Origin of the sequence: Odoribacter laneus YIT 12061 (assembly GCF_000243215.1) — a bacterium.
Classification (GTDB): domain Bacteria; phylum Bacteroidota; class Bacteroidia; order Bacteroidales; family Marinifilaceae; genus Culturomica; species Culturomica lanea.
Map to the genome: position 1 here is coordinate 1,199,483 of NZ_JH594596.1, position 43,624 is coordinate 1,243,106.

Consider the following 43,624-nt stretch of genomic DNA (forward strand, 5'->3'; position numbering starts at 1 on the left):
ACAAACTGTCAATGTAACAGTAACCCAAGCTGGTAAAGAAGCTTCGGTTGACGAATTAACTCCTGAAAAAACACAGGTAGATTTTACGGCTGAAGGTGGAGAAGAAGTAGTAAAAGTGACAGCTACGGCTACATTTACCGCTGCTTCCAGCGAAAGTTGGTTGACAGCTACAGCTGCAGAAGGGAAAGTAACCTTGAATGCTGCTGCTAATACCGCAGAGGCCCGTACCGCTAAAGTAACCCTGACTATGGGTGAAAAAATCGCTGAGATTACGGTGAATCAGGCTGCTCCATTCAAAGCTGACTACAACAGTTACATCGGCACCTGGAAAGTAAAAGGTACGACTGACGACGGAAGAGTGGAATACAATAATGTAATCATTACTGCAAAAGAAAATGGGAAAAGTTACAATGTTGCGGGTTGGACTCATAATGCAGCAGCTGCACAGCAGTTTCCTCTTACAATGCATTATCAAAGCGACGGTTCGGTCGTGATTAAAGGACACCAAGAATTACTCTCGGAAGGAGAGGGCACAGAGATGAAGGTACTGGTTGTCGCAGGTGTTTTCCCCTATAATAACGGCTATTCTTTGTTGAGAAACGGAGAAATTGGTGGAGGTGAAACAGAGGGACATGATGTATTTATGGGAAAATACGATGGGAATGAATTGAAAATGATTGGACAGGACGCTAAAACAAGTGTCGGCACATTTAAATTTGGTGCTCTGAAATATTATATGTATCAATATAATTCGGAGAAAAAAGAATTCGGCTTCTATTATTTAACGGATGACAATGATGGTTATGCATGGGATCCGGTAATGACAAAAGTAAGTAATAATACTTCATCTGTTAATTCCATTTCAGGCGCATTCCCTTCCGTTGAAAAATTGGCTAATCCTCTCCCTGCTTCCCTTTCTGCTCAATAATTTTTTAACCAAAAGTTGTTATAAAAATGAACTAAAATAAAAACGAGGTCTCTTTCGACCTCGTTTTTATTTCGTTTGTACATTCTTTTAAAAAGAAGAAAAAAACAAACATCCCTATAGAGCTTTAAAAATTCGATTCGGGAACACAAAATAAAGATAACCTAAAATTTTCTTTGTAGCAATAAGCTTTCATCCAAAAGACCGCAGCCAAACATTATCTGTATTTGATTAATATCTCCCTTCTCCAGTCGTTTGTGTTTTTCAGTCAGGTGCTCCATTCGCTGCCTCTTCAAACGTTTTTCCCAAGCAGCTGTGTTTGAAACCATAACCTTTTTTCAGGAAAGAGATAGGACAGAGAACGATCTAAGAAAAAATAAAGAATACATTCTGCTAAGTTTTATTGACTATAAACAGCATAAAAAAAGCTGCCTCGTGCGAGACAGCCTTTATAGACAGGTATAACTATTATTTCATAGCTGCTTTTATCTGTGCATACAATTCTTTTACATCGGGATTTTCCGGAGCTAAAGTTTTTGCCTGTTCTACATAACCTAAAGCTTTTCCAAAATCGCTTGTAGCTTTCTCTTTTTCTGCAGCATATTTTTCTTTATCTGTGTTGGCAAAAGAAGTGGCTTTCTGCAAAATGCTGGCACCATTGTTAAAATACAGAGAACCCAAAGCCATATAAGCCTTTATTTTCAAATCTTTATTGGAAAGAGTCGTAATTTTTGTATAGTTTTCTGCAGCTGTGGTTAAATTATTAGCCTTTTGTGCTTCTACTCCTTTCTTCAGGAAGTAAGTCCCATACATATTTTCTAATTTTGCATTTCCCGGTACGGCTTTCAGCCCTTCTTCCAAAGTAGTAACCATTTCTCCTTCTTTTTTCAAATCTTCTTCTGCCTGTGCTTTTCCTAAATAAGAACTTCCTATTTTATAATTGTTCTTTATCGCCATTTCAAAATATTTTTCTGCTGCAGCATAATTTTTTGATTTGGTAGCAGCTACGGCCGTATTATAAATATAAGCCTTATCTGCATAATTGACAGCTTTCAGGTATTTTTCAAAATTAGCGAAAGCTTCCGTATAATTTTTAGCTTTCCATGCAACATTACCGGCATTTTTCTCCGCTGCCCCCGGATCTTGTGCAAATAAACTTCCCGTCAATAAACTTACCAAAATCAATAACACTGTTTTTCTCATAGCTTTTCTTACTTTTATTTATGTGACATAATTGTTTTTTCTTTGGGCAACTAAGATAATAATGTCTCCTAAAACTTCAAAACAGAATTAGTCATTTTTAACACAAAATTAGTTATAAATGCTCACAAAATCTGACTTTTTCTATTTTTACTCTCCCGTTCTCCCTGTTTATTTTTCCTTATCTACTAATTGCAATATCTTTAACAGTCCTTGTTCGTCTTCTTCGTCAAAAGCCCCGAGCTGATCACTGTCAATATCCAGACACCCGTATATTTGTCCTTTTTCATCTCTTAAAGGAAGGACAATCTCACTTTTTGTGGCCGGATTACAAGCGATATGACCTGAAAATTCTGCCACATTCTTCACAATAACTGTTTTTCCCGAATCGACCGCAGCCCAACACACACCTGTATGTTGACGTAATTTCTGGCAAGCAACGGGTCCCTGATAGGAACGGACAATCAATTCTCCTTCTACCAATACATAAACTCCGGTCCAAAAAAACAGTTGCATCTTATGATGTAAAACAGCCTCTATCGTTGCTAAACGCGCCCAACGATCCGGGGTAGTCACTACATAATGACTGATTTGCTCATAAAGCCGTTCGTATTTTTCCAATTTTTTCGACATCCCGCTGAATTTTATTGATTCAAAACATCTATATGTTGCAATATATCCACCAAATGTCTCCACCACATTTCAACCGTCTTTGTATTTACTTTTTCATCCGGAGAATGTACCCCTCTCAAGGTAGGCCCAAAAGAAATCATATCCATATCCGGATATTTCTCTAAAAATAAACCGCATTCCAGTCCCGCATGTATAGAACGGACTATCGGTTTTTTCCCGAACAAACGCTCATAGGAAGCCACCGCAACTCTTAATACCGCCGAATCCGGATTTGGAGCCCAACCGGGATACCCCTCCCCATGCGTAACTTTCGCTTGAGCCAAACGGAATACGGCAGCCATCATATGAGCAACATTCAGTTTTTCAGAATTTATATCGCTTCGTTGAGAACTAGTTATCCATATTTTCCGCTTGTCCTCCATTTTCAGAGCAGCCAGATTCGTAGAAGTTTCTACCATACCCGGCATCCGGTAACTCATCGCAAAAACACCATGCGGGCAGGCATACAAAGCATTTAATAATCGACAGGTACAATCGGCTGTCAAGACGTCCTCCGGTAAATTTACCGATTCCATTTCCATTTTCAATCCCGGTTCAGTCACTCCCCACACAGATTCCATCTCAGCCTGATATAAATTGAATTCCACTCTTACCTGTTCTTTGTATTTTTCATCAAAAACAATCGAAGCAAAAGCTTCCCGGGCAATGGCATTTCTCAAATTCCCACCTGTAAATTCTGCTACCCGGATCGGATATTTTTCATTTAAATCCCATAAAAAACGATTCAGTATTTTAATCGCATTTCCTCTTCCTTTATTAATATCGTCTCCCGAATGTCCTCCTCTTAATCCCTTCACCGTAATCTTTACAGCAAAAGTCCCCGTTCCGGACTCTTCCATCTCTATAGGCATTTCCACCACTGTATCCATACCACCGGCACAACCAATAAAGAGTTCGCCTTCATCTTCCGAATCCAAATTCAATAAAATCCTCCCTTTAAAAAAACCGGGCTTCAAAGCAAATGCTCCGGTTAAGCCACATTCTTCATTTACCGTAAAAAGACATTCCAGCGGACCGTGTTTGATATCTTCCGAAGCCAAAAGAGCCAGCTGAGCCGCCATACCTATTCCGTCATCTGCGCCCAAAGTAGTACCCTTCGCTTTTACCCATTCTCCCTCTATATAAGGTATAATCGGGTCCTTCTCAAAATCATGCACAGTACCCGCATTTTTCTCACATACCATATCCATATGGGCTTGCAAAACAACCGTAGGAGTTTGTTCCATACCCGCAGAAGCAGGCTTACTGATCAATACATTACCCGCTTCGTCCTGTTTTGCAGGGAAACCCCGTTTTTCTGCAAACGCCATCAAATAAGCAGCCATTTTCTCTTCCCGGGTAGAAGGCCTCGGAATACGGCAGATCTCTTCAAAATAATGCCATAATGCCTCCGGCTGTAATCCTTTTAATTCCATCCTAATATTAATTTTTATAATTTTATTCCTTATTTCATCATATCCGTTAATTTCCTCATCACCCACATACAAGATTTAATCTCCGAAGGGGTTAAGGTGAAAGTTAAATCCGTATGAACCTGCTCTTCAATTTGAAGAAGCGCCTTTTGAACCTGCATCCCCTTCTCTGTCAAAATAACAAAATTATTTCTTCGGTCTTCCTGACTCATCGTACGCTGCACAAATCCCCTCTTCGTCAAAGTATTTAATAATTTCGTTACATTGTATTTATCTTTTTGTAATTTCCGCGAAATGGCCTGCTGATTTATATGATCCCCTTCCCATAATACTTGAAGCAATTCGAATTGTTCGCGACTAAGATCATATCCCGCTTGTTGAAAAGCCCTGTTTAACGTTTTGGTATACCCTCTTTCGGCTTTACTTAGATAAACTACTAATTCCCGGATATCGTTCATAGCGATGTTGCATTTTATACTATTTGCAAACTTAAGGAATATTTTAACATCTTATTAAAAAGAGAGAATTATTTTATAATTTTTTACCTCAAATTTCTATGCCTTTTTTGCATTTTGTTGTATCTAAATTAATTTTTAATAATTTAATTTATACAAGAACAAAATATATAAATTTATTTTACTTTTTGATAATTATTTTTTATTATTGTCCATTATGTTGTATGTGGATAACAAAAGCGTATCAAAATTATTTATTAGCTCGCTAACCTTTCTGTTATGGAAAAACAATTGGACGCCATTGCTCGCACGATTGAAGAGCACTGTCAAAAAGAAAACGGGAATTACAGCCTTTTAACGGGTAATATGGGGGAGATTCTCTTTCTTTATTATTATTCTCTCAGGAATAAAAACTATAAAGAAAAAGCGGAAATACTACTGGACCAATTGACGGAAAGTCTCTCGACTTCCTCTTATTACCAATTTTCTTATTGTAACGGCTTGGCAGGCTTTGGCATCGGAATGCATTTGTTGGCAGAGGGCGGGTTTATCGAAGATTCGCCGGATATGCTGGATGACATAGATATCGTATTAAATCATTACCTGGAACAGGAAATTCAATTAAAACATTTTGATTTTCTACACGGAGTAATCGGAATGGGATTCTATTTTTTAAAACATTACAAGTATAAACCCTCAGCATCTCTGTTACAACTTCAAAAAATCGTCAAGTATCTGGAGCAAACCGCTATTTCAACCCCTCAGGAGGATACGTTGAAATGGGAAATTGTCAATTGGCATTTGCCCCATCAAGCCCATACAAAATACAATATTTCACTTTCTCACGGAATGTCAAGTATTGCCATTTTTCTCTCCCGTCTTTTGCAACTGGACATCAACCCGGAAGGAAAGGTTCGTAAATTACTGGAAGGTACTCTTCACTATATTCTCCGGCAAAGAATAGATGAAAAAATATATGATTGTTATTTTCCCTCCACTTCACTAGAAAATCCGGGACCGGTAAATAAAAGTCGCCTGGCCTGGTGTTATGGGGATTTAGGAATTGGCATTGCTTTATGGCATGCCGGAAAAGCTTTGGGTAGAAAGGAATTAATCGATTATGCAATAGAAATTTTTGAATTTTCTGCTACCCGAAAAGACCTTAAATCCAATTATGTCTGGGATGCAGGCTTATGTCACGGCTCCGCCGGAATTACACAGATCTTTTTCCGGATGTGGCAGGAAACGCGTCTTCCGTCTCTGCAATCCGCCTATGAATACTGGAAAAATCAAACTTCTCTCTTTGCTAACCGGCCGGAAGGACCCGCAGGTTACCAATCTTACGATCCGACCCAACAAAGCTGGGAAACAAAATATTATATATTGGAAGGGGTAGCTGGTATCGGTTTGACTCTACTATCCCCCCTCCACAGTGCATGGGATGAAATTCTATTGCTAAATTTCAATTAAATGCACATAAGTAATATCAGACATGAAACGAATTTAAATATATCCTATGTATCAAGCCTTCGATCAAATCGTATTCCGCTTCCCTCACTATCCCCTGGAAGTCATCAAAAAAGCTTTATCACAAAAAGAATATTTTCAGGAAATGATACGTTCAGATTTTTTTGAAGAAGCCATCTATTTTGCTTCTCCAGATCTTTACGAAGAATTACAAAAATATAAAGCCGGAAAAATAAAAGAAAAAGATTATATCCGCGTAGAAAACGCCCTGTTCAAATATTTGGCCAGAATGTCCAGCCGATGTACCCCATTCGGGTTGTTTTCTTCCTGTGCAACAGGGGAAAAGGGAGATCTGTCAGAAGTCCTCCTGACTCATCAGGTAAATATCCACGTACGTTTTGATATGTTATACCTCTGTAACTTATCTCAGGAATTGGGAAAATTACCGGAAGTAAGAAAAATAGTAAAATATTATACCAATACTACCCTCTATACACAAGCCACAAAAATTCGTTATATCGAATACCGCTTTGATACAGAAAAAAGAATATATCAGTTGGTAGAAGTCAGCAACACTCCTTATTTACGGGATATCATCAAAATTGCCCGGAAAGGATGTACTTTTGCCGAATTGATCAAGTTTCTGACAGCTGCAGGAGAAGTAAGTGAAGAAATAGCCCGTTCTTACATCGATACCATTATAGACAATCAATTGCTTGTGAGTGAAATTGACCCTATAATCACAGGATCCGATTTTTTTGAACACATTTTAAAAGTTATTGAAAGACTGGACACAAATTCGGAATATTATCAAAAATTATCCCGTATCAATCGTTTACTGCAAAAATTACCTTTTGCTGTCCCCTCGGAAGTCATTGCCTTATGCAATCAAATAGAGGAAGAAGTCAAACAACTGCATATTCCTTTTCAAAAAAAATTTCTCCTTCAGGTGGATACCATCAGGAAACTGGAAAAAGCTACTCTAGACAACACTCTTTTAACCACGCTACAGGATAGCATGGAATTTCTCAACAAAATTACTCCACGCTATACAAACAACACGCTTACTAATTTTATAAAATGTTTTAGCGAAAGATATGAAGAACAGGAAATCCCTTTGTTGGAAGCTTTGGATCCGGAGAGGGGTATTGGCTATCCGGCACACGAAATAAACGATCTGCATCCTTTACTCGGCGGATTGATAATCCCCGGACGCGTGGACCCTAATGCTTCTGTGCAAACGAATCTTTTCCCGATTCACCAAATTCTCTTAAAAAAGTTAGTGACGTTCAATCCCCAGACGGATCAGGAAATCCTGCTTTCCGATGAAGATGTCAAAAATTTACAACCGAATTGGGAAGATTTACCTGCTACGATGTTTACCAAATTTCAGATCTTGAATTTCTCAGAGAATCCCCGGGATTATACCTTGGTTGTAAACAATTTTAACGGAAGTAGTGCAGCAAATTTATTAGGACGCTTTGTTTATTGTGATCCCTCTATTCAGAAATTAGTAGAAAATATTGCCCGGAAAGAACAGGAGATTTATAAAGATCAGGTGGTAGCGGAAATTTCCCATATCCCGGATTCCAGAGTAGGAAATGTATTAGCTCGTCCGAATTTCCGGGAATATGAAATTTTATATCTGGCGAATTCTACGCTGGAACGGAAGCGAATCCTCTACCCGGCTGATTTATTCTTGTCCGTTCGGAACAACCGTCTGCTTTTACGTTCTCAACGATTGAATAAATATATTATTCCACGCCTCTCCACTGCTCATAATTATAGAAATAACCCCACTCCTGTATACCGTTTTTTATGCGATTTGCAAAGTCAGGGAGTAAGGGCTTCTCTTTTGTTTAACTGGGGAAGTATCGAACAACAACTAGAGTATTTACCCCGGGTAAGGTATAAAAATATCATTCTGTCGGAAGCCAATTGGAAAATTTCCGTTAAAAGTCTGGAAAACCTGATAAAAGAAACGGATTCAAAAAAATTAATGGAAGAAGTGAAAAACTGGCAAACCCAGTTGAAATTACCCCGTTTTGTTTTCCTGGCCGATGGAGACAATAAACTCCTGATTGACCTAGAAAGCAGGGAAAGCACACGGGTTTTCCTGAATATGCTAAGTAACCGGAGACAAATTACGCTGGAAGAAGCATTATGTGATCATTACGCTCTGACAAAGGACACCGAAGGCTTTTCCTATATGCATGAATGTATTGTTTCTTTCTACAAATCTTAAAATGCTACCCCATGAAATCCACCTCAAAAAGAACCTTTTACCCGGGAGATGAATGGCTATACTTCAAATTATATACCGGTATCAAAACGGCCGATGATATCTTGATTCGTTCTGTGTTTCCGGTCGTGAAAAAACTGATGCGGGAAGAAATTATTACAAAATTCTTTTTTCTCCGTTATTCCGATCCGGATTTTCACATTCGTTTCCGGGTGTTAGTAAAAAATCCTAAAGATTTAGGCTATATTCTGTATACCGTAAATCAGAAATTACAAAGAGCATGCAAAAACGCACAAATCTACCGGATTCAAGTGGATACCTATAACCGGGAATTAGAACGTTATGGGAAGGATCATATCGAATTTTCGGAAAGTATTTTCTCTGCCGATAGCGAATGTGTGTTATCTATACTTAAAATTCTCTGTAAAAAAGATGAAAATTACAGGTGGATGGTCGCTCTCAAAATGATCGATTGTCTTTTCAATGATTTTGGTCTCTCTTTAACAGAAAAAGCTTCCTATATAGAAAAAATGAGTCTTGGCTTTAAACAGGAATATGGATTCGATATTCACAATATCAAACTCTTAAACAAAATATACCGGCAGCAAAAACCCAACGTAAATTTGATCTTGAATAATTTACAAAAAGCGCCCGAAGAAATCAGGCGCAGCTATCCTTTTTTGCAAAAGCGTTCCCATAAACTGAAAGAACTGATAGAGGCAGAACAAGCAGTGCCTTTAAACAATCTCTCTTCTTATATACACATGATGATGAACAGGTTATTCCCCTCTAAAAACAGAATTTACGAATTGGTTATTTACGATTTCTTGTTTGAATATTACAGAAGCGAATTAGCCCGAGAACGACACCAAAAACATTGAGATACGCCCCTTCTTTTCTGAAACGGTAATCGGATGCTTCTTGGCCCTACAAAACATACAACCTTTCCCTGAAAAAATGTTTCAGGCCTCCCCGAAAGTTTCGAAAGACTGCCGGGGAGCCGTTCAGCTAAGCTGTAATAATCCCTTCTTTCGGATCATTTCTATAAAAACCGGATATTCCTCCGGTAAAGAATACGGCTTTTCATTTACTTTTACGACGGCTTCTTCTAAATTCAGGGTAATCTGATCTCCTACCCGATATGCTTCCAGTATTTGAGGAGCGATAATGATCCATAAACCACAATTGACAGCCATCCGGTAAAAACTTCGGTCGACCGATTTTACAATTACGGCAGCGATTCCGGATTCCACTAAACCTATCGCAGCATGTTTTATCAATCTTCCTCTTCCGAAATCCTCGCCGGCTAAAATAATATCACCGGCTTGTACCCTGCTGGCAAAGGTTCCATCCAAACCTGCGAGAAGATAAGGTCTCATCGCTTCGGCACATTCTATCGGTATTTTATACGTCCTTTTTTCCGGAAACAATTGCTCTGCAGCAATATGATCAATATCGGCATAATTCCATATATTCCTGTTTTTCCGGTCCTCTCCTGTCCCTATAGTAATGGCTTCTATAGGAACAGTCCAATACTCAAATACGTTCTCCGGATAGGCTATCTCTACATCCAATTTTCCCCGTAAAGCCGTCATAGCTACGGTAGCTGGAGAAGCGATGTATTTTTCCACTCCCACATCTGTCATATGGCGCATAGAATGGCTATTGGTCGTGGAAATAAAGCGTTTTGTCTCCGCCCCTAACATATGACTACTTCCTAAACAAGGTCCGCAACTCGCCCCTAAAACGGATGCCCCAGCTTTCACTATAGCATCGATCAACCCCTCCTTTATAGCTTGTATATATATATCCCGGGAAGCCGGAACAACCGATAGTTGAAAACCCGGAGCCAGACGTTTCCCTCTCAAAAGGCGGGCCACCACTCTCAAATCTTCAATACGCCCGGACGAACAGGCTCCTATCAATCCTTCCTGAATAGTAATTTCACCCACTTCTCCTACTCCTTTTATCTCATTTTCAGGAAAAGGAGTCATCACCAAAGGAAATACTTTTTCCAAATTGATATATAATTCTTTTTTATAACAGGCATTTTCATCCGCCCAAACCCCCAGGACAGCATAGTCTCCCAGATAATCTGCCAATAAGTCATCCGGAGGAAAAACCGAATTCTTCACCCCCATTTCTGCCGAAACATTTGCAATCGTCATCCGGTCGGCAATGCTGAGGAAATTCACGCCTTCACCGTGATACTCTACCGACTGGTAATTTACATTTTCCTCTTTCAACATTCCCATTACCCACAAAGCCAGATCCTTTGCATACACTCCCGGACGAAGCTTCCCGCTAAGCGTAATTTTAACGGTTTCCGGTACCCGAAACCACATTTTCCCCTTTTTCCATAAAAAAGCCGTCTCCGTTTTATTCAAACCTACGGCAAAACAATTAAAAGCACCTGCGGTACAAGTATGACTATCACTTCCCACCACGATTAATCCCTGTCGTATAAATCCGGCCAAAACCTGATGACAAATGCCTTTATCACAATCAAAAAAATGCTTTACCTGTTGCTCCTCCATAAAATCGTGTATGGAATTGTAATCCCGCATCAATTCATCGGTAGTACCCGTCATCTTCCGGTCTAAAACAACCACCAAACGTTCCGGATACAACACTTCCCGTCCTTGCATTTTTTCAAAAAGCTTTCTAATACGGGCCGAATTGTCATGACTTAATACAATATCCGGCTCTCTATACACGATAGACCCTGCGGGAGCATTCAATATTTTCTCAACGAATGTGCTTTTCCTTTTGCTTCTTTCCATTCTGATTTAATTTACCGGGCTTTGTTCCGGAATCATTTTATCGGTAAACAAAATCCCTTTTAAATGATCCGTCTCATGTTGAAAGATGACAGCCGTAAATCCGCTTACGGTATCCTGTCTTTCCAGCCCTGACATTTCCTCCAAATAGTTTATAACGATAGTCTCCGAACGACTGACATTTCCCTCGGTATCGGGAATAGACAAACAACCTTCCCGCCCCGTGATGCGCGCGGGAGAATAATATACAATCTCCGGATTGATATAAGCCTCAAAAGGTTCTCCCGCTTTATCAAAACGCTGTACAAGGATCAAACACCTGCTTATCCCCACCTGGGGAGCCGCTATTCCAACCCCTGGATTACTACTATCCTGTACTGTCGCCAACAAACCTTTTTTTAAAATAGAATAATAGGGAGAATTCAATTCCGCATCTGTTAATTTCAGAGCCTCCTGCCGTAAAAAAAGCGAATCTTCCTGCCGGTCTACCGTGCAAATACGCATAATTTGTCCCTTTTGGGATAAAATGCGTTCTTTCTCCTGAGCAGAAAAACCCGGCTTTTTACAATTCAGACAGAGTAAAACGAGTACAATTACTCCTCCCCATTTTATTCCTTTATTCATGGGCCATCGTTTTATTTTGCAAAATATTCCTCACTTCCTTTACTTTATCCTCGTCACAGTATGTAATCTGATATTCTGAAATCCCCGGTATTCCTCCCATAAATATTGCCGGATTACGGTATTGCATATCGCTTTCCCTTCCATTTTTCGCCGACAGGTGGACAGCATCGACGCCCGTCTCTGCTATCTTTAAAACGTTCCCGGCATTTACTCCGCTTCCGGCCATAATTTGTATACGCCCTCCGGCTTGTTTTACCATTTTCTTCACCCCATCTATACCTTCTTCGACTGTATTCCTAAAACCGGAAGTCAATATACGGAAACATCCCGCTTGAATGACAGCTTCCAAAGCTTTCTCCGGATCCTTTACCATATCAAAAGCCCGATGAAACGTCACCTTTAACGGTGCAGCCAAGCGTACTAATTCCCTCGTACGCTCGATATCAATACTTCCATCCCGTTTTAAAATCCCCAGCACCACTCCTTCTACTCCCAACGTTTTTACCGATAAAATATCTTCCCTCATCTGTTCAAATTCTATGTCGGAATACAGGAAATCCCCTCCCCGTGGACGAATCATAATATAAAGCTGAACGCCGGCCGTTAACTTCCGAGCTAATTTTACCATTCCCAAGGAAGGGGTCGTACCTCCCTCGTAAATGCCGGCACACAGTTCTATCCGAGTCGCTCCGGCCTTTTTCGCCGCCAAACAAGATTCTAAAGAATAAGCACAAATTTCCAGTTCACACGTCATATTTACGGTATTAGTATACAATACAACTCATCTACCACAACTATTCCCAGCCTTCCAGAGTCCCAGCAACAGGCTCTATCTCAGCATTGAAAACTGTTTCGAACTGTTTCAAAACCTCTCTCTTCACTTCCTCCAGGTCTACAGGCTTTCCACCTCTTTCTTTTTCTATAGAAGTCACCCCTTTATCGACAAATCCACAAGGGTGAATATAATTAAAATAATTCAAATTTGTATTTACATTCAAGGCAAATCCATGCATACTGATATAACGGGAACATTTGACTCCGATAGCACATATTTTTCGTTCCGCCGTCGTCCCTACCCCCAGCCATACCCCCGTAGCTCCTTCTACCCGTTTCCCCTCAAATCCGTATTTGTCAACAGTACGTATAACCACTTCCTCCAACCGATAGACATACTCTTTTACCCCCAACTCAAAATTTTCCAGATCGATAATAGGGTAAACGACCAATTGGCCTGGTCCGTGAAAAGTAATATCTCCTCCCCTGTCAACCTTTATAAACTCAGCTTGCTGAGCGCGTAACTGTATGGTATTCATTAACATATTGGATTCATGACCACTTTTTCCCAACGTATAAACAGGTCTGTGCTCCGTAAATAAGAGATAATTAGGCGTTCCCTTTTTTTCTATTTTCTTCTGTTTTACTTTTTCCAGTAATTTTTCCTGAAGTTCCCACACTTGCCGATAAGAACTTAAGCCTAAATCCTTGTATTGTATCTCTCTTCGATTTTTCACTTTAGTTTCCATTCCTTCCTCAATAAAACACTTCGACAGATTTTTGTCAGGAATCCTCTTTATTCCGCTTGTTTTACATGTTTTTCTGCATGATAACTGGATCTTACCAAAGGTCCGCTCTCCACATGTGTAAAACCTTTTTGCATCCCTATGCGGCGGTATGCTTCAAAAGTTTCCGGAGTGATGTATTCTTTTACTTCCACATTGGCAGCAGTCGGTTGCAAATATTGGCCAATAGTCATGACAGCACAGCCGGCAGCACGCAAATCGTCCATCGTTTCCAGAATTTCTTCCCGCGTTTCCCCCAAACCAAGCATAATGCCGGATTTGGCTACAATTCCCGACGCTGCAACCTGATGCACTACACCTAAAGACATGTCGTAAGTTGCCCTGCTGCGTATCTCTTTTGTCAAACGCCTTACCGTCTCCAAATTATGCGAAATCACTTCTGGTTTTGCCTCAATAATTTGTCCGATCAACTCCGATCTTCCCTGAAAATCCGGAATCAATACTTCCATTGTCACCGAAGGATTCATTTCCTTAACAGCCCGTATCACCTTTACCCAATGGGTTGCCCCTAAATCTTCCAAATCATCCCGGTCCACAGAAGTAATGACAGCATGTTTCAAATGCAACAATTTCACAGAACTTGCTATGTGATGAGGTTCCTCCGGATCTAAAGGGAGAGGCCTCCCTGTCGTCACATTACAAAACCGGCAGTTTCGCGTACAAATGTTACCGCCTATCATAAAAGTCGCAGTTCCACATCCCCAGCATTCTCCCTGATTCGGACACATACCACTCGTGCATATCGTATGCAAATGATGTTCCCGTACTATATTTAACACTTCTACCGATAATTGTCCTTTCGGTAACTTTATCTTTAACCATTCCGGTTTTCTTCGACTATTACACCCCATATCTTTAAATTGTCTATTTTTTCGTTTCTCTTCCCGACAAACAACATTTCCTTTCAGAGGATCAGAAACGTATTTTTATAAACCTCCCGGGAAAGAGCCATATTTTACACAAAAATAAAAAGAAACCCTTAAGAAAAGAAAAAAGGAGGCATCTTTTCACAGATACCTCCACTGACTAACCCTTAAATCCAAAATTAATAAAATTTCCCGTTTTATTATTACTTAGCTGTTTCCCTTTTTCAAGGGCTTTCAATACTAAGATGAAAAATAATGCAAATAGTTGCGTCGGGAAAGAAAAAAAATTATTTTTTTTCAAAATATCTGCAATAATCACGAATTCCGCAGGATTCGCATTTCGGACGACGTGCCGTACAAGTATATCTACCGTGCAATATCAACCAATGATGAGCGGTAGACAAAATTTCAGACGGTATATTTTTTACCAATTGTTTTTCTGTTTCCAAAGGCGTTGTGGCGTTGGTCACCAAACCTATCCGATCTGCTACCCGGAATACATGCGTATCTACAGGCATAGCCGGCCGGTGAAAAGCTACAGCTTCTATTACATTAGCCGTTTTTCTACCGACTCCCGGAAGTGTTTGTAATAATTCCATATCATCCGGTACCTTCCCATCAAAATCACTCACTAATTTCTTAGCCATCGCAGAGAGATGCTTGGCTTTATTATTGGGATAAGAAATCGATTTAATCAGTTCGTAGATTTCCCCAACCTCCGCTTTTGCCATAGCTTCTGCCGTTGGGAAACGCTCAAAAAGAGCAGGCGTGGTCATATTTACCCGTTTATCCGTACACTGAGCGGATAAAATTACGGCGACTAACAATTCAAAAGGATTCTGGTATTTTAATTCGCTTTCAGCAACCGGCATATTTTCACTAAACCAATTTATAAATCCCTCATATCTTTCTTTCGTTGTCATATTCTCATGTTTTATTAAAAGTCCGTATTTTACCTTTCACTCCGCCTTTACAGATGTTTTATTTTCTTTTCCCCCCCATTCGTTTCTTTTTCAGACGCCTTTCCGCCATCTTATTGGACACTTTTAAAGAAACTTTCACAAAAATAGAATTTATTACTCAATATTCTTGAAAAGAAATCCCTATTTTTGTCCGAAAAGAGTTCTAAAATAGAAAACGCTTATAAAGCCAGATTAAAAGATGAAAGGCAGACCTTTAAACTAAAAACGTTCGGAAAGTCATAAGCAAATTTTCAAAAAAAGACCGTTGGCTGGCGGAATGCTTTGGCAAACGCTTCGGTTCCATTTTACAAAACTCTTGAAAGATACAATTAATCATCAACGTTTATGGATAAATAAAAGGAAAGTGATGGGGGATTTTAAATCAAAATACAGTACGATAATCCAAGAAAAATTCGATACTCTTCAAAAGTCTTGCCGGAATTTATTATCAGAGGAAGATATCCGGTTGGTAGAAAAAGCATTCGAACTTGCTGCTCCTGTTCCACCAAAAGAAGTTCAGAAAGTTATGCCAGAATTTTCCCTATACGAGGAAGAAAAGGAAATTCTGAAAATTTTGGATATAGCTTTGATTATTACTACGGAAATCGGACTGGGGCGTACTTCTATCATTTGCGCGATGTTACATACAAAAGTCGCCAAAGGAGAACTTTCTATTTCCGAAGTAGAGGACATTTTCGGACCTAAAGTAGCTCAAATTGTCGAAGGTCTTAAAAATATCAATTCCATTTATACTCCTCAGAAGATTGTCAATTCCGAAAATTTCCGGAAATTATTATTGAGTTTTGCTCAAGATATACGGGTACAACTCATTTTTTTAGCGGAAAAGCTTTATGCTTTACGAGGTGCGGAGCATCTGACAGAAGCGGAACAAAAACAATTGGCCCGGGAGACAGACTATGTTTATATTCCTTTTGCTCATCGGCTGGGCTTGTATAACATTAAATCGGAAATGGAAGACAAAGCCCTGCGGTATTCCAATCCCGAAATTTATGCCGAGATCTCAAGGAAACTAACCGAATCCAAAACGGCCCGGGAAAAATATATTGCAGAATTCATTGCCCCTATTGTAGAAGAACTGAATAAGCGCAGTATTCGCTTTAAAGTAAAATACAGAACGAAAACAATCGCTTCTATTCTGAATAAAATGCGGAAAAATCAGGTCGAATTTGAAGAAATATACGACATCTTTGCCGTCCGTTTTATCATAGATAGCAGTGGGGAAAATGAGAAACCGGACTGTTGGAAAGTATATTCCATTGTCACAGATAAATATACCCCCAATCCACAGCGATTACGCGACTGGATTACCGTCCCTAAATCAAACGGCTACGAATCCCTGCAAACGACCGTTCTGGGACCGGGAAAACGTTGGGTGGAAGTGCAGATCCGTACAGAGCGAATGGATGAAATTGCCGAAAAAGGCTTTGCCGCTCATTGGAAATACAAAGGAGGTACTTCAGATTCGGCTATTGAAAACTGGCTCAATGAATTACGTGAAATACTCGAAAGCCCCGAAGAAAATGCAATCGAATTGTTGGATGATCTCAAATTGGACCTCCAGGATAAAGAGGTCCACGTATTCACGCCCAAAGGAGATTTAATCACCTTACCTGCCGGAGCCACCCTACTCGACTTTGCATACGCCATACATACGAATATCGGATGTAAATGCGTAGGAGGAAAAGTGAATCAACGGAATGAGACGCTCCGCTACCAATTGCGCAACGGAGATGAAATAACGATTCTGACATCTGCTAACCAACAACCGAAAGCCGACTGGCTGAATTTTACGGTCACCTCTAAAGCCCGGAATAAAATACGGCAATTTTTGAATGAAGAAGTCAATCACCAGGCAGATATTGGAAAAGAATTATTGACCAGAAGATTGAAAAACTGGAAAATTGAGTTTACAGACGAAATTATCCGTAAACTCATGCAACATTATAAATATAAATTCGCCTTAGATTTATACCAGGGAATCGCTATCGGTAAGCACGACCCTGCCGAAATCAAAGACATCCTTGTGCAAACAAAAGAAGACGAAAAAACAGCGACTCCTGCTCCCGTCAAAGATATACACATCAGTCATCCACATAAAGTTGCAGAAGATGTACTCATTATCGATAAAAATGTAGACAATGTAGACTACAAATTTGCCCGCTGTTGCAATCCTGTATTCGGAGACGAGATTATCGGATTCGTCTCTATAGGAGAAGGAATTAAAGTACACCGTAAACAATGCAAAAACGCACTGGATTTACAAAGACGTTATCCCTATCGAATTGTCCAGACACAATGGACCAATGCCGGAGTAACTTCCTACCAGACAGTTCTTAGCCTAATGGGAAAAGACGAAATCGGAGTCGTAAATAAAATTACAGAACTCATTTCAAAAGACCCGCGGGTGACAATGAGAGCTATTGCGATCAACTCCGCAGAAGGCATATTCGAAGGGAAAATTACTGTACTCATCGACAATACCGAACATTTAGCCCAGTTAATTACCCGTTTAAAACATTTGCCAGGTATACTAAAAGTGAATCGTCACGATTCGATGCTCGAACAATAAAACCGGAACCTCCGTTTCTCTTGCCGAGCGAAGTATATTATTTTTAAACTATAATTTTTGTAAAGAAAAGACAATTATTCTACCTTTGTCTCATTCGATTGATCTTAAAAATAAATGATGAATCTTTATTGTAAAATTTTTACTGGAATCTTGGGTTGTTGCATAGGGGTAAAAACAAATTATGGAATTCCTCCAGAAAAAACAGACCTCAGTTCTCTCTATACTTTTAGCTGGATGGACTGTTCTTCCTCTCTGTCCGGGCAACAAGTTTCTGCGGATACGAATGCATTACCGGATTGGGTATTCGCTTCTCAAAAAGATTATTCTGTTGGAATATCGGATCCCATTTCCGATAGAGAAAAAGCACGGGAACAAGCTATTGTACGGGCTATTTGTTCATGGGGACTGGCCAGTGGGGAAAAGACGAGTAGTGTCCTTCAGGAAAGCATGGAGAATAATACGAATATCATGCAAGGAAGCTGGAGACTAATAATAAAGTCTTTCGATTATAAGTTACTCCGGGAATTTGAATACAAAACAGGTGAAATTTGTGTCGCTATCCAAGTACAGAAGACAGAAGACGGAAATAAAAGAATGCTGGTAGAAAATTACTGGTCGCAGAAAATCAGTGAAAATACTGAAAAAATAGAAGAACATCTCAATATTGCCGTTTCCGGATTTAAAAAATTGGAAGTTATTCAGTTCAAATTAGAAAGTGAAGGAGGAAAAACCACCATGCACTCCAGTATAGACGGACAAAAAGTAGTCTTTACCCCTCCTTTTTCCTATCCGGAAATGCCTCTCTCTTCCGAACGAACCATAGACCTTGAAAATATTGCATTTACTCCTGAAGTCCGATACAATATTTCCCGTTTATCCGACTATCCGTTGAGTTTCAGCTGGCTAAAAACGGCTCTTATAGAAGCCCCTATAGAACCCATGAACAGTCAAACCGAAAGCAACCAGCAATTTGATAGAGAAGGAAATGAAATCTCTGTTACCAGTCACCATCAAGCGGATTTTCACATACCTTATATCATAACAGCTGCTTGCATAAAAGACAATCAACTGATTATAAAATGGGAAATAAACGAAGAATTAAATGAAGAGCTAAAAAAACAAGCAGAAAACCTGTATCAATAGTATACTGTGCAGATTTAAAAATATCGTATTCAATAATTAATTATCTATCTTTAACAACTTGCATTTATGGAAGAATTTTTCAGTTCCACCTCTCACATTTCAATGGATGTTTTTTTAAGCAAAATCATTGATTTGGCAACCTCTTTAGGTTCCCGTATATTAACAGCCATTGTTGTCTTTTTGATTGGACGCTGGATTGTCAAAAAATTAAATCGGATTGTCCTATCCATTATGGAGAAGAAGCAGGTAGAAGCCTCTCTTTTTTCTTTTACCAAAAGCCTGGTCAGCATTACGCTGAATTTCATCCTTATTATTGTTATCATTGGTGTACTGGGTATAGAAACCAGTTCTTTTATAGCCTTATTTGCATCTGCAGGTGTCGCTATCGGCATGGCCTTGAGCGGAACCTTACAGAATTTTGCCGGAGGAATTATGATTCTCATTTTTAAACCCTTTAAAGTAGGCGATGTGTTAGAGGCCCAAGGACAAACCGGAACAGTAAAAGAAATTCAAATCTTCAATACGATTATTTCTACCCCGGACAATAAAATCATCATCATTCCCAACGGTGGCTTATCCACCGGTATTATGAAAAATTATTCAAAAGAGCCAACCCGCCGGGTAGATTGGGAATTCGGTATCGCTTACGGAGACAGCTACGAAAAAGCCAAAGCCGTTATCGAAAGACTCCTAAAAGCGGACTCCCGTATCTTGTCTTCTCCGACTTATTTTATTGCTCTGAATTCTCTGGGAGAAAGCTCTGTCAATATTGTTGTCCGGGCTTGGGTAAATGCTGAAGACTACTGGAATGTTTTTTTCAGTATGAATGAAAAAGTATATAAAACTTTCGCCGAAGAAAATCTCAATATTCCTTTCCCGCAATTGGATGTTCACCTTAAAACATCCGAAAAGAATTAGGCTTAGACCTTTCTTCCGGCCTCAGAAACAGAAAACTTCTGGAAGCCGGCTAAGGGATTGTTTAAGGGGAAAAACCTTTTTACTCGCTGATCAATGCATTGAAAGTTCTGATAACCCATAGAAAGCAGTCGGAATCTTTCACGCATTGATCAGCGAAATTTTTATGGGTTCCCGGTAAAACAGTTGCCTTCTCTTCCTTATTCCCAAGTTCTTCTTGTTTGAAAAACATCCTTTTTCCCTTAAAATCAAAACCAATTAGTTGTATTATCGTTGAAATTGATATAATCGATAAAATAATAATACAATGGAAACAGTGGAAAACTACAGAGGAACTTACAAGTATTGGTGGATAATGCTGATTATCGGTATTTTATCCATCCTTTGCGGAATATGGGTATTTCGGAATCCCGTAGAATCTTATTTTGCTTTAGCCGTTTATTTTTGCATTATGTTCATCCTTTTCGGTATCGGGGAAATCGTAAATGCGTTCTCCAACCAAAGGGTCAGGAATTGGGGCTGGGGACTGGCTATCGGGATTTTAGATCTTATTATCGGATTTATATTACTTGCCAATTTAGAATGGGCAATCGATATTTTACCTTTTGCCGTAGGATTTATATTGATGTTTTTGGGAATAGACTTTATTGGTTGGTCCACTCAAATGCAAACTTTCCGTATTCCGAATTGGGGATGGGTATTGGCCGGAGGTATTCTGACTTTGATATTTTCTTTCCTGATTATCTTCCATCCGCTCTTCGGCGTATTTAATATTATCATCTGGACGGGACTTGCCTTTATTTTCGGCGGAATCTCTGCCGTTATGTTTTCTTTTGCTCTACGCAAATAACCGAAGGAAATATTTCTTTGCGATACAGCTCCATACCTAGTATAAAGCTGTATCGTATTAATTCACCAGGAAATGTCCCATAAAAGCAATGAAAAAACCAATGCCGATAGCTGTAAGCAACATCGGGAATATACATTTTTTATATCCTTTTCCCTGAGCGATAACCAAAGGTAATACCAACACCAAAGTGACTACAGGACCTGTAAACCATTCATTTATTCCCGGCAATTTTATATGGTACACGACATAGGGCATGAGGAAATAAAATAAAAAAACAGAAAAAAGCATATATCTATCTGCTCTCCTTTTCAGCAAAGGTACAATCCCCACAAAAGCGGCTACTAACCCAATCAATATAACCAATAAACAAGCTTTCATCTTTTTATTTTTTACGATATCAGTCTGATAACCGGAATCTTCGAATATTTTGATACAATCTATTTTACCGAACGATCTGTCCTCCAAATAATATTTCCTTGTAAGGTATCCAAAACAACGTCTCCCTTGGGAAAAATTCCGAATACACCCGCCCCGCTGCCAGTCATAGAAGCATATAAAGCACCTCTATTATACAATTCCTCTTTTACCTTTCGGATAGCGGGATACTTAGCAAAAACAGTGGTCTCAAAATCATTTTTCACCTGTTTTCTCCACGCAGTAAGGGGTAGTAAATTCAATTCCCGTAAATTGAATACCGCTTTTGCAGGACTAATTCCGGCATAAGCTTCTGCCGTAGATACCTTACAATCCGGTTTTACAATTACAATTTCATATTCGTCCAATTCAAGAGCCATATCTTCCAAAACATCTCCCTTACCTGAAGCAAAAGCAGGACGATTCCGGATAAAAAACGCACAATCGCTCCCCAAACGGGAAGCATAATTCTCCAGTCCTTTTTCTGAAATCCGGAGTTCAAAATATTCGTTTAATGCTTTCAATGTGTAAGCAGCATCCGAAGATCCGCCTCCTAAACCCGCTCCAAAGGGAATCGTTTTAAACAAATTAATCCGTACTGCCGGTAAATCGTATGCGGAAGCCAATAATTTATAAGCCCGGACCACTAAATTCTTATCTTCCGGACAATCAATTGCTATTCCTGTATTCTCAAAATAACAAACCCTTTTAGGTCCTTCTTCCCGGTTAAGCTCTAAAACATCCCTCAAGCCAACCGGATAAAAAACAGTTTCCAGATTATGATATCCATCCGTACGTCTCTCCGTTACCGATAATCCGATATTAATTTTTGCATTTGGATAAATTCTCATATTTTATAATCTCTCTTCTTATTTCTTTACTATATTTGTAGCAGAAACCAAGCAAAGGTATAAAATTTTAAATCTTTATAATATTCCTTTCGAATTTATTCCTAGGGAGGGCAAAACATTTAGAATTCTCTTTACGTTACATCATGAAATAATATTCCAAACCTATGAAAAAAGTATTGATCCCTTTTATTTTGCTGCTTACGTTCAGTATAGGAACAAAAGCACAAACCGTAGAGCCCCTTACCAATGATCAGTTCAAAGAAAAAATCTGGAATTACGATACAGATAAGGAGTGGAAATACTTAGGAGATAAACCAGCTATTATTGATCTGTATGCCACTTGGTGCGGCCCCTGCAAACGCTTGGCCCCGATCTTGGAAGAAATCCAAAAAGAATACGGTAGTAAAATACAGATTTACAAGGTAGATACAGACAAAGAAAAACAATTAAGTAATTTGTTTAATGTTTCCAGTATTCCCCTGATGGTTTTCATTCCGAAAAAAGGAGAGCCTTTTCTGGTAACGGGATTACGCCCGAAAGAACAATTGGTAGAAATCATCAATGAAAAACTTATGGGGCAATGAAAACAGAATCATAAAGTTTAAAAAATTCAGAATTTGAATTTTTTAAACTTTATGTCCCTTTTTATGCTAGCAGAATTACTCAATATTTTTATTGCGACAGAAAATATTTAGAAATTTAAATATACATTTGTCCAGATAAAATGAGCTTATGCTAGAAACATTACAACAAACTGACGAACAACTTCTTTTATTTCTAAACGGATTCCATACGCCCTTTTGGGACAGTTTTATGTGGACTTTTACAGCGAAACTGACATGGATTCCGATGTATGCCGCGATCTTATACGTTTTATTAAAAAACTTCCGTCCTTCGATAAGTATTGTGACAGTGATCGCAATTGCTCTGACGATTACTTATGCAGATCAGGTCTGCGCTACCCTTATTCGTCCATTGGTAGAAAGAATGCGCCCTTCGAATCCGAATAATCCGATTTCGGAATTCGTGCATATTGTAAACGGCAAACGGGGAGGACGCTATGGTTTTCCCTCCTGTCATGCCGCCAATTCTTTCGCATTGGCCTTTTTCCTTATGTTCCTTTTCAAAAATAGATTCTTAACTCTTTTCATCTTGTTCTGGGCTGCCTTGAATTCCTATTCCCGGATCTATATCGGGGTACACTATCCGGGAGATTTAGCGATGGGTATGCTGGTAGGATTCAGCGGAGCCCTTCTCCTGTATGCCTTATTCCGTTATTGTCTTCGTGTTCCTAAAATTGCCGGTTTCTTAAAATACGACATACCGGAAAAATTATTTATCGAACACCAACGTAAAATTCCCCATATACAATGGATTATTTATATCGGACTGCTGACAATGGCCTTTATAGTTTTCCATTCTCTCTTTTATTCTTAAACAAAACAAGTTTTCTCAGGAAGGAAGTTCCGCCCCTCCGCCCCAGAGGTTGCCCATCAGCAATGCATAGACCAGGAAAGCGGGTCTCCTTTTTATCCTTTATTTAAACCCGATCTTTTTCTTTTCATTCATCAGGACCCGGATCAAATCTTCAGTAAACATGTTGACATCCGATTTCACTACTGAAATTTTATTTCCCGTCTTATTTTTCAATTTCCCGTTTTTAGCCAAACGTTGCATACTGTTGCGGATAATTAATTCTGCAACAATTCTCATCAGGCGGGCACTGTTTTGCGAACGTTCCGGATTTGCTGTTAAGCGGGAGGTAAATTCCTGCATATGCTGTCGGGCAGAAGGATTCATCACCAAATGTTCATCTTCCAATTTCCGTTTCAGTATCCGCATTAATTCTTCTGTTGTATAATCTTCAAACACTAAAACATTAATCAGGTCCGTTACCTTTTCCACATCCCCCGGGGAATTTTGCAAGACAGATTGCCGACTGGCATATATCACCATACAAGAACCCGGTCGTACTGCCAACTGATTCGCTAAAAGAGCTCTTATCCTTTCCTGTATCCCTGCTATCTCTGTCAGTTTTTCCGAATCTTCATCAAATAGTAATATCCCTCCATTCGCTTTTTTCAAAGCCTCTCCCAGTAACAATTGTGCCTCTTCTTCTGTGCACCCTAACAATTTATCAGCCTTGAAATCAGAAACAACCTCTTTCTCGACCAATCCCATTGCTTTATACAAACGAGCAATTATCCGGGCCATCGCTCGTTTTCCCATTCCGGAATTCCCTGTAAAACACCATTGCAGAGACATTTTAGTACTCAATTTTATCCCCTGCTCACTATAATGACGGGCCAGGTCCACAAAATCATGAATCTGCTTTTTAATCTTTTCCTGTCCCACCATCTGATCCAAATCCTTCAAGGCCAAATCAATCCCTGCATCGTCGAACTTATCTTTCGCGAATTCCGGAATTTCCAAAGAACTGACAGGGACATCCACCGCCATCACTGTCGTCAGTTCCTTACGGGTTAACTCCCGTTCCCGACGAACCTGCATCAGCCGGTCCGACATTTTATGAATAGTCGTATTTACCAATTTTTCCATCCATAAAGCATTTCCAAAATGTTTCTCCCGCACCTCGAAGGCCTGGTCTATCAATTTTTCAAAAGCTTCTTTCGCTTTAGGATGTAGTGTATATTTCTTCTCTTTCAATTTACGATCAATGATAGCGAGCAACTCCTCCCGTGTATAATCCCTAAAAGTAAAACGATAGGGAAAATAATCCTTTAATGCCGGATTTATCTGAAAAATCTTATCTACCTCTTCTGGATAATCAGCTAAAATAACAATAGTCCCCGCATGTATTTCAGGAGACAAAAACGATAAAATAGTTTCGAAATAAGCCGCTCCCGCAGCATTTTCCAAAAAAGAAGCAGCATTCTCCAAATAAAGTATTCCCCCTTCAGCCGCATTCATCAAAGCTAAAACGACTTGCTCAGGAGGTATATTCCCATTCCCCCTTAGATTTTTGGCATGCTGGACTACAACTGTCGGACGACTCAAAATACCAGCAGAATAATATATTTCTCCCAGCATTTTAGCGACCGTCAATTTACCGGTTCCGGGATTTCCGCTAAATACCATATGTAAAGGCGGCAACTCCTCTCCATATCCCTGTTTTCGTCTTTCCTGGAGAAAATACACATAATTCAAATGTTGTAAAATGCTTTTTTTCAAGGGGGAAGCTCCTACCATATCACTCAGTCTTTCAAAAGAATCCAGAGGAGATCCCTCTCTTTCCGGGCTAATATCATCTTCCCGCACTAAAACCATTTCCGCTTTATCCAATTTCCGCTTTCCACCACTCATCAAACGCTTCGCCATATTCTGGATCATGCTCTCTATCCGCTCATCTATAAACGACTCCTCTGTAAAATCGGATCCTTCTGCCAATTGTCTTTTTAATCCTTTATAAAATTTATCGGCTGCTGCCGGACTAAAACGATACTGACGTTTTTCTAATTTCTGTCGGGCAATCTCCATCCATTCTTCCGGAGAATATTCCTCAAAACAAAGTTGTCTCGGAAAACATTTTTCTATTTCAGGGAATTCTGCCCTCATTGCCGGAAAAACATCCTCCCTATCTGATAAAATAATAACTACCTCCGGCTTTTCATGCTGAATAATATTTAATAACAACTGAAGGACAATACGTCCGCGATCCTGAGGGTTGGCTTCATCGTATAGATCCCCGGCCCGATCCACAAACAAAATTCCACCTTCACTTTCTTTCAGAGCTTTCCGTACCAATTGTTCTTCTACGGCATACCCTTCCTGCACAAAACTCTCCCGCTCGTAACGATTTACCTTTCCATGGGACAAAATTCCCAAAGAACAGAATAGCTCTCCTATAATCTCTGCTACCGTATTTTTACCCGCTGAAGGATGACCGGTGAATAACAGATGCAACAGAGGGAGATCGTCACAAAATCCGCTTTCCCGCCTGATCCGTATAAAATCCGCATATTCGCAAATACGGGTAATCTCTTCCTTCACTTTTCTCAAACCGGTCAAACGATATAATCGGTCCAACACCTCCCCCTCCTTCCTCTTTTCCTCTCCGGAAAACGAACGGGCAGACACAGCCGTATCCCTGGATACCAACTCCCGATGATAAGTATAAGGGATCTCCTTATCACCCAGCTCAAATCTCAAACTTACGACAGACTTTCCGAAACAGAATACCTGTAGTGTATATTCACCTTTCTGCCAAAAATGTTCCCTCTTTTCTCCCAAATTAACGGAAAAACACAAAAACAATTTTCCATCTTCCCCCTGAATAAATTGCTTCCCTTTTAGTACTCGCCTCGTTTTCACCCAACCGTCCGAACCGACAAGCTGAATCACAAATTCGTAAACCCACTCCCGGCTCAATTGATTCTCTGCCAAAAAATAAAAACAGACGTCCTCTAAACAACGAATATCCAATGACGAAAAAGAATGATTTCTCTGTCTGGCTTCCTCTTCCGTTTCCCGACAACATTTGTCGATACCGATTTGCAACGGCCGGAAATAAAAATCAAGTTCACCGTTCCCTTCCATAATAGAAACAGGTTCCGATTGTATACTCTGCTCCTTCCATTGGGCTACCACTCCGTATATACCTACCGGAAATTTCTCATAGCCCCCTTGTATTGCCTGAAACTCCACACTACACATAGGAGAGGTAGCCAATTTCCAATTACCAACTTGGGCACCTAAACCTAACGCTCCTTTTTCTTCTATCCGAAATAATGTAAACTTTATTTCCCCTTCACTTTCCGGCCTGCCGTTTCCCTCCCAGGCCCCTTCCAGATCCACATATAAAGTTGTAAGGCCTTCTTGTACAAAGACAGTACGGTAATCTTTCCTGCCGTATTCATCAACCTCCGCACGACTACTTATCTTCAACGACTTCAAAACAAAATCATTTTCGCCAGTCGTTTCTTTCCTCTTTACATCTTTGTCATTCATACACCTTTATTTTTATCGGATCCTTTACTTATTTTCGTTGTCCCTAATACAGCAACCGGCGCTATTTTCTCCACCACAAAATCTCAGTTATCCCCTCTAAAGCGTCTGGATAGAAATTTTCCTGTACTTAGAAAGCTTTCTGGCGAATTTAATGATATTTTTTTTCATTCTGTTCTTTCTTTCTAAAAACAAGCAAAATTGATTTCTTTTAAGAAATATCATATTTTCTGCTGAAAAATTTATCTTCAGAAAGGGACCTCACCCTCTCTGCAAAAAAGGAGCAAGAGTTTAATTTTAAGTACTGCCTTCAAAGACAAGGCTTATAATATACTTCTTCCTTTATCACTTGAATATGTTCGGCCAGCTCTCTTCGATCCGGATAATCCCTATTACTCATCAACCATAAAGGATAGCTCTTTTCCGGATTGTCGTAAGCCGGCTGTCTGTATTGTTTTTCTACAATCTCGTAGCCATTCCGGCGATAATAATTTATTCTTCGGGTGGTGATCTCATCAACGGCCGGCTCCACTTCCAGTAAATGTTCACCAGACAAATGTTCCCGAATATAATCCAATACTTTCTGACCGATTTTCTGATTACGCATTTCCGGACATACAGCCAAATGTTCCAGATAATAAAAATCTGCCAGTTTCCAATAGACAAACAAACCTGCCAGTTTTCCCCCTTCTTCTATTACATGAAAAAACATAGAAGACTGCCCGGCAATTAATCGCTTCAATTGATTCACCTCTCTCCTTTCTGAAGCAGGAAAAGCCTGCTGATATAAAACAATCACTTCCGGCAACTGCGGATCTTCCATTCGAGTTATTCTTCTGAGTTCCATTTTTATTTACATTCGTTGTAATATTCACAAAAATAGTACAAAATCCTCTATACCAAAAGGAGTTTCAACTTCTGCTTCCGGCAATTCGTATAATTATCAGATTTTCTTTCTATAATTTGGATATTTAAAAAAAACATTCTATATTTGCACCGTCAAACAGAGAAAGTAGTTTGAATAGATTGCGGGGTGGAGCAGTGGTAGCTCGTTGGGCTCATAACCCAAAGGTCGTCGGTTCGAATCTGGCCCCCGCTACTGTAAACGAATCGGTAAAACCGATTCGTTTTTTATTTCTTCTCAAAAATATTCCGCCTAATTGTAACGTTCCAGAAAAGCCCGGACTTTTTCCGTATAAGCTTTAGGGTTCTCTTTATAAGAGACAGCATGTGCAGCGCCCGGTACAATCCACAATTGTTTGGGTTCCGGTTTCGCCTTATATAAATCGTAAACCATTTCAGTAAGGACATAAGCATCCTGGTCTCCGTGTATAAACAACATCGGCAACTGACATTTCTCTACTTGTCGTATAGCGGAGGCTTCCTGAAAATTCCATCCGTATTTCCAATCGCAAAACCAGCTCGCCGTATAAAGCAAAGGAAAGGCCGGTAAGCCGAATTGTTCTTTCAATTCTTTAGAAAATTGTTCCCATACACTTGTATATCCACAGTCTTCAACAAAACACTTTACGCATGCGGGTAAAACTTCCCCCGACAACATCATGGTAGTAGCAGCCCCCATGGAAATTCCATGTACGACCATATGAGTATGCCCTCCGAATATCTGATCGGCCACATTTATCCACTCCATTACGTCCAAGCGATCTTTCCATCCCATTTGTATTGCCTTCCCTTCGCTTCGCCCATGATATTGCAAATCCGGTAATAAAACATTATATCCCAGCTCCCGCTCATACATATAACCGATCATGAACATCCGGACAGCATTATCTGTATACCCGTGCACAACAACTGCCGTACGGGAGGTCGGAGCCCCCGCAGCGATATAATAAGCATGCAACCGCATCCCTTCCCGGTTGACGATAAAGGTATCTCTCAGGGCAGAAATCCCCCTCAGACTGTCTACCCATTTTTCCAGGAAAGGATAATCAGCTACCATTTTTTGATACGAACGGTCTTCATCGTTCTGCCCTTTATCCGGCGTCAAAGAATAACTCAGCATATAAAAACTACCCCCCGCAATTCCGATAAGGCACAAAATCAATAGAATACCAAATCCCCTAAACAGCTTATTTTTCATAGTATTTTTCGTATAATACACCTCCTTTTATCTCTACAAAGATAAAATTTAACTACTTATTCCGATGCATTCTACCGCCTAAATTCAATATAAACGAAACAGGAATCTGCATTCCAGGAAAAACCATACCCTTCTATTTTCACCGAAGCTAGGGATAAATTGACGCAGGGTTAAAAGGGGCTTTTACCCGAAATAGTTTTCTATTCACTCTATAAAATAAAAATGTTCCCTGTTCTCTTAAAATAGTAAGGGACAGGGAACACTTCCGGTTTAAACCTGTATTTAACCGATTCTTTTAACATTCATAAATTTCTGCTACATAACCGGCATCCGTAAATATGGACTCGATGACAGCTATATCTCCTTCTTCATCCATTACTACTGTCAGAATACGATCCGGATCTTCCAAATCCAATGACCATGCTTCAATTACGTCCAAGTCGTTCAATTGCGATTTTACTTTGTCTACGCAATCCGAGCATTTCATATTCGTCTTATATTTTACAGTCTTTGTTTTTGCTTTCCCCTCCTTTTTCCCTCCGGAATGTTTTCCTTCCTGTTTGCTCGTATGTGTCTCCTGCTTTCCGCCCGTTTTCATATCTCCTTGCTGTTTATCTTCATTCTCCATCTTCTCTTTCCGGCCTTCTCCCTGCTTTCTGTTTTCACTTTCAGCAGTATGTTTATCCGTTGTAGACCTATTCGTGCTTCCTGTTTCCTTTGAAGTACTGTTACCGGTATTTTCCATGTTTTTGTTTTCCTTGTTCATGATATTTTAATTTTAAGGTTATATATCATACGAACGAACTTTCTACAAAAATGTTACCTAATAAATTGAAAATTAATACAATATAATCCACCTTAACGGAATTTATTGCCCATGATACGACTCACAAAAGGATAAGCAATAAAGGGGGTACTTTCCCCTCTAACGAACAGGTTTGTGATTCCGGGTAGAAGCACAATAAACAAAAATTTTTCCTACCGCTGATCAGCAAAGCATTTGTTTATTTTCGACCCGAAATTCCAATCCGACAGAAAGTATTATTTAGAGCATTATTTTTTTTCTCCGAATGCCAAATCCCCGGCATCCCCAATCCCCGGGTCAATATAAAATTTTTCAGTCAAAGCCTCATCTAAAGCTGCCGTCCAAACTGTCACGGGTTCCCCCGCCAATTCCTTTTCGACGTAGGCAACTCCCTGTTTACTGGCAATCACAGCAGCAATGTGAGTATGTTCCGGACAGCATCCCTGCGCCAACAATTCCCGATATGCAATAACCAGTGAAGAACCTGTAGCCAACATGGGATCAACCAATAAAAGTTGCTTCCCTCTTAAATCCGGTGTATAAATCGAATCAAAACGCACTTCCACTTGGCCGTCAACACAACTAGTACGCCGGGCAGAAATAAAAGCATTTCCCGCATCATCAAAATAATTCAAAAACCCCTGATGAAAAGGCAAACCGGCACGCAGGACAGTGGCAATAACAACCGATTTAGCCGGAACCATTACTTCGGCCGGGTTTATCGGAGTTTGTACACAACACTTCGTATAAGTAAAAGTCTTGCTGATTTCATAAGCCATTATTTCCCCTACCCTTTCCATATTCCGCCGGAAACGCATCCGGTCCTTTTGTTTTTCACGATCCCGGATTTCGGCTAAAAAACGATTACATATAGAATGCTGAGCACTGATAATATGGACCATAACAACTCTCTGTTTATAAAATATTTTCTGAATATATTTTTTCCCCTTTATTAAGACTGTTTATTTCCATAGGAAAATTCTTTAATACGCTGTTCTTCTTCTTTCCTACAGATTAAAATCACTCCATTTTGTTCCGCTACAATATACCCTTCCAATCCCTGTAACACAATCTGATGCTCTCCGGATAAATGCACTATACAATCCCGGCATTCTACCATTTTTACTCTCTGGCCGATAATCGCATTTCCTTCCTTATCTTTTCCCGAAAGTTCATACAAAGATCCCCAGGTTCCCAAATCCGACCATCCAAAATCTGCCGGGAAAACATAAATATTCTGCGCATGCTCCATAATGGCATAATCTACAGAAATCTTCTCACAGTCCGGGAATTTCTGACCAATAATTTCCCGCTCTTTTTCCGTATAAAAATAATCTTCCAGCGAATCAAATAAGGCCGACATTTTCGGCTGATAGGACCGAAAAGCTTTTTCTACAGTAGAAACACTCCACAAAAAAATACCGGAATTCCAGGTATATCCACCTTCCTGCAAATACTTCTCTGCTGTCATCCGGTCCGGCTTTTCCTTAAAACCTTCCACCTTCCTGATTTCTCCTTCTCCTAAGGCTTCCCGCTCCATCTTTATATAACCATACCCTGTTTCCGGACGGGTAGGTTTCATACCCAGCGTGAGAATCCGGTCTTCGGATCCGGTAAATTCCAATCCTTTTCGAATCACCCGGACAAACTCTTCTACGTCCGTTACGATATGATCGGAAGCAGAAACAACTAAATTTGCTTCTGGATATCTCTTCTTTATTTTCCAACTCACATAAGCAATACAGGGAGCCGTATTACGCATGCAAGGCTCCAATAAAATGTGATCATCTGAAACTTCCGGCAATTGTTCTTTTACAATATCCCTGTATTTTTCCGCAGTGACTACCCACACATTTTCAGGGGGACAAATCCCGGTAAACCGATCAGCCGTCAACTGTAATAAAGTTCGGCCTGTACCCAGAACATCTATAAACTGCTTGGGTTTCTCCGGGGTGCTCATTGGCCAAAACCGGCTTCCTACACCCCCAGCCATTATCACCAAATGATTGTTACTCATATTATTTATATTGCTTTCGGAAGCGAAAAGCTAAACGTTGACCCTACATTCTCTTCCGATTCAAACCACAAATGCCCTTTATTATGTAACACAAAATCCCGGCAAAGCAACAACCCTAAGCCGGATCCTTCTTCACTATTCGTACCAAAAGTCGTAAAATGAGTCACTTCATTGAGCAACTTTGGTTGATCCTCTTTTTTAATTCCTAAACCATGGTCTGACACTGTGACAATAATCTCATTTCCTTCTTCCCGGACATTTACATGTACCTCCGAATGAGGATTACTGAACTTAATGGCGTTGGATAAAAGATTCCGTACCACACTTTTTATCATTTCGATGTCCACATTTACATAAAATTTATCTTCCGTGTCCATCTTTATTTCTATCTGTTTCACAGCAGCAACAGAAGAAATCACCTCTATCATTCCATTCGTTAACTCTGCAATATCTACGATTTGCGGGATGACAGTCAATTTTCCCAACTGACTTTTAGTCCATTTTAATAAATTATCCAACAAAGCAAATACTTCCTCTGAAGTCTTATTCGCCATTTCAAGCATGTCAAATATATCAGGACTGACATTTTCCCGAGTCACACTCATCATCAATGTATTGAGCAACATTTTCATGGAAGCCATCGGAGAACGGAGGTCGTGCGCAATGACTGAATATAATTTATCCCGCCCATCTATCGTTTTTTTCAATTCTTCCGTTTGCCGCACGATAATCCGGTTAGCAGCGACCAATGACAGTTGATGACTAATCCGAATCATCAACTCCTCTTTCTTAAAAGGTTTAGAAATAAAATCATTTCCCCCGATTTTAAATCCTTTGACTACACTTTGTGAATCATCCAAAGCCGTCAGAAAAATGATGGGTATATCTTTGTATTTTTCATCCTCCCTCAAACGTTGGGCTACCTCAAAACCATCCATTCCCGGCATCATCACATCCAACAAAACCAAATCAGGCCTTTCCCGCGCAATACAATCCAAAGCTTCTATACCGCTCATGGCCGACAAAAGATTATACTTCTCCTTCCCCAATAAAGCTTTCATCAACAAGACATTTGAAGAAACATCATCGACAATTAAAATTTTATATTCGGAAGGATCAATCTTCATATTCATGCAAACCTCTATTTGTATTCAATCCGGCAAAAATACAACTTATATCATTTAAAAACATATTTTTTTATCAATGTTTTTAATAAATGTATATCTATTGGCTTTGTTATAAATTCATTACACCCTGCTTCTAATGATTTAATCCGGTCTGATTCATAAGAATAAGCCGACACCGCAACGATAATTATATCTGCAGAAATCTCCCGGATAAGCCGGGTAGCTTCCCAACCATCCATCCCCGGCATTTTTATATCCATTAAAATCAAATCCGGCTTGCACTCTTTATATAAACGTACCGCTTCTTCTCCATTCTCAGCCCTCACTAAACAATATTCTTTTCTCAGAATTACATTCAATAAATCGAAATTACTTTCATTGTCCTCCGCCACCAGGATTACGCCCTTTGCATCTTCCATAATCTATGCATTTTTTAATTTATCTCTTATTTTCAATACCTTATCGTTTCCTTCTTTTAATACGAATAAAATCTTTCTTTTATTACATAAAAATATCTTATTTTTGAAGCGGTTAAATTAAACATTTTTTTCCAAATTGATATTTTCTTTCAAGACTTTAATAGGAGTTAAACTTTAAAAAATAAAAGAAAGTCAGTACTTATTGATATTATTTTTATACCTTTGTTAGTTTAGATTCAAAAGGTGAGGAAAGCAATATTATAATGTCTTAACAATTTTTTTCAATAAAATAAATAAGCTACTCACTTAATTGTATTAAACATAAAAAATAACGTTCGGATAATTTGTGAGAATATTAAGAAATAGTTTTCTACTATTCAAATTTACAGAAGAAGGCGTCTATTGTCATAGGTGATTGATTATAAAACGAATAGGGAAACAAGTTTCTATAAATAGTTTCTTTTTAAAGAAAGATCTATATTTAATTGAAGGAGAAAATTATGACCAAAAAAAAGGAACATTTAAATTGGATAAGCTAAAACTACATTCATTTTCGCATAAATAATTTAACATAAATTGTATAAATAATGGATACAAAACCTCAAATACTTGTTGTAGACGATAAACCTGAAATTGCTAAAGTCATAAAAATACAGATGTCTTTGGAATATGATGTAATATATTTCAGCCGGCCTATTGAAGCTTTAAGCTGGTTGCATTCGGGGCATATTCCGCAATTAATTATTTCCGATGTCTATATGCCTGAAATGAATGGCTTTGAATTTCTACAATCGTTAAAAAATAGTTCCATGTTTACTTCAATACCTGTTATTGTACTTTCGAGTCTGGAAAACAGCGGAGAAAGGATTAAATTACTGGAAATCGGAGCAGACGACTTTATTCTGAAACCTTTTAATCCCCAGGAATTGAAAATCAGAGTTCGTAACATACTCAGAAAAAGATAAAATGGAATTTGTATATTTCGGGAAAAATCCGGTTTGGATCAATCAATTTACGGATTTGTCAGATACGGAACCGATCGTTTTGGATACGCTTTCAGCAAGCTGTAATTTTGTATCTACCCATAAATTTACAGATAAAAATCCTTTATTTCTCTTTCTGGAATCGGAAGATACAGATAATAATATCAAAAAATTAAAAGCCCTGAAAAAGGAGATGGCTGAAAATCAGTATATTATACTGATTAGTTCGCAAGTTTCAGCTCAATTGGTCTCCAATTACATCAGTTCGGGAGTGAGTGAAATTGTGGATGCTAACATTCCGAAAGAAACTTTACAACAAATTCTTTCTTTATTACCCCGTCTCAAAAAAACAGAATATAAACAAGATTCCACCCAGGCTTTTCACCTACCCTTTTGGAAAAGATTATTCGATATCCTTGCCTCGGGGAGCGCCCTGCTTATATTATCTCCTTTGCTTATCCTGACAGCTCTTGCAATACGTTTAGAGAGCAAAGGACCTATCATTTATACTTCCAAACGGGTCGGAACCAATTATAAGATTTTTGGTTTTTTAAAATTCCGCTCCATGTATGTCGATGCAGATAAACGCTTGGACGAATTCAAAAAAAACAATCAATATCAGGATACGACCTCCTTGACAAAAAAAATTTATTACCAGGATCCCGATAAATCGGAAAAGGTCGTTTTGGTAGGAGATGATTTCCGGCTCACGGAAGAAGAATACCTGGCTCGCCGGAAAAAATTGAAAGCCAATAATTTCGTGAAAATACAGAACGACCCCCGCGTTACCCGGGTAGGACGGATTATCCGGAAATACAGTATCGATGAATTGCCTCAATTAATTAATATTTTAAAAGGGGATATGTCGGTCGTTGGCAATCGGCCCCTCCCCCTCTACGAAGCAGAACTACTCACTTCAGACGAATACATCGAACGCTACATGGCTCCTTCCGGCCTGACAGGACTTTGGCAAGTAGAAAAAAGAGGAACAGAAGGCATACTGTCGGCAGAAGAACGCAAACAACTGGACATCCAATACGCCCAGAAATTTTCTTTCTGGTTCGATATGAAACTTATCTTCCGCACCTTTACGGCATTTATTCAAAAAGAAAATGTATAATCATGAAAATTAAATATATTCTACTCTGTATTATTTTACTGGGCTGCTTTCTGGAAAGCACTGCTCAGGAACGCAAAAGAAGAAAAAAAGACGACGACAAAATCACCATTCTCCGGGATACGGTAAATTATAAGCCGGTAACTCTTACCACAGACGAATTCCGCAACTATCATTTGCCCCCCTTGGAAGCATTATTTGAAAGTGCACGCAACAATCCCCGGTTAAAAGCTGTAGAAGCGGCTATGCAAGCCAGCCGTGCAGAATTGAGAACAACCCGCAGGGACTGGCTGCAATATTTTTCAGTACGTGCCGGTTATACTTACGGCATTCTAGGAACTTATACAGATACCGAAACTCAATACAATCCCTTGACAACCGTTTATTCCGGAGCAACCCAAAGCAGCTGGTCGATCGGAGCTAATGTCAATATTCCGTTAAACAGTCTTTTTAACCAAAGTTCAAAAGTCAGAAAACAACGAGAAGTCTACATACAATCTCAATATGAACAAGAGGCCGTTTTCAACGAAATTAAAAACGAGATCATAGAAATATACTGTAACATTCAGTATCAACTGAAATTATTGAAAATTGCAACAGAATCTCTGACACTTTACGATGCTGATTATACCTCTTCAGAAGCAGATTTTATCAACAATAATCAGACACAAAACAGAATGCTAAGTGATCTGAAACATAGCCATCAGCTAGCCTTGACAGAATATGAAAATATTATTAATACACTTAATATTCTATTTCTTAAATTAGAGATTATTAGTAATACAAAAATTATTACCAAATAAAGATGAATTACATTACTTACTTTATTAAATTCTTTTATCGTATCCGCTATTGGTTACTTTTTACGCCATTTATTGTCGCTTTACTGGTATTTTGGAAAACACAACATATGCCGGAGCAATATACGACCAATTGCTCCGTATATACCGGTATTATTACGGGAGTAAGTATTTTATCTGAAAGCGGAATAAATACAACCAGTTATACTCAGAGCAGTATGATGGAAAATTTATTAAATATCATTACTGCAGACCAGACACTCAAACAGGTTTCTCTACGTTTATATGCCCGTATTATGGTGTATGGCAATCCAGAAAAAGATAATACTTATGTAAAGGCCAGCAACTACCGGAGATTATATAATCACGGCAAATCGATCCATCACCTGATTGATAAAAGTTCTTCGAATGATTCCATCAATGAACAAAGAACTTATGAAAATCTGATAGCCTATGAAACCAACGATAAATCCAATTATGTATATGGTATTTACCAGTGGAATCTCCCTTATGTAAACCGGGAATCTTTACAAAAAATTCAAGTAGAACGGATTGGGAAAAGTGATATCATAGAACTTACCTACACCACAGACGATCCCGGAATTACTTACCAAACGGTTAAAATATTAGTAGATGAATTTATTAAACAATACCAAGAACTTCGCTTCGGTGAAACCAATAATGTTATCGCTTACTTCCGGGCAGAATTAAATCGGATTGGAAAAGAATTAGAAAAATCCGAAAATTCATTAACAAAATATCGTGTTGAAAATCAAGTTATCAATTACGCAGAAGAAACGCGAAGCGTAGCGGCTTTAAATCGTGACTATGAATTACAATACTGGGAATCTTTAAATACGTACATGGTCGCAGACAGCTTAATCCATGAATTAGAAAAAAGGATGAAACTCAATACTGAAATCATCCAAAATAATAATTCCTTTATTCTGTATAACAATAAAATTAGCGAAATCAATGAAAAACTAGCGGTTGCTAGATATTATTCACAAATAGTATTGCCCCAACAAACAATCGATTCTTTAAACCGGGAACTAGAAGCGAATAAAAAGGCCTTATCGGAATCGCTTCAGAAAATGGGGTATTTAAAACATAGCAAAGAGGGTATTGCTAATTCAAGTATCATTGAAGAATGGCTGACTCAGATTCTTGCTTTTAAAAAAGCAGAGGCAGAACTGAAGGTTTTGAGCAAACGTAAAGTTGAAATGGATAAGAAATATGTCCACTTTGCTCCTATCGGTTCGACATTAACCCGCAAAGAAAGAAATGTCAATATTAATGAACGAAGGTATATGGCAATTTTAGATGCCTTAAATGCAGCTATTTTACGTCAGAAAAATCTGCAAATGACATCTTCTACATTGAAACCGATGAATGATCCGTATTATCCATTAAAACCGACCATACACCCCCGGAAAAAATTAATAATCGGAGCTTATCTGGCAACTTTGTTATTTACTATTTTCTTTTTCCTGATTATCGAAGTGTTAGATCGTACCCTACGCTATGTTTTCAAAGCCGAACAGATCACGGGGAGCCGCGTACTCGGCGTATTTACCCGTCCGCTCAACTTACGTGCCCGTAGATTCAATCAAACTTACACCGAAATGTCAGCCCGTACTTTATGTAATTATGCCATCACTTACTTTAAGCCGAACCAGAATAATATTATAAACCTCATCAGCAATCAATCCGGAGAAGGCAAGAATTATGTTATGCAACAACTTGCAAAACAATTCACAGCCCAAGGGATGGAGGTCACTCAGTTATCCTGGCATGAGGAACATCAAGCGGATGCACAATCCTTCATACAAGTACTGGATATAGAAAAGTTAGAAGGAACTACGTCTTCCCGTCAAAAAGATAACGTATTCTTGGTAGAATATCCGTCACTAAAAGATGCTGCGTTAACCTCCAATATTTTGCAAGGGGCCAATCTGAATTTACAGATCATCGATTCCCGGCGTACATGGAAAAATACAGATCAGCAATTATTTGAACGTACCCGCGAAATGTGCGGGAATACGCCGTTTTTCATTGTACTCAATTATACCAATCGGGATGCAGCCGAAGAAATTAACGGTTTAATGCCTCCTTATACCTTTTTCCGAAAGTTATTCTACCGAATTTCTCAACTAGGTTTAACGGCAAAGGAGCAACATCTGAATGTTTAAAAATGTAATTTCATATAGAGTACCTTTTGTTTTTATTGCCGGTGTATTTATCATTTATCAGCTGGTTATACGGGAAGGGATTCTCCCGGCCCTGATTTTTGCTATTCTTCCGGTAATAGGAATAGGATGTGCCGGCATATTCCACGGACAGCTCGCTTTTTATGCCTTTTTTGTCATAAATTATTTTATCATGGGTATTAGTCGGTATTTTCCCATGAAAACGGGTATGATTATGCTAGGCCTCACATTAGGGCTTCTCCTATTGGTTTTTTTGAAAAATATATTTCATCCATACGACTGGAAACGAAGCCGGAATTTCTTAACGGTTATCTGGTTGATTTGGTTTGTCTATTGTCTTTTGGAAATATTCAATCCCACGTCCGTAATACAAGCATGGAACATCGCCATTAATGGTTATGCCTTTTTTCCATTGCTCAGTGCTATTTTAATTCCGATACTTTTTACCCGCTATAAAGATTTGAAATGGTTATTAATTCTCTGGGCTTTTCTTTGCCTCTTAGCTGCAGCAAAAGGCTACTGGCAAAGAAACCACGGTTTTGATTCTGCTGAACTTTATTGGTTATTAGTCGAAGGAGGAGCCCGGACACATTTCATTTATTCTGGCGTACGCTATTTTTCATTCTTTTCTGACGCAGCTAATTACGGAACATCCATGGGATTGTCGATGACTATTTTTGGAATTATCGGTTTTTATGTACGTCCTATTTGGTTAAAATTCCTTTTCTGGGGAACAGCCGTAGCTTCCTTTTACGGACTTATGATTTCTGGTACCCGTAGTGCAGTGATCATTCCTATCGTTGGGTTAGTTACCTATCTCATCCTATGCAGAAATATAAAATACATGTTGTTTGGAATTTGTATATTGACGGCTTCTCTTTTATTCCTTACCCAAACCAATATCGGAAATGAGAATTCGCTAATTCGCAGGATGCGCACCACTTTCGATAAAGACGACGCATCCATGCAAGTTCGGGTGATCAATAAAAAGAAAATGATCCCTTTGTTACAAGACAAGCCTTTTGGAATCGGATTAGGACTTAGCGGTGGCAGAGCTACCCGTTTCAATGTAGATACTCCTCTGGCAAAATTACCGCCAGATTCATCCCATACCGCTACTTGGATTGAAACAGGCATCGTCGGTCTGCTGCTTTATTTCACACTTTTATTACTTATATTAGCTAAAGCCAGCTATATAGCTGTATTCGTGGTCAAGGATAAAAAACTCAAAGGCATATTGATTGCTTTTATAGCCGGTATATCAGGAGTGCTGGTAGCAGCTTATGCAAACGACGTAACGACTTACCCCAATGGCATACTCATGAGTATTTTATATGCTTTCCTGTTTACCATACCTTATTATGACAAAGAACAAACAACGGATGTTACCACAACCTGATATATCAATTATTACAGTAAATTACAACGGTTTACAGGATACTTGTGAAATGATTGTCTCTTTACAGGCACATTTACATCGGTGTACGTATGAAATCATCGTCGTCGATAATGGTTCCCGGCAAAATGAAGCGGCTTTGATCCAACAACGTTTTCCATCTATTCGAACAATCCGGAGTGAGAAAAATAGGGGATTTGCCGGAGGAAATAATTTAGGTATCTGCGAAGCCCGGGGTAAATATATCTTTCTACTCAATAACGACACTTATGTGGAAGATGACACCCTATTTTATCTATGCGAAACGCTCACTCAACATCCCGAAGCGGCTGCCGTCTCCCCTAAAATCAAATTTGCAGCTCCTCCGCAGCACATCCAATATGCCGGATTCACCCCTATGAGCCGCTATACCTTACGCAATAAAAGTATCGGATACAACGAACCCGACAAAAAACAATACGAACGTACCATACCTACTGCCTTTCTTCATGGAGCAGCCATGATGATACGACAGGATATTGTCGAAAAGGTAGGACTTATGCCCGAAATCTATTTTCTTTACTACGAAGAGATGGATTGGTGCAATCATATTGCTAACAAAGGTTACCAATTATACTATGAGCCGCGTTGTACTATTTATCACAAAGAAAGCAAGTCGACAGGCTCAGACAGCCCGCTAAAAACCTATTACCTCACCCGCAACCGTTTACTATATGCATGGCGCAATCGCCAGGGTATGGCCCGGGTAATAGCCCTACTTTATCAGGTGTGTATAGCTATTCCTAAAAATTTAATTGTAAATTTGTCATCTTGTAAAACCTCACAATTAAAAGCAATTACAAAAGGTATTACAGACTTTATTTGTCTAAAAAATAAAACATTATAAGAATGAATGGCAGGGAAATATTCTATTTTATTGAATATGTTTGTTGGATTGTGGCAGCGCTTATTGTGGCCTATCCCTTGTTCTATACGATAGTTTCTCTTATACGACGTGACATACGTTATCCAGAAGCTCGTCGTCAACATCGCTTTGCCGTATTGTTCCCTGCTTATAAAGAAGATCTGATCATTGAAGATAGCATACGTTCTTTTCTTTGCCAGGAATATCCCCGGGAACGGTTTGAAATCGTCGTTATTTCTGACCATATGCAAAATGCAACGAATGAACGTTTGGCGCAATTACCCATCACCTTATTGAAAGCTTCATACGACAACAGTTCTAAAGCTAAAGCTCTCAATTTAGCCATAGATAGCCTACCGCCCGATAAATTCGATGCTGTAATTATCCTCGATGCCGATAATATTGTTGACACAAACTTTTTGCAAGAGATAAACAAAGCTATGGATGCCGGAGTAATGGCGATCCAGACACATCGTACAGCTAAAAACCGGAATACTGAGATAGCAATTTTAGATGGAGTCAGCGAAGAAGTCAATAACACTATATTCCGCCGGGGACACGTCCGCGTTGGAATCTCTTCCGCTCTGATTGGTTCTGGCATGGCTTTCGATTACAAATGGTTTCGCAAGAATGTGGCCCAACTATCTTCTGCCGGGGAAGATAAAGAACTCGAAGCCCTGTTATTAAAGCAAAGGATATTCATCGAATTCCTCGACCATGTTTATGTATACGATGAGAAGACTCAGGAAGAAAAAGGATTTTATAACCAACGCCGGCGTTGGCTGGCCACTCAATTTGCCCAATGGGGACGAGTAGTCCGGGATCTTCCGAAAGCTATTCTCAGCGGGAATATCGATTACTGTGATAAGCTCATCCAATGGATGCTTCCTCCCCGCTTGATTTTGTTCGGAGGCATCATTATTATGGGCTGTATCATGCAGATCGTTGACTGGCCACTGGCCTTAAAATGGTGGACTTTGTTTATTCTACTGGGGATCACTCTTTGTTTGGCTATCCCCGACAAAATGGTAGATGAAAACTTTAAGAAGTCTATCCATAAATTGCCGATTTTGTTTTTTATGATGGTCATCAATCTTTTTCGTTTAAAAGGTGCAAATACTAAATTCGTACACACCGAGAAAAAGACCCTCTCAAACAATAAAAACATCGAAAAATGAAAATCGCTATAGAAGCTCAACGCCTATTTAGGACCAATAAACACGGAATGGATTTCGTAGCTCTTGAAACGATTCGGGAGTTACAAAAAATTGACACCATAAACGAGTATTATATTCTGGTTGCTCCGGGTTCTGATCATTGTCTGAATGCTACAAACAATTTTCACATCCTTGAACTCAAATGTCCCACTTATCCACTTTGGGAACAGTTCGCCCTTCCCAAAGCAATACGGAAAATTCATCCAAATTTGCTTCATTGCACGAGCAACACAGCTCCCCTTTATTGTTCAGTACCCCTGATCCTCACTTTACATGATATTATCTTTCTAGAAAAAAGAGCCGCCAGCAATATTTCCATTTATCAAAACATGGGCTGGTACTACAGGCGTTTTATCGTGCCCAGAATTCTACCTAAATGTAAAAAAATCATCACGGTATCGCAATTCGAATGTAATCATATTCTGGAAACACTAGATCTGTCTGAACAGCAAATCATAGCTATTCATAATGGTTATAATCAACGTTTTCATCCCCTAGAAAATGTTTCTGAAATCATTCGGAAATATATCCCCCACGATGATTATCTATTTTTCCTAGGCAATACAGATCCGAAAAAAAATACCCCCCGTACTTTAAAGGCCTATAGTATTTACCTAAAAAAGTCTACGCATCCCTTGCCCTTGTTGATTGCCGATCTGGAAGAAAAAGTGATTGACCGTATTCTTGCACAACAGAACATATCAGAAATCAAACCGATGCTTTATTTCCCGGGTTATATTACTCACGCTGATTTACCGGCCATTTACAACAAAGCAAAAGTATTTCTCTATACGTCTCTCCGGGAAAGTTTCGGTATTCCGTTACTCGAAGCCATGGCCTGCGGCACTCCCGTTATCACCTCCTGCACCTCCGCCATACCGGAAATCGCTGGAGAAGGGGCCATTCTCATTTCTCCAGAAGATGAAAATGCGATAGCCGGTGAACTACTAAAACTCGAAAACGATCCCAGTTATTATAAACAACAAATAGCTTATGGGCTGGAAAGAGTTAAAAAATTCTCCTGGCAAGCCACAGCCCGCCAAGTACTAAATATATATCAAAACCTGAATTCCTAAATGTGATTAGTTATGAATACCTTGTTTCCCATTATCTACTCGCTGATTATTTTTCTTTTTCCCTTTGTAGGAAAATTCCATTATAACCGTCAGACATTAAATTCTATAGTCATTTCTTTGGGATTATTGGGAACATTTATTGGAATCATTTACAGTCTTCTGCATTTCGATCCGGAAAATATCAGTATTTCTTTACCGCAACTCCTAGCAGGTTTAAAAATCACGATTCTGACGATTATCAGTAGCATCATTACTTCCTTGTTGTTAAAATTGTTTCCGGTATTTTATGGTATCCGAAAAGAAAAAAATACTATTATTGAAAATCTACCGGAAACGATGAAGGAAATCCTTCATCAATTAATTGCTATCAAAGAGAATATTCATAAAACCGGGATCATACAAAACCCCGACGGAACCGTACAAGCAACGGAATTATTTCAGGATAAAGCTTTGTATGATCTGGCACGCAACACTTCCCAGATCATGCAAAAACAATCCCAATACCTCAGTATTACACA

36 protein-coding genes, 1 tRNA gene and 3 pseudogenes are annotated in these 43,624 nt (G+C 39.2%); 20 read left to right on the plus strand and 20 right to left on the minus strand.

Annotated elements, in window-relative coordinates:
- A partial coding sequence (locus HMPREF9449_RS05045) for a BACON domain-containing protein (RefSeq protein ID WP_009136160.1) occupies positions 1 to 928 on the plus strand: 928 nt, incomplete at its 5' end.
- A gap of 465 nt (positions 929 to 1,393) precedes the next feature.
- Here the strand turns inward: HMPREF9449_RS05045 and HMPREF9449_RS05050 are convergent.
- The 4 genes from HMPREF9449_RS05050 to HMPREF9449_RS05065 all read right to left on the minus strand — a co-directional run bounded on the left by HMPREF9449_RS05050 (position 1,394) and on the right by HMPREF9449_RS05065 (position 4,688).
- Positions 1,394 to 2,128 (minus strand): tetratricopeptide repeat protein, encoded by a 735-nt coding sequence (locus tag HMPREF9449_RS05050; protein WP_009136162.1) that lies wholly within the window; start codon positions 2,126 to 2,128, stop codon positions 1,394 to 1,396.
- Positions 2,129 to 2,296: 168 nt separating this feature from the next.
- Positions 2,297 to 2,758: a GAF domain-containing protein gene (locus HMPREF9449_RS05055; protein WP_009136163.1), complete on the minus strand. Its 462-nt coding sequence runs from the start codon at positions 2,756 to 2,758 to the stop codon at positions 2,297 to 2,299.
- An 11-nt stretch (positions 2,759 to 2,769) separates the two neighbouring features.
- Positions 2,770 to 4,233, minus strand: a complete 1,464-nt coding sequence (locus tag HMPREF9449_RS05060) for an aminoacyl-histidine dipeptidase (protein WP_009136164.1) — start codon at positions 4,231 to 4,233, stop codon at positions 2,770 to 2,772.
- A 29-nt stretch (positions 4,234 to 4,262) separates the two neighbouring features.
- Entirely contained in the window at positions 4,263 to 4,688 is a 426-nt protein-coding gene (locus HMPREF9449_RS05065) for a MarR family winged helix-turn-helix transcriptional regulator (protein ID WP_009136165.1), read from the minus strand.
- A 276-nt stretch (positions 4,689 to 4,964) separates the two neighbouring features.
- On the opposite strand from HMPREF9449_RS05065, the gene HMPREF9449_RS05070 reads away from it, so the two are divergent.
- From HMPREF9449_RS05070 to HMPREF9449_RS05080, 3 genes are read left to right on the plus strand one after another with little or no spacing between them, the layout of a single operon-like run.
- On the plus strand, positions 4,965 to 6,155 hold the full coding sequence (locus HMPREF9449_RS05070) for a lanthionine synthetase C family protein (RefSeq protein ID WP_009136166.1): 1,191 nt from the start codon (positions 4,965 to 4,967) through the stop codon (positions 6,153 to 6,155).
- A gap of 46 nt (positions 6,156 to 6,201) precedes the next feature.
- A complete protein-coding gene (locus HMPREF9449_RS05075; protein ID WP_009136167.1) occupies positions 6,202 to 8,397 on the plus strand; it encodes a lantibiotic dehydratase family protein in 2,196 nt (731 codons plus the stop codon).
- Between the two features lie 11 nt (positions 8,398 to 8,408).
- Positions 8,409 to 9,275 carry a thiopeptide-type bacteriocin biosynthesis protein gene (locus HMPREF9449_RS05080; protein WP_009136168.1) on the plus strand — a complete coding sequence of 289 codons (867 nt, stop codon included), beginning with the start codon at positions 8,409 to 8,411 and terminating at the stop codon, positions 9,273 to 9,275.
- A 123-nt stretch (positions 9,276 to 9,398) separates the two neighbouring features.
- On the opposite strand, the gene HMPREF9449_RS05085 is transcribed toward HMPREF9449_RS05080, so the two are convergent.
- From HMPREF9449_RS05085 to nth, 6 genes are all read right to left on the minus strand, one after another.
- Positions 9,399 to 11,177 carry an aconitase family protein gene (locus HMPREF9449_RS05085; RefSeq protein ID WP_009136169.1) on the minus strand — a complete coding sequence of 593 codons (1,779 nt, stop codon included), beginning with the start codon at positions 11,175 to 11,177 and terminating at the stop codon, positions 9,399 to 9,401.
- Between the two features lie 6 nt (positions 11,178 to 11,183).
- A complete protein-coding gene (gene def / locus HMPREF9449_RS05090) occupies positions 11,184 to 11,798 on the minus strand; it encodes a peptide deformylase (protein WP_009136170.1) in 615 nt (204 codons plus the stop codon).
- Positions 11,791 to 12,552: a copper homeostasis protein CutC gene (locus tag HMPREF9449_RS05095; RefSeq protein ID WP_009136171.1), complete on the minus strand. Its 762-nt coding sequence runs from the start codon at positions 12,550 to 12,552 to the stop codon at positions 11,791 to 11,793. Before HMPREF9449_RS05095 ends, def begins: the two co-directional genes overlap by 8 nt.
- Positions 12,553 to 12,592: 40 nt before the next feature.
- Positions 12,593 to 13,321 carry a lipoyl(octanoyl) transferase LipB gene (gene lipB / locus HMPREF9449_RS05100; protein ID WP_009136172.1) on the minus strand — a complete coding sequence of 243 codons (729 nt, stop codon included), beginning with the start codon at positions 13,319 to 13,321 and terminating at the stop codon, positions 12,593 to 12,595.
- Between the two features lie 47 nt (positions 13,322 to 13,368).
- A complete protein-coding gene (gene lipA / locus HMPREF9449_RS05105) occupies positions 13,369 to 14,229 on the minus strand; it encodes a lipoyl synthase (RefSeq protein ID WP_009136173.1) in 861 nt (286 codons plus the stop codon).
- 302 nt (positions 14,230 to 14,531) lie between these two features.
- Entirely contained in the window at positions 14,532 to 15,167 is a 636-nt protein-coding gene (gene nth, locus HMPREF9449_RS05110) for an endonuclease III (RefSeq protein WP_009136174.1), read from the minus strand.
- A gap of 355 nt (positions 15,168 to 15,522) precedes the next feature.
- On the opposite strand from nth, the gene HMPREF9449_RS05115 reads away from it, so the two are divergent.
- The 4 genes from HMPREF9449_RS05115 to HMPREF9449_RS05130 all read left to right on the plus strand — a co-directional run bounded on the left by HMPREF9449_RS05115 (position 15,523) and on the right by HMPREF9449_RS05130 (position 20,704).
- Positions 15,523 to 17,796: a RelA/SpoT family protein gene (locus tag HMPREF9449_RS05115; RefSeq protein ID WP_232211407.1), complete on the plus strand. Its 2,274-nt coding sequence runs from the start codon at positions 15,523 to 15,525 to the stop codon at positions 17,794 to 17,796.
- A 114-nt stretch (positions 17,797 to 17,910) separates the two neighbouring features.
- Positions 17,911 to 18,939: a hypothetical protein gene (locus tag HMPREF9449_RS05120; RefSeq protein ID WP_040611223.1), complete on the plus strand. Its 1,029-nt coding sequence runs from the start codon at positions 17,911 to 17,913 to the stop codon at positions 18,937 to 18,939.
- 66 nt (positions 18,940 to 19,005) lie between these two features.
- A complete protein-coding gene (locus tag HMPREF9449_RS05125) occupies positions 19,006 to 19,857 on the plus strand; it encodes a mechanosensitive ion channel family protein (protein WP_009136177.1) in 852 nt (283 codons plus the stop codon).
- Positions 19,858 to 20,161: 304 nt separating this feature from the next.
- Positions 20,162 to 20,704: an HdeD family acid-resistance protein gene (locus HMPREF9449_RS05130; RefSeq protein WP_009136179.1), complete on the plus strand. Its 543-nt coding sequence runs from the start codon at positions 20,162 to 20,164 to the stop codon at positions 20,702 to 20,704.
- 57 nt (positions 20,705 to 20,761) lie between these two features.
- On the opposite strand, the gene HMPREF9449_RS05135 is transcribed toward HMPREF9449_RS05130, so the two are convergent.
- A complete protein-coding gene (locus HMPREF9449_RS05135; RefSeq protein ID WP_009136180.1) occupies positions 20,762 to 21,082 on the minus strand; it encodes a hypothetical protein in 321 nt (106 codons plus the stop codon).
- Positions 21,083 to 21,141: 59 nt separating this feature from the next.
- Positions 21,142 to 21,969, minus strand: coding sequence for a 4-(cytidine 5'-diphospho)-2-C-methyl-D-erythritol kinase (gene ispE, locus HMPREF9449_RS05140; protein WP_009136181.1), 828 nt, complete (start codon positions 21,967 to 21,969; stop codon positions 21,142 to 21,144).
- A gap of 164 nt (positions 21,970 to 22,133) precedes the next feature.
- On the opposite strand from ispE, the gene HMPREF9449_RS05145 reads away from it, so the two are divergent.
- Positions 22,134 to 22,553, plus strand: coding sequence for a thioredoxin family protein (locus HMPREF9449_RS05145; RefSeq protein ID WP_009136182.1), 420 nt, complete (start codon positions 22,134 to 22,136; stop codon positions 22,551 to 22,553).
- A 148-nt stretch (positions 22,554 to 22,701) separates the two neighbouring features.
- A complete protein-coding gene (locus tag HMPREF9449_RS05150; RefSeq protein WP_009136183.1) occupies positions 22,702 to 23,406 on the plus strand; it encodes a phosphatase PAP2 family protein in 705 nt (234 codons plus the stop codon).
- A 99-nt stretch (positions 23,407 to 23,505) separates the two neighbouring features.
- Here the strand turns inward: HMPREF9449_RS05150 and HMPREF9449_RS05155 are convergent, their stop codons facing one another.
- Both HMPREF9449_RS05155 and HMPREF9449_RS05160 read right to left on the minus strand, forming a co-directional pair.
- Positions 23,506 to 26,937, minus strand: a complete 3,432-nt coding sequence (locus HMPREF9449_RS05155) for a hypothetical protein (protein ID WP_009136184.1) — start codon at positions 26,935 to 26,937, stop codon at positions 23,506 to 23,508.
- Positions 26,938 to 27,244: 307 nt separating this feature from the next.
- A complete protein-coding gene (locus HMPREF9449_RS05160) occupies positions 27,245 to 27,781 on the minus strand; it encodes a GNAT family N-acetyltransferase (protein WP_009136185.1) in 537 nt (178 codons plus the stop codon).
- A gap of 180 nt (positions 27,782 to 27,961) precedes the next feature.
- On the opposite strand from HMPREF9449_RS05160, the gene HMPREF9449_RS05165 reads away from it, so the two are divergent.
- A tRNA-Met gene (locus HMPREF9449_RS05165) sits at positions 27,962 to 28,033 on the plus strand.
- 57 nt (positions 28,034 to 28,090) lie between these two features.
- On the opposite strand, the gene HMPREF9449_RS05170 is transcribed toward HMPREF9449_RS05165, so the two are convergent.
- The 6 genes and pseudogenes from HMPREF9449_RS05170 to HMPREF9449_RS05195 all read right to left on the minus strand — a co-directional run.
- Positions 28,091 to 29,035: an alpha/beta hydrolase gene (locus HMPREF9449_RS05170; protein ID WP_040611224.1), complete on the minus strand. Its 945-nt coding sequence runs from the start codon at positions 29,033 to 29,035 to the stop codon at positions 28,091 to 28,093.
- 295 nt (positions 29,036 to 29,330) lie between these two features.
- Complete coding sequence (locus HMPREF9449_RS16400) at positions 29,331 to 29,801, minus strand: heavy-metal-associated domain-containing protein (protein ID WP_009136187.1); 471 nt, start codon at positions 29,799 to 29,801, stop codon at positions 29,331 to 29,333.
- Positions 29,802 to 30,088: 287 nt separating this feature from the next.
- On the minus strand, positions 30,089 to 30,742 hold the full coding sequence (gene upp / locus HMPREF9449_RS05180) for a uracil phosphoribosyltransferase (RefSeq protein ID WP_009136188.1): 654 nt from the start codon (positions 30,740 to 30,742) through the stop codon (positions 30,089 to 30,091).
- 50 nt (positions 30,743 to 30,792) lie between these two features.
- The gene (locus HMPREF9449_RS05185) at positions 30,793 to 31,857 is read right to left on the minus strand and encodes a mannose-1-phosphate guanylyltransferase (protein WP_009136189.1); all 1,065 of its coding nucleotides are present in this window, start codon (positions 31,855 to 31,857) and stop codon (positions 30,793 to 30,795) included.
- A gap of 5 nt (positions 31,858 to 31,862) precedes the next feature.
- Positions 31,863 to 32,990: a hybrid sensor histidine kinase/response regulator gene (locus HMPREF9449_RS05190; RefSeq protein WP_009136190.1), complete on the minus strand. Its 1,128-nt coding sequence runs from the start codon at positions 32,988 to 32,990 to the stop codon at positions 31,863 to 31,865.
- Positions 32,991 to 33,034: 44 nt separating this feature from the next.
- Positions 33,035 to 33,391 (minus strand): annotated as a pseudogene (locus HMPREF9449_RS05195) (response regulator); the annotation flags it as partial.
- 599 nt (positions 33,392 to 33,990) lie between these two features.
- On the opposite strand from HMPREF9449_RS05195, the gene HMPREF9449_RS05200 reads away from it, so the two are divergent.
- The 9 genes and pseudogenes from HMPREF9449_RS05200 to HMPREF9449_RS16710 all read left to right on the plus strand — a co-directional run.
- The gene (locus HMPREF9449_RS05200) at positions 33,991 to 34,368 is read left to right on the plus strand and encodes a response regulator (protein WP_009136192.1); all 378 of its coding nucleotides are present in this window, start codon (positions 33,991 to 33,993) and stop codon (positions 34,366 to 34,368) included.
- A gap of 397 nt (positions 34,369 to 34,765) precedes the next feature.
- A pseudogene (locus HMPREF9449_RS05205) lies at positions 34,766 to 35,506 on the plus strand (sugar transferase); the annotation flags it as partial.
- Between the two features lie 2 nt (positions 35,507 to 35,508).
- Entirely contained in the window at positions 35,509 to 36,306 is a 798-nt protein-coding gene (locus tag HMPREF9449_RS05210) for a TolC family protein (protein WP_009136194.1), read from the plus strand.
- Between the two features lie 2 nt (positions 36,307 to 36,308).
- Positions 36,309 to 38,495 carry a GumC family protein gene (locus tag HMPREF9449_RS05215; protein ID WP_009136195.1) on the plus strand — a complete coding sequence of 729 codons (2,187 nt, stop codon included), beginning with the start codon at positions 36,309 to 36,311 and terminating at the stop codon, positions 38,493 to 38,495.
- Positions 38,488 to 39,912 (plus strand): O-antigen ligase family protein, encoded by a 1,425-nt coding sequence (locus tag HMPREF9449_RS05220; protein ID WP_009136196.1) that lies wholly within the window; start codon positions 38,488 to 38,490, stop codon positions 39,910 to 39,912. Before HMPREF9449_RS05215 ends, HMPREF9449_RS05220 begins: the two co-directional genes overlap by 8 nt.
- A complete protein-coding gene (locus HMPREF9449_RS05225) occupies positions 39,875 to 40,795 on the plus strand; it encodes a glycosyltransferase family 2 protein (protein ID WP_040611225.1) in 921 nt (306 codons plus the stop codon). The genes HMPREF9449_RS05220 and HMPREF9449_RS05225 overlap by 38 nt, the downstream gene beginning before the upstream one ends.
- A 2-nt stretch (positions 40,796 to 40,797) precedes the next feature.
- The gene (locus tag HMPREF9449_RS05230; protein WP_009136198.1) at positions 40,798 to 41,991 is read left to right on the plus strand and encodes a glycosyltransferase; all 1,194 of its coding nucleotides are present in this window, start codon (positions 40,798 to 40,800) and stop codon (positions 41,989 to 41,991) included.
- Positions 41,988 to 43,106: a glycosyltransferase family 4 protein gene (locus HMPREF9449_RS05235; protein WP_009136199.1), complete on the plus strand. Its 1,119-nt coding sequence runs from the start codon at positions 41,988 to 41,990 to the stop codon at positions 43,104 to 43,106. Before HMPREF9449_RS05230 ends, HMPREF9449_RS05235 begins: the two co-directional genes overlap by 4 nt.
- Before the next feature lie 12 nt (positions 43,107 to 43,118).
- Positions 43,119 to 43,624, plus strand: a pseudogene (locus tag HMPREF9449_RS16710) (hypothetical protein); the annotation flags it as partial.

Bases quoted from the DNA above. Each gene is read 5' to 3' on its own strand.
- HMPREF9449_RS05050 (WP_009136162.1), bottom strand. From the start codon at position 2,128: ATGAGAAAAACAGTGTTATTGATTTTGGTAAGTTTATTGACGGGAAGT.
- HMPREF9449_RS05055 (WP_009136163.1), bottom strand. From the start codon at position 2,758: ATGTCGAAAAAATTGGAAAAATACGAACGGCTTTATGAGCAAATCAGT.
- HMPREF9449_RS05060 (WP_009136164.1), bottom strand. From the start codon at position 4,233: ATGGAATTAAAAGGATTACAGCCGGAGGCATTATGGCATTATTTTGAA.
- HMPREF9449_RS05065 (WP_009136165.1), bottom strand. From the start codon at position 4,688: ATGAACGATATCCGGGAATTAGTAGTTTATCTAAGTAAAGCCGAAAGA.
- HMPREF9449_RS05070 (WP_009136166.1), top strand. From the start codon at position 4,965: ATGGAAAAACAATTGGACGCCATTGCTCGCACGATTGAAGAGCACTGT.
- HMPREF9449_RS05075 (WP_009136167.1), top strand. From the start codon at position 6,202: ATGTATCAAGCCTTCGATCAAATCGTATTCCGCTTCCCTCACTATCCC.
- HMPREF9449_RS05080 (WP_009136168.1), top strand. From the start codon at position 8,409: ATGAAATCCACCTCAAAAAGAACCTTTTACCCGGGAGATGAATGGCTA.
- HMPREF9449_RS05085 (WP_009136169.1), bottom strand. From the start codon at position 11,177: ATGGAAAGAAGCAAAAGGAAAAGCACATTCGTTGAGAAAATATTGAAT.
- def (WP_009136170.1), bottom strand. From the start codon at position 11,798: ATGAATAAAGGAATAAAATGGGGAGGAGTAATTGTACTCGTTTTACTC.
- HMPREF9449_RS05095 (WP_009136171.1), bottom strand. From the start codon at position 12,552: ATGACGTGTGAACTGGAAATTTGTGCTTATTCTTTAGAATCTTGTTTG.
- lipB (WP_009136172.1), bottom strand. From the start codon at position 13,321: ATGGAAACTAAAGTGAAAAATCGAAGAGAGATACAATACAAGGATTTA.
- lipA (WP_009136173.1), bottom strand. From the start codon at position 14,229: ATGGGGTGTAATAGTCGAAGAAAACCGGAATGGTTAAAGATAAAGTTA.
- nth (WP_009136174.1), bottom strand. From the start codon at position 15,167: ATGACAACGAAAGAAAGATATGAGGGATTTATAAATTGGTTTAGTGAA.
- HMPREF9449_RS05120 (WP_040611223.1), top strand. From the start codon at position 17,911: ATGATGAATCTTTATTGTAAAATTTTTACTGGAATCTTGGGTTGTTGC.
- HMPREF9449_RS05125 (WP_009136177.1), top strand. From the start codon at position 19,006: ATGGAAGAATTTTTCAGTTCCACCTCTCACATTTCAATGGATGTTTTT.
- HMPREF9449_RS05130 (WP_009136179.1), top strand. From the start codon at position 20,162: ATGGAAACAGTGGAAAACTACAGAGGAACTTACAAGTATTGGTGGATA.
- HMPREF9449_RS05135 (WP_009136180.1), bottom strand. From the start codon at position 21,082: ATGAAAGCTTGTTTATTGGTTATATTGATTGGGTTAGTAGCCGCTTTT.
- ispE (WP_009136181.1), bottom strand. From the start codon at position 21,969: ATGAGAATTTATCCAAATGCAAAAATTAATATCGGATTATCGGTAACG.
- HMPREF9449_RS05145 (WP_009136182.1), top strand. From the start codon at position 22,134: ATGAAAAAAGTATTGATCCCTTTTATTTTGCTGCTTACGTTCAGTATA.
- HMPREF9449_RS05150 (WP_009136183.1), top strand. From the start codon at position 22,702: ATGCTAGAAACATTACAACAAACTGACGAACAACTTCTTTTATTTCTA.
- HMPREF9449_RS05155 (WP_009136184.1), bottom strand. From the start codon at position 26,937: ATGAATGACAAAGATGTAAAGAGGAAAGAAACGACTGGCGAAAATGAT.
- HMPREF9449_RS05160 (WP_009136185.1), bottom strand. From the start codon at position 27,781: ATGGAACTCAGAAGAATAACTCGAATGGAAGATCCGCAGTTGCCGGAA.
- HMPREF9449_RS05170 (WP_040611224.1), bottom strand. From the start codon at position 29,035: ATGAAAAATAAGCTGTTTAGGGGATTTGGTATTCTATTGATTTTGTGC.
- HMPREF9449_RS16400 (WP_009136187.1), bottom strand. From the start codon at position 29,801: ATGAACAAGGAAAACAAAAACATGGAAAATACCGGTAACAGTACTTCA.
- upp (WP_009136188.1), bottom strand. From the start codon at position 30,742: ATGGTCCATATTATCAGTGCTCAGCATTCTATATGTAATCGTTTTTTA.
- HMPREF9449_RS05185 (WP_009136189.1), bottom strand. From the start codon at position 31,857: ATGAGTAACAATCATTTGGTGATAATGGCTGGGGGTGTAGGAAGCCGG.
- HMPREF9449_RS05190 (WP_009136190.1), bottom strand. From the start codon at position 32,990: ATGAATATGAAGATTGATCCTTCCGAATATAAAATTTTAATTGTCGAT.
- HMPREF9449_RS05200 (WP_009136192.1), top strand. From the start codon at position 33,991: ATGGATACAAAACCTCAAATACTTGTTGTAGACGATAAACCTGAAATT.
- HMPREF9449_RS05210 (WP_009136194.1), top strand. From the start codon at position 35,509: ATGAAAATTAAATATATTCTACTCTGTATTATTTTACTGGGCTGCTTT.
- HMPREF9449_RS05215 (WP_009136195.1), top strand. From the start codon at position 36,309: ATGAATTACATTACTTACTTTATTAAATTCTTTTATCGTATCCGCTAT.
- HMPREF9449_RS05220 (WP_009136196.1), top strand. From the start codon at position 38,488: ATGTTTAAAAATGTAATTTCATATAGAGTACCTTTTGTTTTTATTGCC.
- HMPREF9449_RS05225 (WP_040611225.1), top strand. From the start codon at position 39,875: ATGACAAAGAACAAACAACGGATGTTACCACAACCTGATATATCAATT.
- HMPREF9449_RS05230 (WP_009136198.1), top strand. From the start codon at position 40,798: ATGAATGGCAGGGAAATATTCTATTTTATTGAATATGTTTGTTGGATT.
- HMPREF9449_RS05235 (WP_009136199.1), top strand. From the start codon at position 41,988: ATGAAAATCGCTATAGAAGCTCAACGCCTATTTAGGACCAATAAACAC.